We start from the raw sequence: 57,671 nt of genomic DNA on the forward strand, positions 1-57,671 counted from the left end.
TTGAAGATGTCCATGACCACGGAGGCCTTGCGCTTCGCGGTCCATCGCTTGATGGGGTTGTCGTCAGTCATTCTGTCCTCCTGATGGCTGCACTATAGCCTGTGCAGCTCGGGAGGGGGGCACTTGAGCTATTGTAGTGCCGCCGTCCTGAGCTGCATAGGTTACACCGCAGCCATTAGAAGGAAAGAATGTATCTGGGTGCAACGATTTAAGTCGCTGGGCTAGGCTTAAGTGGTAATCAGTTTCTAGGCTATGTGTCACCCCGTGCGCACGCGTCGTTAAGCGGCCTAGTGTGTGTGGAAACCAGGTAGGACGGCATTACAAGTGGGTTAGGCTCGCCAAAAGTGAAGAACTATACTCTGCCGGACACATTGGGCATTAGTCGTTTAGATGTTCGGATAGTAGAAGGGCTTGTGTTCTTCTGCTAAAAAGCTGGAAGATCTATCACCAGTCATAATGCTGTAATGCTCCTGCTAAGATTTTGTTAAACTGCGTACCGCCCAACAAGTATAGGAAAAGTATTTTCAGAGCTAATTTGTACGTATTTGATACGACTAATATGCCAATGCTCAATGTTATGATTTGTTGCGAATGTTTTAGGTCGCTTACTCGTTAGGTTGGCTGTAGCCAATTTAGCTCACAAGTGCAGTAAACCACAAGATCCAATCAGGCTGGATTATAAAGTGCCACATACTATACGCTTTCAAATTGATTTAACTTGTCTTGACAAGCTATATCCGATTGGGTTTTTCTCATTCTATATTATTTCTTTTGTCTTCCCCTACGCGCTGATTGCTAAATCTGCATTTTTAGTAATTATAACATTTTGTTATGCTTTCGCGTTGATGTTCACGGGCTTAAGAATAAAACAAGGGCTTCTCTTACCATTCTTGACAACTTGTTTGGTTTCTATATTTGCACTTATATATATATTTATTGAAAGTGGGATATATGGGATACTGAATGTTGAGTTTTGGTTTTTTATATCTTGGGTGTTGATGTTCTTCTCATCCTACCGGTTGATATCTAAAGGAAATATTGGATATTTAAATGTATTTTTCCTTTGTTTTCTATGTTTCCAAATATTTTTAGTACTTGGTCAGGTGTCGATGAAGGTAACTGGGTTTGGATTTTATACCCTATCCGAGTTTAGTGAGTCGGCTAACTATCAATACAGCAATATGCTGAGCGGTAGCTTCGTAAATTCCAATGATTTAGCTTCAGTATGTGTTATGATAGCGCTTTTCTTTATGCTTAATAGAGAGAGAAGTGAAAGATTTTATGGTATTTCAGTTTTCCTCTCCTTCCTGTTAATTTTAGCAACGATGTCCCGGGTATCATTTATAGCTTTCTTACTGGTGTATCTTTATTTCGAAGCACGTCGTTCTTTCTGCAAGCTAATCTTTGCCACGTTTGCTTTCATTCTCTTGGCTGTTGTCTTCTATTACTGCGCAAATGAAGTTTATGGGAAATACTTACCCCTTGATCGCATAGTTGACAGGATAAACAGTATAGCTTCTGTCGCTAGTGGTGGAGTTAGTAATGACAATTCAATTTCACTTAGGCTGCATTCTTATTTGAACTTTTTTAGCGTGTTTGAAGAGTTAGGCTTTGGAAGTGTCCGGTATCAAGACTATTCACAGTTTTTTGATAGCTCAGAACACTCGATAGGCCTTTTCGCCACTAATCCTCATTCATTCGTATTTGAGGTTGGATATTGGTTAGGCTGGCCGGGTCTAATAATATTGTTGGGTTTCTTTCTTTCATTTATTAATTTAGAAAGGTTTTTTGACTCGGTGTGCGTGATTGTATCTTTTATTCTGATTAGTTGTGTTAGTTCATCTATTGTCGGAGGTTTCGCTTTTATGTTTGCTTTTTTTTCGTGTGCACTATCAGTCGCTACAACTAGAAAAAAAGGTCAACATACTTACTGAGCTCTAATTCTAGTATTATTTTTTTTCAGGAAAACTTTGCCTACAAGTATTAGTAATTAAGTGATTGGCAAAGTTGAAGTGCAAACTCATAAGCGCGTAAATAACACACCCAGGAAGTTCAGTAATGGCTAAAGTAGTTCACCTGACAACAGTTCACAAGAGATACGATACACGTATCTTTCTAAAGGAGTGCCGCTCCCTCACGAAGCGTGGCCACAGTGTCGCTCTCATTGTGGCTGACGGTTTAGGAGATGAAATACGGGATGGAGTATCAATTTATGACATTGGTAGCAGCACCGGGAGGCTAGACAGAATACTTCGAGCCTCCAAAAAAATGTATCGAAAAGGATTATCTTTAGATGCGGAGATTTATCATTTACATGATCCTGAGCTGATTCCAGTCGGGCTGAAGCTTAAAAAAAATGGAAAAAAGGTTATTTTTGATTCTCATGAAGATGTACCAAAGCAACTAACAGGTAAACCCTATCTAAATTCAGTTTATCGGTGGTTGTTGCCTAAGCTTTTTGCGAAGTATGAGATGTGGGCTTCACGCAAATTAGACTGTGTCGTCGCAGCCACGCCATATATACGAGACAAGTTCTCTTCTTTGGATGTTATTTCTGTTGATGTAAATAATTTTCCTATAGTAGATGAACTTTTTTTGACAAGTGACAGTCATAACGTAAAGGAAAAACAAGTATGTTATGTAGGTGCTCTTTCGGAGATACGAGGAATTCATGAAATAGTTAAAGCTATAGATCTCGTAAGTAGCGATACAACTTTAGTAATTGGTGGTGAGTTTCCAGATTTTGTGTTCGAATCAACAGTTAAAAACCATGCTGGGTGGAAAAAAGTAGTCGAGAGAGGCTGGTTAGATCGAGATGCTGTACGACGTGTATTAAATGAATCTGTTGCTGGCCTGGTAACACTACACCCTACAATAAACTACTTGGATGCGCTTCCAGTTAAAATGTTTGAGTATATGGCGGCTGGGTTACCAGTTGTCTGTTCAAATTTTCCACTTTGGAAGAGTATTGTTGAGGAGAATAGATGTGGTGTATGTGTTGATCCTCTTGATCCGTCAGAGATTGCACGAGCCATCGAATATTTAATTAATCATCCTGAAGAAGCTAGTGTGATGGGAAACAACGGAAAACAGGCTGTTTTGAAAAAGTATAATTGGGCGGAAGAAGAGAAGAAGTTATTTGATATTTATGATCAAATTCGATCTTGATCTCATCCAGAACACCTACTTTCATACTTCGACGGTTCGACAAAGCGAGTTTATAGCACTGTCTACTATATGCACAAGCTTTAATGAGAAGTGACACTTTGTTTTCTCTCGGCTAGAGCTATTTGCAGCGATATGTTTTTGTATTTTTACAGAATTGGCGGTTAATGGTGAGACAGCTGGATGTACAAAACAATCGAGGGACTTGTGTGGCCGGCTTTTAGAAAGCTGCGATCCAGCGATCGATCACAACCCTGACTTGACCCAGCGATTTAAAGCGATGGAGTCAGATGCATCTTCCCTGTAAAGGCCAAAAAAAGTGCTCCTTTAGCCAATTCGTCTATAGTGTATAAGACGTTGTGATCACTTGAGCCAGCCCATATATTGTACCTGTTCCGCATAGTGGCGAATGCTGCAGATAGGTCTGATATTGTAGGAGGGGCTGCTGAGTGCTGAAGTGACCCCCTCCCGAGCTGCACAGGCTATAGTGCAGCCATCAGGAGGACAGAATGACTGACGACAACCCCATCAAGCGATGGACCGCGAAGCGCAAGGCCTCCGTGGTCATGGACATCTTCAAGGGCAAGACCACAGCAGCTGAGGTGGCCCGCCAATACGATCTCACCGTCTCCGAGATCGAGGGCTGGGTCGATGAGGCCCAGCGCAGTATGGAAAACGGGTTCAGGGCTCGCCCGAAGGACGTCAGAGAGCAGTACGAATCTGAACTGCGGGAGACCAAAGAGGCGCTGGGTGAGGCCCACCTGCAGATCTATGCGCTAAAAAAGTTTCGCCGCCTGCTCGACGAGGACGAGAACTCGTAAGGTCGCTGCAGGCGGAAATGGTCCAGCAGGGCCACGTGGTGTCGCTCGTCAAACTCTGTCAGTGGTTGGGGCTTCCCCGGCGGACGTTGTATTACCGTCCGAGGCCGCGGCGACGCACGATCAATACTGAGCTAACCAAGAGAGTGAAGCTTGCGCTGGAGCAGTTCCCCACCTACGGCTATCGCCGTCTGGCGTGCGTCCTGGGGGAGAATCGCAAGCCGATCCAGCGCATCTTGCAGCTCAAAGGCTGGCAGGTACGCAAGCGGCCACAAGGCTTCCTGCCGCGTGCCCAGAGCCTGCCGTCCGTCGCCTCTCGGCCTGATGAGCGTTGGGCCTCCGACCTCACCCATGTGTGGTGCGGTAAGGATCGGCGGGCCAGCCTGGCGGTGATCATCGACTGTTGCACCCGAGAGATTCTTGGTTGGCGATTGTCGGACAACGGCAGCAGCAAGACGGCTGAAGCAGCGCTGGAAGAGGCTCTGGTACACCGATTCGGCGCACTGGGTCGGATTCATCAACCGCTGGCCCTACGCTCTGACAACGGCCTCGTTTTCAGCAGTCGGCACTATACGGCGACAGTGAAGGCCTACGGGCTCACACAAGAGTTCACGACGCCCTACACCCCGGAGCAAAACGGCCTCGTTGAGCGCTTCTTCCGGTCCCTGAAGGAAGAATGCATCTGGCAGCACCGGTTCGAGTCGCTGGGCCAGGCCCGAGCGGTAATCAGCCGCTGGATCCGATAGTACAACGAAGAGCGGCCACATCAGTCTCTAGGCTATGTGGCACCCCGAGCACACCCGTCATTAGCGGCGTAGGGTGTGCAGAAACCAGGGGGTCATTACAGTGCGTCAGCGTACCCCGAGTGAGTAGATCACTGCTTCCTCCAGTGACGCCCCACAGTCTTGCCGCTGCCATTTTTTGATATCCTCCAGCCAAGTGTCGCAAGTGTCCTATTGCTAATGCTTGGCACAAGTTAACTCGCCGTTCATAACCGTCCTTGTTGGTGAGGTCAGTTGTCCAGTACTCTTTGGACTTCGAAGCGACGGCAGGCAGGCACTTCGCGCTAGGGCGTAAGTCTTGAAGTCTGTTACCCACTTGTAGACAGTTTATGTAGACTTGGAGTGCTTTCCTATAATTCACGCTTGGCGACGATAGCCATGGATAGTGAACCGCTGGGGAAGGCGCCGTGACGCCGGATCGGTATTGATGCCGCGTCGGCGTGGCCTGGGGCGGTTATACAATGTTCGCCGGGTAGGGCCAGCGACTGCCGGAGTTAGACGAGTGACAGTAGATGGCCCTGCTGAGCCGTTTTCGCCTTTAGCGCAGTTACGATTTCTCGTCTTCATCGAGCAGGCGACGAAAAATTTTTAGCGCATAAATTTTAGTTAGCCCAATCCATCCAACCCTCAATCGCAGAGATGTTGGGGTCGTGTTGGCGACCCACTTCAGCAAAGGAGGCCTTTGCTTTGAAGACGTCGATGACAACTACGGCTCTGTTCGTTGCCGTCCAGCGTATGGCAGTAGGTTTATTGCTCATGTCATTTTCTAGATGCCTGCACTATAGCTTGTGCAGCTCGAGAGCGGGGGGAGCACTTCAAGTTCGCAGTCATGCATTTGCCGGTGGGTTTATCGCTAATGTACTCCTCTTGAAGGCTGAACCATAATCTGTTTAATTGGAAAGAAGGCCACATCGTACCACTATGTTATGACACGTAAATTATACGACCTATCTTAGGTCTACTTATTCTCGTTTCGCGAATCAATGTGATTTTTCGGATAGATAGATTGCAGTGGTTGGAATTAATATCTTGTAAGATTTTCTGACTATTTGATACTAAGTCGCCCATAACATATTAAAGTATTCTGGTAAGAAAATGAAACTAGTCAGTATTATAACCCCGTTATATAATTGTGAACATCGCCTTAGAAAAACAGTACAGTCAGTGATCGACCAAAGTTACGATAATTGGGAATTGATCATAGTTGACGACTGTTCTACGGATAATTCTTTAAATGTTGCTTTAGAGTTAGGTCGTTCGGACTCAAGAATAGTTGTTTATGGACTAGATGAAAATTGTGGTCCTGCTGTAGCTAGAAATTACGCTCTCAGCAAAGCTTCTGGGAACTATATCGCTTTTTTAGATAGCGACGATGTGTGGTATGCTGATAAACTCAGTAGACAAGTTAATTTTATTGAAAGAACCGGATGTGCCTTTACGTATACATCATATTTAAGGGTAAGTGACAATAACAAAAACCTGGGCAAGGTAGTCGCACCAGAGAGTTTGACATATAACGATTTGCTTAAAGGTTGTTCTATCGGCTGCTTAACTGTCATGTATGATTACCAAAAAGTGGGACTAAGAAAGATGCCTAGTATATTGAAGCGCCAGGATTTGGGACTATGGTTAGATATTCTGAGGGATATACCTGAAGGTCTTGGCATCTCAGAAGTGCTAGCTGAGTACACTGTAAGACGTGATTCAGTTTCTGGCAATAAGTTACAAGCCGCCCGATATCAGTGGAAGCTATACAGAGAAGTTGAGAAACTGGGGTTTTTGGTTAGTTGCTATTACTTTTTTCATTACGCAACATCAGCTTTAGTTAAGAGAGCTCGGCCCAATAGGTAGAATTTCCGGACTCTTATTTATAGTTTTTATGAGCATTTGAGCATTTGAGCATTGCCTTTCTGGTATCGTACATAACAGAAATATTAAAAATCCGATTTGAGATTTCATTATATTCTGAGTTTTATATGTGCTTTATATTTTTTCTTTTTACAACATGAAGTGAACTAAGTTTTTGGTGTTCCTGTGTTTTGTTTTATGGCTTTTTAGGTTTTGATGAGATGTGACTAGTGACTAGTTTTTAAAATTTAACAACTTTTTCGTAGTATTCTAATGATATATAGAGGTGATAGGTGAAGCGAAGTTACGAGCGTCGACATTCGCGTTGGTATGAGATGATTTTACTAACACTTCCTTTTCAACTTATTGTGGGCATCGCTATGGTCGCGTTGCTTCCCGCCGTGGAGCGTTGGGGGTGGGGGTTTTGGTCGGCACTAGATGAGGTAAGAATTAATAGTTTTTTAGCTATTTCGCTGTCATTCATATTTGTTGTAGTTACGCAAAGAAGGTTGCTTCGATATCCTGGCGTGCAAATTGCTGCATACATAGTTCCTACTGTAACCAGTGCTTTTCTTCTGATGATAGCAGTGTTGTTTTTTAGTAGGGAGGCATATTCACGTCAGGTTCTCTTCACTGGTTATATACTTACATTGCTTTGGTGTTTTTCTGGATATTTTTTAGGTATTCGTTACCGTCGTCTTAAGTTAGCGGTGGTACCAGTTGGCACAGCGGTTGATTTATTATCAGCCGCGGGAAGCGAGCTTAGGTGCTTAGAGAAGCCTGACCTTGATAACGTACGTTATGATGGCGTAGTAGCTGACTTGAGGTCAGATGATCTTTCCCCAGAATGGGAGAAATTTCTTGCCCAATGCACACTTAATTATATTCCAGTCTACCACGTTAAGCAGATATCCGAATCAATGACTGGTCGAGTTCAAATTGAGCATCTTGCCGAAAACGAGATAGGGTCGCTGCTGCCTTCGCGGCTTTATAGTTTTTGTAAGCGTTGTTTTGATATTTTTGCTGTATTGCTTGCAGCGCCGCTGACGGTGCCTTTGATGGCCCTGACTGCGATTGCCGTTAAGCTGGACAGCCCTGGCCCTGCTCTTTTCATCCAAGAGCGGGTAGGGCAAGGAAACAAGACTTACAATATATATAAGTTTCGTAGTATGCGAGTTGATTCCGAGAAAGATGGAGCAAAGCTAGCTCAAACTTCGGATTCACGAATAACTCGAATCGGTAATTTTATAAGGAAGACACGTCTTGATGAACTGCCTCAGTTCTTTAATGTTATTAAAGGGGACATGAGCCTGATCGGTCCACGCCCTGAACAGCGTGCGTTTGTTGAGCAATTTGAGACTGAAATCCCTTTTTACACATATCGGCATGTTGTAAAACCTGGTATTACAGGTTGGGCTCAAGTTGTTCAAGGTTATGCCAGTGATGCAGATGATACGCGAATAAAAATTCAGCATGATTTTTACTACATCAAGCATTTTTCACTCTGGATTGATATACTGATTGTCTTTAAGACAATTAAGACGATACTGACCGGGTTTGGTGCTAAGTAAGATTTTGGAGGTGGTGAATGGCTGTGTTAGTTACAGGCGGAGCAGGTTATATTGGTTCCCACATGGTGTTGTCTCTTTTGAAAGAAGCATACGAAGTTGTAGTTGTAGATAACTTTTGTAATTCTTCTCCAGAGGCTTTGCGCCGGGTTTGCTCTATCGCGGGGCGAGAGTGCTCTGTTGTAGAAGGCGATATTCGTGATGAATATCTTCTTCAAAAAATATTTATGGAAAACGACATAAGTGAAGTACTACACTTCGCTGGTCTGAAAGCAGTAGGAGAGAGTGTAAACGCCCCTCTGAAATATTACGAGAATAACGTGGCTGGCACATTGTCCCTCTGTAAGGCAATGAAGCGAGCAGGCGTTCGAAACTTGGTGTTTAGCTCTTCAGCTACGGTCTATGGAGATGCTGTGAATATGCCGATCAGTGAGGACTGTCCTACGGGCACACCGACTAATCCCTATGGCAGATCCAAGCTTATCGTTGAAGACATTTTGTGCGATGTGGCGAAATCTGATCCGAAATGGTCCATCGCGCTTCTAAGATATTTTAACCCCGTGGGTGCTCATGAGAGCGGGCTCATTGGAGAGGATCCGATGGGTGAGCCGAATAATCTTGTTCCTTACGTGGCGCAGGTTGCTGTAGGAAGACGACCACAGTTATTGATTTTCGGTGGTGATTATCAGACTAAAGATGGTACTGGCGTCAGAGACTATATCCATGTAGAAGATCTCGTTGCTGGACATCTTGCGGCGATGAGGAAACTCACAAGTGCGAAAGGTGCCCATGTATGGAATTTGGGAACAGGGCACGGGTCATCCGTATTAGATGTAGTTGAAGCCTTCCAGCGTGCGTCTGGTCGGGATATTTCGTATACCATCGTAGATCGAAGAGAGGGGGATATAGCTGAGTGTTGGGCCGATCCTAGCATAGCAAAAAAAGAGTTAGGCTGGATGGCGACAAAGTCATTGAACGACATGATGGTAGATACTTGGCGTTGGCAGTCTAGGAATCCTAATGGCTATCGAAGTTAGTTTTCTCACTCGTTGTAGCGCATCGGGATTACTGTTATGAAGTTGTATGGTGTTAATGGGCCGCTGGGCGCATCACTTCCCACTTGGTCTATTTTCCTTGGTACTTCCTCAGCCTTAGGATATTCAAGTTTTAGGGTTTTCTTATCAGACGTTGGACAAGTCTCAGGTACGTTGTGTGCTCTATCCGCGTTATTTGTCATTCTTTGTCGTAGTCAATCCCTACGTGGGAGTACTGTTTTTTGGTGCCTTCTAGGTGTAGTTCTGGCCCAAGTTTTCAGCTGGGTGTCTGGTTATAATAGTCATCCTGAGTGGTTGCCAGATAATCCAGAAATTGATCGTCTTGGGAAGTGGTTTTTATTCGTGGGTGTGGCGTTCTGGCTCGGTGGCAGTGTTTTTAACGTTAGTCTTACGTTGTCTCTGGCTTTATTAGGATTTCTTGCTACATGTTTTTTCTTTGAGGGTTCGCTTGAACAGTGGGTAAAGGGGTTGCAAGGTCAGAGGATTGATCTAGATATTAGAAATGCCCAGCATGCCGCAATGTTTTTTGGTGTGGCGTTAATCGGATTACTCTGCTTTGTCAGACGGTGCTTTTCTAGTGGACGGCCAGCTTGGTTAACCGGAACGGCTTGGGTCTTTGCCTTTGCCATATGCTTGCTTGGTGTAGTAGTTACTCAAACGCGTGCTGTATGGTTGGCTATTGTAGTCGTCACTTGCTTGGCTGCTTGTTTTTTTTCTGTGGTTGTTTTAAAAGGTAGTTTCTCTCGTAGTGTCCGTCGCCAAGGTGTTGTTGTGGCATTCTGTATTGCCACCTTGTTCATTATCGCGGTAATAACGTTTAATGACATACTTCAAACGCGCCTTGCGACTGAAAACTCCGTAATCATGAGTGCTATGCTGGGCAACTGGGATGATGTGCCATATAGCAGTATTGGAACTCGCCTGCACACGTGGCGGGCCGGATTGGAGTGGTTTGCTGAGAGGCCCATACTGGGTTGGGGGGGAGAAGGCCGTGGCCTAGTGATTGACCATACCGACTGGCTTCCTACACATATCAAGGAAGAGTACGGCCATTTGCACAACACCTTGCTGGACTTTCTTGTTAGCTATGGTCTGCTAGGCCTATCTGTCATCAGTGTGCTTGTGGTGTGGACGGGACTTGGTAGCTACAAGTCCTGGAAAGCAGGAGTGATGCCAACAGAAGTTTTCGTTTTTGGTTGGGCATTTTTTGTTTACTACTTTATTGTGAGTCTGTTTGAGTCTTATAGTTTTTTCTGGACAGGCTCGTACATTCAGAATGTGGTGATGGGTGTGGTCGTCACCTTTATCTGGCGCTGGCAGCTTGAAACCGGCAGCTCGGTCTTTACGTTTGGCCGCAAGCAAGCTGCCGCGTAAGCTAGTTTCAGCCTAAGCCAGCCGTCGCGTGAGTTGGTATGGATACTGCGACGGTCACCACTTCAGTTGGATCGAACAGAAGACCTCATGGGCCTTAACGTGAGTTTGAAAGTAGTCGTGACCGCCGTATTCTTTCCACTGATGGGGGGGGACGCCGCTTAACCATCGCATTAGCTGCCGTTTCCAGCGCCTTTCAAGCCCTGGCTTGCCTCCAAGATCATGCATGGAGTGCAATGCCAGGGCTTTTTGTTTCTGGGTTTCCAGGTCTAGCCGTGTGCTCATTAGCCGCCATTCGCCAAGTCTGGATGTTGCCATCTGGGTGGGCCATACGCCGGCAGCGGCGTGAGCCGGGCCTCTTGGGAACCCTCGGGTGCTCTTTAGGTGGTTGGCATACAGCAACATCGTCTCTGGCGAGTGCTCGCTTTCTCGCATAGCGGCAAGAAGGTGTTCGGTAGCGGCTATGTGGTCTGTGTGAGGGTCCAGCTCAGGGTGCGGTGTGATAACGGTGGTGGGTTTTATCAGGTCAAGCAGGGCGATTAGGTCCTGCTGCAGGCAGCGCCCAGTGTTGGTTGCCTGGCCATCGTTCGGTAGTGCCAAGTGATTCCATTGGCGAAACGTGTCCGGTGTGACATCTCTCGCGCTGTGTGAAGGCTGTGGCACGTCGGGGTCTGAATAAAGTGCAGCCAACGTGTCATTGAAGTAGCCAAGCATCACTAGCTGTTGAGCCGGGACGCCTGCCAAAAGAGGCGTTGTAGCGCTGTTCCAGGCCCGGATGAAACCCTTGCGTCGCGATGCTTCCTCTTGGCTGTCATCCATGTTGGGCCAGTACTGCTTGTCGAGCTTCTTGAGCCGCTCCCCGGGGGTAAGGGTCACGATCCAGGTATTGTCGGGGTGCTGAGCGTAAAGGCCGAAGGCGGCAAGCTCCGCGTCATCGGGGTGGGGCGCGATGATAAGGATCGGACCACTATCAAGATCAGGCTGCTTGAACCCTAGCAGCCTTGCTTGGGTGTCCAAGCGCAGGTGCGAGAGATCAAGGCGTATGTCCTCCAGGCTGCTTATGCCGGTGAGGTTGATAAGGCGTCTGCCTGCCTCGTTCGACTCCAGATACTGTGTGAACAGGGGGGCACCGGCCTGCTGGGTTGTTACCAAGGGGAGTTTCCAGCGGGAACTCGCGCGATAGCTGACGTCCAACATCCACGTGGTGCTGCTGATGCTCGGTAATTCCTGTTGAGCCTGTCGTCCTGTGCTGTCTACAGTCAGGTGCCCGTCGCTTTCGATTGTGGCCGTATATTCCCAGTCAGGTGTCAGGGGGAGCTGGTGGTCACGTTGATGGGGCATAGAGCACATCCGTTGTCTCAGGGGCCAATGCTACAAGATCGCTGATGATCCTTGGGGCTTCAAACGCTTTTACCATCGAACCGTCGATTGACACCGGATCCGTTACCGCTTCGCGCATCTTGCTGGCCAGCGCCTCCACGGTTGGCGCGGCAAGCAAGCGTGCCTGAGGTCCGGTCAGTACCTCGCCAATACCGCCAGGCACATCGCAGGCGACGCATTGGGTGCCCAGTGCCAGGGCTTCTATCAGTACGATGCCTAGGCCTTCAAAGTTAGAACTCAGCACAAGGGCGGTCGCGTCCTTCATCCACGGGTAGGGGTTGTCCTTCTGGCCAAGGAAATGCACCTTGGCGGCGAGTCCCAGTGCCATCACCTGTGCTTCCAGTTGTCGGCGTTCGGAGCCGTCACCAATGATGACGAGGTCGTGCTCAAGGCCCTGGTTCACGGCCAGGTGAAAGGCTGCAATCAGGCGCTGTTGGTTCTTCACCGGCACCAGGCGTGCGACGTGCAGCAGATAGGGTTGATGCAGGTGCATATCCTTATCGTCGTTGGCCATTCGCCTGATCGCGGGTATGGGGACCGCGTTGTAAAGAATCTCGGCACGCAACGGTGTGACGCCCTGGCGCTCCAGGTATTGTCCTACTTCCTTCTCGACCCCGCGAGAGACAAACAGCAGCTTCTTATCCTGGTAGAGCGCTCGCGCCAGCCAGCGACCCTTAGCATTGGCGGGGAAGCGTCCGGTGACAGCTTCTACCACTCGCCAGGTGCGCTCATCATCATAGGCCCATAGGTTCTCGAAGGCGCCCTGACCCCGTATTAGTATCAGGTCAAAGTGTCCATATGTGTTCTCCAGTTCACTGATGTAGCGCTTGAATTCCAGCGAGCAGCGCTTGCCCCGCCAGATAAAGCCAGACTGCTTGATGAGCGGGGTCAGCAGCAGCTTGTCGGCCAGGTGACACAGTCGACCCAACCCCTTGCGGCTGGCTCTATCCACGTCATGGTGGTGTGTCTGAAAGGGGGCATCCGAGGGGAGGGCGCTGGCCCCTTTCAGCACCAGCAGGTGCGCCTCGTGTCCTGTGCTCTCCAGCGCGGTCGCCAGGGTCTTGGTGGCCTGTTCGATACCGCCGATGCCCATGCGTCGCAGCACCAGTAGAACGCGCTTTTTATCTGCCATCGTTCACCGCCTAGCCTGGTAGGGCTTTCCTTGTGTCAGAACCTATGCGGCTGGCCAGCACAGACGTCTTGCTTGGCCCTCGCCACAAAGTGTTCCTACGGCAAAGTCTAGCAAGCCTGCAGGGGGGCGCGTCTCGGTGGAATGAGGCCTTCGCGTGTTTCAGCAAATTCACATATAGCGAGTTGCCGTTGTGTCGAGGGCGGTGGTGTAGCGGATGCTGGCAGTACCGCGAGCCGTGAGTGATCGGCAGCAAGGCTCGATCACGCATAGTGATCTGTGTTCTCATTAGCCTCTTTTCGTTGGCAGGTGGACAAGGCGCCTTTCATGAGAACGCTGGTGGTAGTGAGATCGCTCAAGATGGGCGGTATGGAGCGGGTGGCCGTCAACCTGGCAGACGCCTTCCATGAGGCTGGCCATGAAAGCCATCTGGTCAGTTTTCGCAAAGTGAAACGGCCCCTGGCTCCGGAGCACGAAGGTGTCACCGTGCACCATTTGCCACTGCAGCAGCGGAACCGCCTGACGCTGATTGGCTATGGTCTTGAGGTGATCGCTCGCTTGATTCTCAATCCGTTGCTGGGCAGGGCGCTGTTCCTGGGCAATGGGATAATGGGTGGTGTTGTGTTTCGCCACTGGCTGAAGCGTTTCGAGAAGCAGTACGGCAAGGTGGATCGCATCGTGTTTCGGGGCATCGGGACTTTCGAACTGGTGTGGAGCTTCAGCGACAAGCGGGCTCGCTACGTGTTGGAGAACATCTTTCACCTGAAGGGGACGAGCCGGCGCAGAATGCTGTTTGCACGCTGTCTGTATCACCGCCGGGACCTCGTTGCGGTGTCTGAGGGGGTGGCCGACAGCCTGCGTGAAGCGCAAGCGCTGTGGAAGTTTCGACCTCGCTCCTTGACGGTGATCCCGAATCCTTGCCCCATTCGTGCCATTCGCCGGTCAATGCATGAGGACAACCCGCAGATACCTGAACAGCCCTACCTGCTGAATGTGGCCAGGCTGGTACCCGCCAAGGGCCATGACTTGCTGCTGCGCGCTTATGCCTTATCAGAAACCCAGATGCCGCTGGTGCTGGTGGGCGATGGGCAGGAGCGGGAAGCGCTGGAACGCTTGGCGGAAGAGCTGGGTATTGCTGAGCGGGTCTTCTTTGCCGGTAATCAGCAGAATCCCTACCCGTGGATGCATCAGGCCAGACTTTTCGTGTTGAGCTCTCGCTTTGAAGGTATGGGTATTGTGCTTTTTGAGGCACTGGCCTGTGGAACGCCTGTGCTGTCAGTGGATTGCCCTGGCGGTGTGCGGCAGATTCTCAAGGGGGAGCTTGAGACTTGCCTGGTAGAGAGAGATGCTTCGTCACTGGCGGAGGGGATCAACCAGGCATTGGCGAGCCCGAAGCCGGCCATCCGCGACGCTTGGCTCCAGGACTTTATGCCGGAGAGAGTGGCAGCTGCCTTTATCGATAGCTGAATGTTTCAATGATGGGTTGAGGCCCCTCAACGTGGTTCGCGCTAATTGGCGTCGTCATTTTCGCCGATCCTGTTCGTTGGATTCTATTTCTTGGTGATAGCAGCAATATGAATCAGAAAGTCCCATTGGTGAGCGTCGTGATCCCCACCTACAACCGCAGCAGCGCGGTGGTTAGGGCTGTACGTTCGGTGTTGGCGCAACCGTACCCCTCTCTGGAATGCATCGTTGTTGATGATGCATCGTCCGATGACACTCGGGATGTGGTGCGGGCACTTGCTTTGGGAGACTCTCGCCTTACGCTGTTGCCTTTGCATGAAAATGTCGGACAAGGAGCTGCGCGTAATGCTGGGGTCGAGGTAGCAGAGGGAGAATTTGTCTGTTTCCTCGATTCCGATGATGAGCTGTTGCCTGGCGCCGTACAAAACCGCGTGGATGTCTACATGAAGGCTCCCACCTTTGATGGCATCGTCTTCGGCGGCAATATCGTGGCAGGCAAGACGGAAGTGATATTACCGGCTGACCTCACCGAGGGACAGGGCATTACTCTCGAGGATTATATGCAGGATCGTGGATGGCTGCATACGAACGCCTTCATGATGAGGCGCGCGCTATTCCGTCAACTTGGTGGTTTCCGGGAGGACCTGCGTCAGAAGCAGGACATCGAGTTTTTTATCCGCGCACTTTGCAGAATGGATGCCAAATACTGTGGCGCGCCATGCTCTCGCATGCATGACGAAGGTGATGTCAGGGCGAGAAATCACCACGAGCGTATCGCGCGACAAGGCTATCTTTTCATTGACGCGGTGAGAACCAATCCAGAGGTCGTTGAGAGGGTGCCCCCGCCATTGCTAGAGGGGTTGGTTCAGCGGGGTGTTTCTACCTACATGAACGCACTGTATCGAACGGGACACTACTCGCGGTTTCGCCGGGTGTTTCGGAGTGCTTGGCGGCAGGGGGACGTTCATCCGTCAAGTCGCTGGCTCAAGCGCTACGCGCTGTCGTGGCTTTGGTCGCTCCCGAAGATCTTTAAGTGATCCGCCACGCGGCTGGTAACTTCAGCCCGGTTGTCTTCTCCACGTAGCTTGCCCGCGGTGAATGACGACGCGATGGCGCGCCATTTGCGCTGTGTTTGTCGTGGCAGTCGGCGGACATGGGCATCTACCCACACCAGCGCTCCGGAGGGGGCAATAAGCAGGTTGTTGAAGTGCAGGTCGCGGTGCACATAGCCGGCTTCTGCCAGTTGAGCCACCTCCCGGCTGAACCGATCCAGAAAGTCAGCTCGCTGTCCCGGTGTAAAGGCCTCGAATGCATCGCCGCCAGATACCGCTCCTTCCACTCGTTCCATCAATAGCAGCGAAGCGTTGCGATTGCCTGGGTTCAGGCTGACGCCCCATCCATGGCAGCGGGGTGTGCTCAGCCCGGCGTTGTCCAGAATACGCATGCTCAAGTATTCCTTTCGCGCGTCTGACTGGGCCAGCCAGCGTTTCTCGAGGTAGTCGCGGGTCAACCATTTGAAGGGCTCGAGCTTCTTCGAGAACTTGTCCGCTACCACCTTGGCCAGAATCCTGCCGTCCTCAGAGACGAAGAAGCGACTGGAGCCCACTGCCTCAAACGCTTCCGTCGTGGTTGTCTGGGACAGTGCCAGGCGCTCGGGCAGCCCCTGTGTATGAAACATCAGGTAGCGGCGGCGCCGATCGTTAAAGGGAATATCCAGCAGCTGCATGGTGTTACGCCTGCTTGCTGACGTGCAGGGATTCGAACTTCGGCAGCACGTTCTCCTTCAGGAACTGCTGGTAGTGACGGGGCTCGATAGTGACGGGAGTCGAGGCCATGCGAGCCATGGCACTGGCCAGCCCATCTTCATCATCGCGGTCGATCAGAAAATCGCTGAGCTCCTGGGTCAGAATCTCCTTCGGGCCGCTGGGGCAGTCAACGCTGATCACAGGTGTGTGCAACAGCAGCGCTTCAATCAACACCCTTGGCAGCCCTTCGGCGTCAGAGGTCAGCACCATCGCCAGGGCGTGGCGAATAAAGGGGTAGGGGTTGGCGGTATACCCGAGCAAGTGAACGTGTTCACCAAGGGATAACTCGTCAATCAGCGCCTTCACCGCCGCCTCATTCTCCGGCTTGCCCTTGCCTAGCAGCACCAACGGCATGGTGAGCCCGTGTTCATCACGTGCCTTGCGGTAGGCCCGCAGCAGTCTGTCCTGGCGTTTGCGGGGCTCAATGGCCGCCACGGACAGCAGGTATTCCCCTTGGCGGATGCCTGCCGGTAGGGTCAGCGTCTCCGCCGCCATCTCGACAAACGGCTCGCGCTCGTAGGGGTTGTAGATGGGGATAATGGTCTCGGCCTTCAGGCCGACGACGTTCTCCAGGTTTTCCTTAACCCCCTGGGACACCGCGATGACCTTGCGACTGCCGTAGAAGCGTCTCACTTTGTCGAAGGCCTTCTCCCGTGCCTCTGGCTGGCTGAACTTGGCGCTGACATCGGACTTGATCCAGAAGTACAGGTTGTCCAGGTCCAGGTGTCGCGTGATCTTGTCGCAGGAGCAGGAAATCACGACTTCCGGTTGCCAGGCGTCCAGGGCCTTGCCTATCTTGCGTGCCTGCCATTTCTCGGTCAGCGTGGTGGAGGTCGCCTTGGTAAAGCGCGTGACCACTGCCAGGTTTTCGATATCGAGGCCCGGCGGCAGGCGATGTTCCACCTTGTCGCGCAGTGTGAAGACCTTTACCGCGTGGCCGCGCTGGCGCAGCTGGTCCGCCGTGTACAGCAGGGACTTCTGGGCACCGCCCCCATAAAGGTCTTCAATGACAAAGGCGATGCGCTGTGATTTCACGGTTGGCTCCTGCAACGGGTGGGTCTCGCGTGATGATGTCGACGCGAATTTTATCATAGCCACTGTCGCGATGGTCGTTAGATGAGCATGTCATGATCGCCATATGCCTTTTGCGGAAAGTGCTCGACAGATGGCTGACCTCGTACCCCGTTACCGGGTTACAATGGCGCCGCACTTGGCAAGGACTCTGCGATGAAACTCTTGATTACCGGTATGGCGGGCTTCATAGGTCATGCCGTGGCGAAGCGGCTTAGTGGCGCTGGTCATAGTATTGTCGGTATCGACAACCTCAACGATTATTACGACGTTGCCCTGAAGCAGGCGAGGTTGGATGATCTGGCTTCATGCACTGACGTTGCCTTTCTCCCATTGGACTTGGCTGACCGCGCTGGCATCGCGACGCTGTTCGAACGCGAAGGTTTCGATCGCGTCATCCATTTGGCTGCCCAACCTGGGGTGCGGTATTCGATCGACAACCCCCACGCCTATGTCGATGCCAACCTGGTAGGGCACCTCAATATCCTAGAAGGATGCCGTCACAGCCGGGTAGAGCATCTGGTCTATGCCTCGTCCAGCTCGGTGTACGGCGCCAACGACAAGGTCCCCTTTGCGACTGACGATGATGTGGACCACCCCATCAGCCTGTATGCGGCCACCAAGAAGGCCAACGAGCTGATGTCCCACACCTATTCCCACCTGTATGACCTGCCGACCACTGGGCTGCGGTTCTTTACCGTTTACGGCCCCTGGGGGCGTCCCGACATGGCCCTGTTCAAGTTCACGCGGGCAGTGTTGAACGGCGAAGCCATGGAGGTCTACAACCACGGCCAGATGTCCCGTGACTTTACCTATATTGACGATATCGTCGAGGGAATTGTCCGCGTGCTGGAGGTGGTGCCGACGCCAAGAGGCAGCACCGAGGTCACCACGGACACCGCGTCTGCGCCCTACGCCCTGTACAACATCGGTCACGGCAGCCCGGTATCCCTGATGGACTTTGTGCGCGCCATCGAGAAGGCGACGGGCAAGCAGGCCATCTGTGAATACAAGGACATGCAGCCTGGCGACGTGCCTCGCACCTGGGCGGATACCGATGCCCTCTATCAGGCCACGGGCTATAAGCCCCAGGTGCAGGTAGAAGAGGGCGTACGTCACTTCGTTGAGTGGTATCGCGACTTCTATCGCGTGTAGGGAAAGACGGCAGAAATACCTGCGCTGTGGGGTGCGCGATGCGGTCCCTCTCTTATTGCGCACACGCTTCGGGAGTTTCTATCTTCAGAGGCTTCGCGGCGGGCGCCTGGTGTGGCGCTCAGCCCTGTTGCTGGTGCCGTGCCCGTTTCGGTGACGACGCGGCTAGAGATGTCTCCCCATTGATGTAGGCCTGGCTTTTGCTGTGCCAAATCTATGCCGAGGTTGATATCCTTGGCCGATCAACCAAGCAGTGAGTGAGTAGCAAGGAATGAAGATCACCATTTTTGGCACCGGTTACGTGGGACTGGTCACAGGGACCTGCCTGGCAGACGTTGGTCACGATGTCGTGTGCATGGACGTCGACGCAAACAAGATCGCTCGCTTGGAAGGTGGTGAGATTCCCATTTTCGAGCCGGGTCTCGAGCCGATGGTCAAGGCCAACGTGGCGGCGGGGCGACTGGTCTTTACGACAGATGCCAAGAAGGCAGTGGACCACGGCACCCTGCAGTTTATCGCAGTCGGCACGCCGCCGGATGAAGACGGCAGTGCGGATCTTCAGTATGTGCTGGCGGTGGCCAAGACCATCGGCGAGCATATGCAGGATGACAAGGTGGTGGTGGACAAGTCCACCGTACCGGTCGGTACCGCCGACAAGGTCAAGGCCATGGTGCAGTCCCAGCTCGACGCCCGCGGCATGGCGTTAAACGTGGACGTGTGTTCCAACCCCGAGTTTCTGAAGGAAGGCGCTGCCGTCGAGGATTTCTCCCACGGGGCGCGTATCGTGGTGGGTACGGATTCCGACAAGGTCAAGCAGCTGATGCGGGAATGCTACTCCCCGTATATCCGCCTGCAGGAAAAGCTGATGTTTATGGACGTGCGCGCGGCGGAGCTGACCAAGTACGCCGCCAATGCCATGTTGGCCACCAAGATCAGCTTTATGAACGAGATCGCCAACCTGGCAGAGCGCCTGGGAGCGGACGTGGAGCAGGTGCGCCGCGGTATCGGCAGCGATCCGCGCATTGGCTATCACTTTATCTACCCCGGCTGTGGTTACGGTGGTTCCTGCTTCCCCAAGGATGTACAGGCGCTGGAGCGTACCGCCCGTGAGGTCAGCTACCAGGCAGAGCTGCTTGGCGCTGTCGAGGCGGTTAATAACCGCCAGAAGCAGACGCTATTTTCCAAGCTGGCTAATGCCTTTGATGGTGATCTGAAGGGGCGCACCATCGCCGTGTGGGGGCTTTCCTTCAAGCCCAATACCGACGATATGCGTGATGCGCCTAGCCGCACCCTGATGGAGGCCCTTTGGCAAGCCGGTGCCAAGGTCCAGGCGTATGATCCTGAGGCCATGCGTGAAGCCCGCCGTATCTACGGCGAGCGTGAAGACCTGATGTTGGCGGGGGATCGTATCCAGGCGGTGAAAGGCGCCGACGCCCTGGTGATCTGCACCGAGTGGAAGGAGTTTCGCTCCGTCGACTTCAGCTGGTTGAAGGAACAGCTGGCAATGCCCGTATTGATCGATGGCCGCAACCTTTACGACCCAGAGATCGTGCGCCAGGCTGGCTTGATGTACTTTGCAGTAGGGCGGGGGGACTCGCTGGTTGAGGCGGGTTGATGCAGATTGGCCGAGGCTGGCGGAGACTGGTCGCGGCATAGCAGCCCCCTGACCTTGCTCCCCGAAGCAGGCCAAGCCAAATAGAAAACCGCCCCGCAGGTTTGGCCTGCGGGGCGGTTTTCGTTGATAGTGCTGATGGCCTCTTGACTTAATTGCCTCTCAGCCTCTCAGCCTCTCAGCCTCTCAGCCTCTCAGCCTCTCAGCCGCGCTGCTGGGAGGCCTTGCGCACAGTGCCTGCGAACTCTGCGATAAAGGCGGCCATCACGGCCAGCATGCCACCCAACACAATCGCCAAGGCCAAAATCAAGGCTTTGCTGGTACCCACCGGCTCACGGCCCTGGGCTGCGACGCGCTGAATGTGGCCTTCCGCCAAATAAGTCAGTTCCTGCTCCACGTTGAAGCGCTTGTCCGTGTAGCTCGCGACCAACTCAGCGGCGCTTTCCAACGTAGAGTTCTGGGCAGCTTCAAGACTGGCGTTGGTGGTTTCTAGCTGCTGCTCCAGGGTGGCGCGGCGCTTTTCAAGCAGGCGGTCCTGGTCGGCTTTCACCTCATCGAGTACCGCCTGGTGGTATTCCTTCACCAGGTCTGCATTGGCTTCGTCGGTCTCGGAAGAAATGGTAAGGAAGGCCACATTGTCCGGCGCTTCAGCCTCGGTCTCGAATCCGAGTCTTTCGATGCCGTTCTCTTCGATCAGGCGGTTCGACACCACATCGAAGTAGTAGTTGTCGATTCTTGCCACAACGCTTTGGGGGCTTTCCAGTGTACCCACGCCAGATCCGTTATGCGGCTGGCGCTCGGCTACGTTGTAGATGGACACATAGCGATAGGTGTCGGTCTTGCTCAGGGCGAACGCTAGCGCTGCCAGCACGACGACCAGAAAGATCACCGCCATCATCTTCCAACGACGAACCAGGATGAGCGCGATATCGACCAAGGATATCTCATCATCCGCAGGCGGCCTGGGGAAGTAGTGCTCTGGGGGCTGGGTGGAGGTGTTGGTCATTGCCGTGTGGTCCTTGCTGGTACATCGCTGTGAAAAGCGTGACGGATGGCGAAGTGTCATGCTTCCTGCCTGGCTCTCGGATGGCTCGACACATCAGGCGGAAGTCAGTAGCTGAGGATACAGAAGCCGCCGTCCGGCGCAAGCGCGTTGACGACCAAGTAAAGGTTTAACGCAGCGAGGAGCAGTGGGAGAGCCGTACGCCACGAGCCAGATGGGAGCCATCTCGTATAAAGCGTCGCATCGTCTCACTCGTTCTCTAGCTTGTTCCAGCGCTACGCGACTGTCGTGCGGCGTTCAGTTATATTTCGGGCCCGTGCGAGTCCCTGTGTTTCCCTCTCTGCTGCCATGGGCCCCACTGCTTGTTTTGCCGCTTAGCCCCAATGGGCCTGCGCGCAGCAGTCGTGTGATGCTGGCTGCGTCGGTAGGGCGGTGGTAGTAGTAGCCTTGCAGCAGGTCGCAGCGCATCTCCTGTAGTAGGGCTTCCTGCTCGGCGGTCTCGACGCCTTCGGCGATGACTTCAAGGCCCAGGCGGTGGCCAAGAAAGATGCTGGCTTCCATGATGGCGCGGTCCTTGGGGTCCTGGGTGCACTCGGCCACGAAGGTGCGGTCGATCTTCAGCGCAGTGACGGGCAGGAATTTCAGGTAGCTCATGGAAGAGAAGCCTGTCCCGAAGTCATCAATGGCAATCTTGTAGCCCTGGTCATACAGGCAGCGCAGGCTGTCCAGTACGCTCTGGCCGGCCTCGATCAACACGTTCTCGGTCAGCTCGATGCCGATATCCTGGGGGCCAAGCCCGTAGCTCTCCACGCAGCGGGAGCACTCCTCGAACATGCCCGGCATCATCGCGTGCCTGCCCGAGATGTTGATGTCGACCCTGACCCGCCTTAGCCCTTGCTGGCGCCAGCGCTGTTGCTGCTGGCAGGCGTGATGCAGCACCCAGTCTTCCAGCCGCGTGATCAGCTCGCTGCGTTCGGCCACCGGAATGAATTCCCCGGGGGAGATAAACTCGCCTTCCGCGGTGGTCCAGCGCAGTAGCGCTTCCATGGAGTCGATGTAGCCGCTGCTGGCGGACACCTGGGGCTGATAGGCCAGGCTTAGCTCGCCCTCCTTGTCAGCCTTGCCATCCTGGTCCAACAGGCGCTGCAGGCTCGCGGCGATCCTGTGCTGGCGCACCATGGCAGCGTGAGCCTCAGGGCTGAAGAAGCGGTAGGTATTGCGGCCTTCCTGCTTCGCCCTGGTCTTGGCCGCATCGGCGTTACCGACCAGTTCCTGTACCGCGCTGCCATTGTCGGGATAGAGGCTGAGCCCGACCGATGCATTGATGCGCAGCTCCCGGTTCTGGATGCGCATGGGCCTGGCGATGCTCTCAAGAAGCCGGTCGGCCACCTGGGTGGCGTCATTGGCCACATCGACCCTCGGCATGGCCAGCACGAATTCATCGGTACCAAAGCGTGCCAGCAGGTCGTGGCTGCGGCGAAAGGACTTTAGCCGCCGGGCCGCTTCCTTGATGACCTTGTCCCCGTATTCGTAGCCGTGGGTGTCGTTGATCTCGTTGAAGCGATCCAGGTCGATAAACAGGATCAACAGGCTGTCATCATGTAGCCGGCATTCTTCGAGCATACCCGCCAGGTCATGTTCGAAGGCGTGGCGGTTGGGCAACCCCGTCAAACGGTCAAAGCGGGTCATGTAGTCCAGGTCGCGGCGCGCCTGGCGTTCGCCAGCCAGGTCGATGTCGATACAGAACATCAGCGGGTTGTCGCTACCCTGGGCAAGCATTACGTGGTGGGAAAAGACCGGCACGGTGGCGCCGGAACGATGCTTCAGTTCCAGTTCTTCCGGGGGGATTTCGGTGCCGTGGTAGACCCACGCCTGATGAGCGTCGATGACCGCAGACACCATGGCATCGGGAATCAGCAGCTCTTCCAGCCGGCGGCCAAGGGCTTCCTGCTCGCTGTAGCCATATAGCGCCTGACTGGCGCTGTTCCAGTAAATGACCCGACGATCACGATCGTACCCCTGGACGGCCACCCGCGAGAGGCTCATCAGCAGCTCACGGAAACGCCATTCACTGAGCGTCAGTGATGGAAGCGCCGGCGCCTCGCCTTCGCTCTGGCTAAGCCGCTGATCGCTAGCCTGCCCGCGATCGTCCTGCTCGGCGATGCGCTGCTTGGCGCGAGGATAGGGTGGAAGTCTGTCACCGATGTGCAATGGCGTCATACCCCTGTGCGGTCAATCACGACGTAGTGGTGGAAGAGAGTGGCTGAAGAGAGTGGCGGAAGATATTGCGTCGAATTGCACACGTTGTAATGGACATGCATATGTAGCAAGTGTCGTACAGAACGTCCCGAAGCGCGACCTAGGACGGTATCAGGAACATGAAAAGTGAGTTTTACCATGTCGACGGCATGGGTGGCGATACCAGCAAGGCGGTAGGGGTTTAGTCTCCTGTTTTGCGTACAAACCGGCATTTGACCGGCCCCAAGGGCCTCCACATGATCCTCGTTGTTGCGTAAGCAACATCCATGAAATGCGCGTGAATGCGCATAAAAACGAGGAAAATGTCATGAAATCAATCAAAGAGATGAACGTCGGACGCCATCTGGCACTGGTGGAAGACGCCGGTGCGATACAGGAATGGTATGAGACGCCTGCTCCTGGCTATTGGGAGTCATCGGTCCACGAGGAAGTGGCTTCTCAGTCCTGGAGCAAGACGACGCTGGGGTGGATTGAGCTGGCTGCGTGGCAAGCCTTCGTGGCGGATCTACCCCGTGACCCCTACGTCAACCAGCGTTGGAAGCGGATGTCCTGGCTGCACCTGAACGATAGCGGTGAGGTCGAGACACTGGGTGAATGCCCGATGGCCCAGGGAGGTCGCTTCAATGATGCGGCCAGCATGGCTGATCGCCTGCGTTACTACGAGCCGCTGCTGCCGGCCTTTACCGAGCGTGAGGACGTGAAGGCCTTCGTCAAGGCGTGGGCAGAGCTGTGGGAGTTGCCGGCCAGGTCACCCATCCTGATGCAGATCACCGGGGTGAGAGGGGACGGCTGCGTCGACCCGCTGCAGGGGCAGGGAATCCACGCCGACGGCTGCAAGTACCTGAGTATCGTGGTGCTCAGCCGTGACAACGTCGAGGGCGCGGTCAACACCCTGTACCTGGACAAGGCCGGACAGCAGGAGGTGGGCCGCATCACCCTGGCCCCGGGTGAGATACTGCACTTGCGCGATGATCAGCTGTTCCACAGCGTGGACAGCATCCGCCAGTGTCGCGAGGACGCCCCGTTCGAGCGCTTCATCATTATCATCAACGCCTGCTTTGTGGACGAGTTCCAGAACCGCATGCTGCGCAGGCACTTTCCCGACGCCACCCTCAACGTGGCGGTACACGACAGCTAAGCGACCTGTTCGCCCAAGCCGGTGCTGTTGGCTGAACTCACGCCTTTGCCTGAGCGTTAGCCGTTTGGCACCGGCGGGCGGCAACCACTCAAGGAGGTAGCCCCTGACGTCATCGCCGACGGGCCTGTGCCCGTCGGCGATGATCCAGTGGGTGATAGCCCTCTCTTTAAGCCTTTCAGCAGAGGCTCAGCGAGCTTGAATCGCCTGCTCGAGCCTGGCCAGACGGCCCGGCTCCAGGGCGTCGGCCACTGCGGTGATGCGCAGTACGTGCCCCAGCGCCGGGTGCGCGGGTCGCGCGATCAGCTTCCCCTCATTCAACAGGTCGGCGTGAACCTGGCGCGCCGTGTCGGCGTCGGCCAGGCGTATTCCGATGAAGTTGGTGCCGCTTTCCAGCACGTCGGCCCCCAGTGCCTTGAAGTGTTCTGCAAGGTGGTGACGACGCTCCAGCACCGCCTGGATGTGCGCGTTGGTCTCGTCCTGGTGGTCGAGCACTACCTCGGCGGCGGCCAGACTCAAGGTGGACACCGCATAGTGGATGCGCACCTTCATCAGCATCGCCAGGGTGTCGGGTTCGGCGATGGCGTAGCCGACCCTCAGGCCCGCCAGGCCGTGGGCCTTGGACAGCGTCCGACACCGAATCACCCCCGGCAGGGCGCGGGTAAAGGCGGGTTCTGCCGCATCATCCCGAAAGTCATGGTAGGCCTCGTCGAGCAGCAGCCAGCAGTCCTTGGGCAGCTCTGCTCGCAGCCGTTCGACTTCCGCCACGGGGTGGACGTGGCCAGTGGGGTTGTCTGGGTTGGCCAGGTACACCAGGCGAGCCTGATGCTGGTGGGCGGCCTTTATCAGCGCACCAATGTCCGGCGCAAGGCTATCGCTGGTTTCGTGATAGTCGACTTCCACCAGCCGACACCCCTGGCCCTTGGCGAAGTAGCCAAAGGTGGGGTAGGTCCCGGCGGAGCTGACCACGGTGGTGCCGGCGGGCGCGGTGGCCCGCAGTACCAGCGCCAGCAGGCTGTCGCAGCCGGCATCTACCAGCAGGGTATCCAGCTCGAAGCCATGCAGGCGGCACAGGCGTTCACGCACGGCCAGGGCTTCTGCGTCGCCATAGCAGTAAACGTGTTCGGCCATGGCATCGCCGAAGGCGTCACGCAGGGCGCGATGTGGCATGTCGAGCCCCTCGTTGGAGCCGAGGCGATGAGGGATCTCCTTGCCGATCCGGCGCTTGAGCACCCAGATACCAGGGAAGGGGTTATCCGGTCCCGGGGTGTAGAGGTGATCAGCGAAGGCGGGGGTGTCGGAGGCCATAACGTATCCTGTAGAGGTTCCTGTGGTCGGTGGCAGTAAGCGTTTGAAGCAATGAGCCTTTGGGCAATAAACGTGGGTGCTTGAAAGCCGGAAATCCAAGAGCCGGGTATTTAAGAGCCCGGTAGCTAATGTATCAACCAGGTCGTCAATGATCCTGGGCGGCTGTCCATGGCACGACCTTGTGTCGGTTAAGCAGTCCCAACGGGTCGAGGCTGCGCTTTAGCGTCGCCATCAGCGCCAGTTCTTCAGGGCTGCGCGAGATCGACAGCCAATCGCGCTTCTCCAGCCCGATACCGTGTTCGGCCGAGATCGAGCCCTGCCGGTCGGCCAGCGGGCGGTACAGGCAGGCTTCCACCCCGTGGCGGGTTTCGGCGTCGTTGCTGCCGACGCCCACGGACAGGTGCAGGTTGCCGTCGCCCAGGTGGCCGAACACCGCCAGGCGCGCCTGGGGCCAGCGTGTGGTCAGCGCCGACTCGACCTCATCCACGTAGTCCTGCATGGCGGCGATGGGCAGGCTGATATCGAAGGCCATCAGCGGGGACAGCGCCTCCACCAGGCCTTCGATGTCGTCGCGAATCGCCCACAGCCGCTCCCGCTGGGTGTCGGACTGGGCGATCACCGCATCGCTGGCCCAGCCCTGTTCGAAGGCGCTTTCCAGCGCGCTCTCGAACTGTGCCTGGTGGTGCGGCCCATCGCCGGACAGGGATTCCACCAGCGCGTAGTAGGGTGCGTCCAGCTCCAGCGGGGCGCTATGGCGGCCATTGGCGGTAATCAGCGTCAGATGATTGCGCCACATCGCCTCGAAGGCTGCCAGGCCGCCGCCCAGTCGGTCACGCAGATGCGCCAGCAGGGCGGTCATGGAGGCGAAATCCGGACAGGCGATCAGTGCCGTGCGGGCATCCGACAGCGCCGGCTGCAGGCGAAGCACGGCGCGAGTGACGACGCCCAGGGTACCCTCGCTGCCGATAAACAGCTGCTTGAGATCGTAGCCCGCGTTGTTCTTGAGCATCGGGCTCATGGCGCTGATGACCTGACCATCGGCCAGCACGGCCTCGAGCCCCAGCACTTGTTGGCGCATCATGCCGTAGCGGATGACCCGGTTGCCTCCTGCATTGGTGGCGATGTTGCCGCCAATGGTGCAGCTGCCGCGGGCTCCCAGGTCGAGAGGGAACTGCATGCCGACCTCTCTGGCTGCCTCCTGCACCTGCTGCAGCGGGACGCCCGCCTGCACGGTGATGGTCCCGGCCAGTGGGTCCAGGTCCTCGATGCGGGTTAGCCGTTCCAGCGACAGCACCAGCTCGTCCGGTTCTGCCTCGGCGCCGTGAACCAGGCCGGTCAGCCCGCCGTGAGTGACGACGGGCTGGCGCACCTGGTGGCACAGGGCCAGTACCTCAGCCACCTCCCGCGGCGTGCCGGGCCGGACGATGGCAGCAGCCCGGCAGGCGGCGCCGCTCAACCAGTCCACCTGGCGGCGGGTCACGTCCCCGCCGGTCAGGACCTGGTTGTCGCCGAGCCGCTCTCTCAGGGTGGCGAGCAGTGCGTCTCTATCCTCGGCGGACGCGCCCACTGACGAAGACGCTGGGGACGAAGGCGACGCAGAGGCCGAAGAAGAGGCTGAAGAAGAGGCTAAGGAAGAGCCGGAGAGGGGAGATGTCGCTTCCGTCATGATGAATAGGCCTCCTGCTGGCTGCCGCTACTTCCCTCGTTATGGCTGTCGCTCTTTTGTTCGCTCTTTTGTTCAATATGACTGTCGTGACGGCTCCTGTGTTCGCTCTTGCGTCCAGGGATCGCTGCCAGCAGTTCCTTGGTGTACTCCTCCTTGGGGGTCTGGAAGACTTCCGAGGCGGTGCCCTGTTCGACGATGCGACCATGCTGCATGACGATGATCCGATCGCAGATTTGCGCCGCCACGCGCAGGTCGTGGGTGATGAACAGCAGCGACAGCGAGAACCGCTGCTTGAGGTCCTCCAGCAGCTCGAGCACCTGAGCCTGGATGGACACGTCGAGGGCAGACACGGCCTCGTCGGCCACGATCAGCTCGGGATCCAGCGCCAGGGCCCTTGCGATACCGATGCGCTGGCGCTGGCCGCCGGAGAACTCGTGGGGGTAGCGGTCTGCGCTGCCGCCGAGCCCTACCAGTTCCAGCAGTTCGTCGGCCTTGCTCAGGGCATCGGCCTTGGGCACACCGTTGGCGATGGGCCCCTGGGCGATTGCCATGCCCACCCGAGTGCGCGGGTTGAGGGAGGCATAAGGGTCCTGAAACACCATCTGTATCCGGTGGCGCTGTTGGCGCAGGGCATCGCCACTTAGTGCCGACAGGTCTTCGCCTCCGATCAGAATTTCGCCACTGTCAGGACGTTCCAGCCGGACGATGCAGCGTCCCAGGGTCGACTTGCCGGACCCGGATTCACCGACGATGCCGATGGTTTCGCCCCGGGACAGGGTAAAGCTGACGTCGTCCAGGGCGCGGACTTCCCGAGACGGCTTGAACAAGCCCCCGCGAGAGCGGAAGACCCGATTCAGCTGGCGCACCTCCAGCATGGGCGCCGGTGGCTGCGACTCGCGCCGGGGTGGGGCGGCGTCGGCGGGTATGGCCTCGATCAGCGCTCGGGTGTAGTCATGCTGCGGATGGTCGAGGACGTCATCACGGCGGCCCAGCTCGACGATGTGTCCCTGACGCATGACGCAGACGCGATTGGCGATCTCGGCCACGACGCCAAAGTCATGGGTGATGAACATGACCGCCATGCCGCGTCGCTGCTGCAGCTCCGCGATCAGTGAGAGAATCTGTGCCTGGGTGGTCACATCCAGGGCCGTGGTGGGCTCGTCGGCGATCAGCAGCCGCGGCTCCAGTGCCAGCGCCATGGCGATCATCACGCGCTGGCGCTGGCCACCGGACAGCTCGAAGGGATAGGCGCGAATGGCGCGCTCCGGCTGCGGCAGGCCGACTTCCTTCAGCAGCTCCAGGGCTCGGGCCTGGCGCTGCGCGGGTTTCAGCTCTCCGTGGGCCTCGAACACTTCGGCGATCTGGTCGCCGATCCGCATCAGCGGATTGAGCGCGGTCATCGGCTCCTGAAAGATCATGCCGATCTGCTTGCCGCGCAGGGCCCTGTGACGCTTGTCGTCCAGGCTCAACAGATCGATGCCTTCGAACAGGATGCGCCCTGCGGTGGCACGCACGCCCTTGGGCAGCAGCCCCATGATGGTATTGGCCGCCATGGACTTGCCCGAGCCGGATTCTCCCACCACGCAGAGGATTTCGCCGGGGCTGACGTCGTAGCTGAGGTTTTCGACCGCATAGTCGCGGTCGGCCCCTTGGGGCAGGGCAACGCTGAGGCCTTCGATGCGCAGAATAGGCGGCGTGCTGTGGTCGTTTTTGGTCGCCATGGTTCAGCGCTCCCTAGCCAGTTTGGGGTTGAGGGCGTCGTCCAGTCCCTCGCCCACCAGGTTGAGGGCGAGCACCGTGAGCAGGATCGCCAGGCCAGGGAAGAACGATAGCCACCAGGCCTGGCGAATCACCGTGCGTGCGGCGCCGATCATGTAACCCCAGGACATCACGTTGGGATCCCCGAGACCGAGGAACGACAGCGACGACTCCAGCAGGATCGCGGTGGCGACCATCAGCGACGCCAGCACGATGATGGGCGACAGGGTGTTGGGCAGGATCTGGCGCAGCATGATCTGCAGGTTGCTCTGGCCGACCAGGCGCGCGGCCTCCACGTATTCGCGCTGGCGCAGGGACATGAATTCCGCACGCACCAGGCGCGCCACCGGTGGCCAGCTGACGATGGCAATGGCCAGCACGATGGACGTCACGCTGGGCTGCATGATCGCCACCAGGACGATGGCCAGGGCGAAGTTGGGAATGGTCTGGAAGAACTCGGTGAAGCGCATCAGCGCATCGTCGACCCAGCCACCGTAGTAGCCGGCAATGGCGCCCAGGGGCACGCCGATGGCCAGGGCCACCGCGGTGGAGACCAGGCCGATCAACAGCGACACCCAGGCACCGTGCATCAGCCCGGCGGCAACATTGCGCCCCATGGTATCGGTGCCGAGCCAGAAGCCTTCCTGGGCCATGGGCGGCAGAAACGGACGCTGGACCATGCGCCAGGGTGATTCCGGAAACAGTAGCGGGGCGAGTACCGCCATCAGGATGATCGCCCACAGGATCAGCAGGCCCACCAGGGCGCCTCGGTTCTGGGCAAAACGGGCAAAGAACGTCATGCGGCAGCCCCCTTGATACGTGGATCCGCCAGGCGATAGACGAGATCAGTAAGGATGTTGAACAGGATCACCAGGGCGGCAGAAAAGAAGAAGATGCCCAACAGCAGGTTGTAGTCGCGTTGCATCAGTGCCTCGTACATCAGGCGGCCGATACCGGGCCAGGCGAACACGGTCTCGGTGAGGATCGCGCCGCCTACCATCTGTCCGGCCTGCAGCCCGGCCAGGGTGATGATCGGCAGCAGTGCGTTACGCAGGATGTGACGACGCTGGATAACCCGCGGCGCCAGGCCCTTGGCCCGGGCGGTCTTGACGAAATCCTGCTGGGCGGCGTCGAGCATCGAGGCCCGGGTCATGCGGGTGTAGATGGCCATGAAGAACAGGCCCAGCGTGGTGGCTGGCAGGACCAGGTGCCTGGCTACATCGAGGGCGTAGGCCAGCCCCTCCAGATTGGCACCCACGGTGAACATGCCGTAGGCGGGCAGCCAGTCCAGGTACACCGAGAACAGCACCACCGCCATCAGCGCTACCCAGAACAGCGGAGTGGCGTAGAACAGCAGCGCCAGGGCCATGATCAAGGAGCCCGAGGCCTTCTTGACCCGCATGGCGGCCATGGAACCGGCCAGGATACCGAGGCCCAGCGACAGCACAAAGGCGGTGCCGGTCAGCAGCAGGGTGGCTGGCAGGCGATCCATAATCAGGTCGAGTACCGGCATCTGCTGGCGATAGGAGTAACCGAAGTCCAGGGTCAGAATGCCGGACACGTAGTGCCATAGCTGGACGTACATGGGCTGGTCCAGGCCGAAGCGTTCGCGCAGCTGGGCGATGAAGGCCTCGTCCGCGGCGCCGGCTTCACCCGCGAGGATGGCGGCGGGGTCGCCGGGGGCGAGCTGGATCAGCACGAAGTTGAACACGACGATCATCAGCAGCACGACGGCTGCCTTGATCAGGCGCGACACAATAAGTCGGGCGTAAAGCATGATGGGTTCTCGCGCAGTCATTCGGGGCCGCGGGCGACCCCGTCATCTGGTCGGGAATCTGGCCAACCACCGGGCCGACAAGCAGGTCGTCGGCCCGGTGGGGGTATCGGTTGGCGATCCGTCGGCGATCAGTCGGCGATCCAGGCGTCCTTGAAGCCGTCATTGACGCCCACCGCCGATGTCACCAGGTCATTGACGTTGCAGCGGTAGATGGTGGGGAAGCCGAGCTCGAGCAGCCAGCCCAGGGGAGCGTCCTCCAGCAGGATGCGTTGCACTTCGTGGTAGAGGCGCTCGCGCTCGCTGTCCGGGTAGGCGGTGGCGGCGCTGTTGAACAGCTCATCGACCTCGGGGTTCTGGTAGCCTTCCACGTTGTTCCAGGGCGAGCCTTTTTCGGCGTTGGTCGACAGGTAGGTGCGCGAGATGCCGAGCGCCGGATCGCCGTACTGATACAGGTAGGTGAAGGCCAGGTCGTAGTCGCGCTCGCCCAGGCGCTGGTTCCAGCCACCGACGTCGGTCGCCTCGGTGCGCACATTGATGCCGACTTCCTTGAGGTTCTGCTGAACGGCTTCGGCCCAGCGATTCCACGTCTCGCCGTAGGGCAGCGGCAGCAGGGTGATCTCTTCGCCGTCGTAGCCCATCTCATCCAGCAGCTGTTCGGCCTTGTCGGGGTCGTAGGCGTAGCCGTCGAGATCCGGGTCATTGAACTTGGCGTTGGAGCCAAAGGGGCCTGCCGGCACTTCGCCCATACCGTTCCACAGCACGTCACGGGCGAACTCGCGGTCCATGGCGTACATCACTGCCTGGCGGAAGCGCTTGTCGGCGGTCGGTCCTTCGCGGTTGTTCATCCACAGCATGGCGAAGGGACTGAAGTACTCGTGGCCCTTGTCCGTCACGCAGGTGTTGTCCATGGCGGTCAGCCGGGGCACGTCGAAGTTCTCTACCGTTCCGTAGGGCAGCACGTCCACGGTGCCGTTCTCGTAGGCGACCGCACGGGAGGCGCCGTCGGGAATGATGTGCCAGTTGATCCCGTCCAGGTAGGGCAGGCCCTCTTCATAGTAGTCGTCGAAGCGGGTGAGCTTGATCACGGTGCCACGGTCCCAGCTGTCGAACTGGAAGGGGCCGGTGCCGATGGGGTGATTGTTGGCGTCGTTATTGCGGAAGTCGGTGCCCGCGTAGATGTGCTCCGGCACCATGGTGAAGGTGCCTGCCTCGAAGGAGATCAGGAAGGGGCCGAAGGGTTTCTTGAGGGTGAACACCACGGTGTGCTCGTCGGTCGCCTCGATGCTCTCCACGTGCTCCAGCACGGCGCGGGCACTGGGATTGAGCTCCCGGTGGAAGACGTCGGCAGAGAACACCACATCGTCTGCGGTGAAGGCCTCGCCGTCATGCCACTTGGCGTTTTCCTGCAGGTAGAAGGTGTAGGTCAGGCCGTCTTCGCTGACGTCCCAGCGTTTGGCCAGCTGCGGCATCGGTTCCATATCGGTGGAGTAGCGCAGCAACCCCTCGTAGATGTTCCCCGCCACGGTGCGCGTGGGCGCGTTCTGGATCATGCCCAGCACCAGGCCGGGGGGCTCCGGCTGAATGATGGTGTCGATGACACCACCGCGCTGGGGCTGTGCCGACGAGCTGTCGGTAGTGTCCTGAGCCAGGGCCGAGGAGGCGGGCAGGGTAGCGGCCAGTCCCAGGGACACCAGCGTCGATGTGATGAGGGGAACGGCGAAGCGGCGAGACGTCGCAGACATGGGGCACCTTTTTTTGGCAGTTGTTTTAGGGGTTACGTGTCGGAAGGACCACCGTTAGGCCCGCGGACCAGCCGCTGCGCTGCGGCCGCCTGGCGGACGAGGTTAACGCTTCCTGGGTGGTTGTTGTCCGTTGTTGTTGTCAGTCGCTGTTCTAGAACCTAGCAGTGCTGATCCAAACTGTCGACAGTCGTCAATCGACTGTTGTTGATGGGCGACTCCGTGCATACTGGATCGGTACGGTACCCGCTGTGCCAGCTTCCTGGGCCAAGGCCCACGCTTCAACGCAAAGGATGACCATGCCTTCAGATGCCTACCCCGCCCCCTTCGTGATTCAACGCAACCTGGTGGATCAGGTGGTGGATTACCTGACCGAGTCGATTCTGGCGGCGCGCTTTGCGCCGGGGGAGCGGCTGTCAGAAGCCGGACTGGCCAGTGAGCTGGGCATCAGTCGTGCGCCGGTGCGCGAGGCCGCCAGGTTGCTGGAAAGCCGCGGGTTGCTGGTGTCACGGCCACGACGTGGCTTCTTTGTGCGCAGTCTGGATGTGGCGGAGCTCAACGATGTCTTCGACCTGCGCATCGGTCTTGAGCGACACGCCTTCGAGCGGGTGATGCTGCGTTTTGATGAGGACATCGAGCAGAGCCTCAAGCAGCAGATCGAACGGTTGTGTGGTGTCGCCTCGGGTCACGATGAGAGTGCCAAGATCGAAGAGGATATTGCCTTCCACCGGCGGGTTTTCGAGCTTGCCGGCAATCCCCGCCTGCTGCGTGCCTTTGACGACCTTAGCTTCGAGCTGCGGCTGTGTATCACGCTGATCACTCGCACGCACGACACCCCGGAGAGCATCGCGGCCTCGCACTGGCGCCTGCTGGATGCCCTACGCAGTGGCGACCCTGAGCGTTGCCGCGAAGAGGTCGACTATCACATTGGTGTGGCGCGTGATTCCGTGATCGAGCGTCTCGCCGACGGCCATAACAGCGCCAACCACCCAAACAACCACCAGTGAGATTGATGTAGATCAATCCCTGCTAATTCCGCGGTTCCATAGGCTTGTGCCCATCCTGCTCGAAAGTGCATAACTGGTGTGCGAGATGGATCATCGGCACCGGCCTGGCCGCTTCGACACTCATCTCAACCTTGGATATTTCCGCCAATGACAACGTCCCTACTGTCTGCTGAGGCGCTGGACGCCAACGAGCAGCGGCTGCTCGATGTGTGTGACGAACTGATGCCCGACACCCTGGCCCTGACGTCGGATCTGGTGCGCGAATACAGCGTGCTGGGTGCTGAAACTGGTGTCTTGCAGGTGATGGAACAGCACTTGCTGGGCATGGGCCTGACAGTAGAGCGGGTGCCGCTACCGGATTCTCCGCCAGGCGCTGCTGACGATCGCTACAACCTGGTGTCGGTGATCAACGGTACATCGAATCGGCCGCACCTGATCTTCAACGGGCATCTGGACGTGGTCCCCGCGGAGCCTGTGTCGATGTGGACTAGGTCGCCGTGGGAGCCGTGGCAGCAGGATGGCTGGCTCTACGGACGCGGCGCCGGTGACATGAAGGCGGGCATTGCCGCCATGGTCACCGCGGTGACCGCCATGCAGCGGGCAGGATTCGATATCTGTTTTCCGCTCACGCTGCAGACGGTCATCGAGGAAGAGTGTACCGGTCACGGGGCGCTGGCCTGCCTGGCGCGGGATGGACGGGGGGATTTCGCCCTGATTCCGGAACCCTTTGGCGCCACGCTGACCACTGCCCAGGTGGGGACCCTGTGGTTCAAGGTGACGCTGGAAGGGGTGCCGGCCCACGTGCTGGACACCTCTGCGGGCAGTAATGCGATCGAGGCCATCCAGGCGGTGATCGCGCCGCTTAAGGCGCTGGAAGCCGAGCTGAATGCCGGGCGCGAGGCACCCTATGACGCGGTCGAGCACCCGTTCAATTTGAACATTGGCCGCATCGAAGGCGGCAACTGGGCCTCCAGCGTGCCCTGTCATGCCACCCTGGAAGGGCGTATCGGTTTTCCGCCGGGGATGTCAGCGGAGGAGATCATGGACAAGGTGCGCCAGTGCATCGATGCCGCACGAGAGGGCATGGGGCCTGGGATTTCGGCACCGGAGGTCAGTTTTCACGGCTTCCGCTCCGAGGGGCACCAGGTCAACCTGGATCATCCGGGCGTGGCGCTGCTGGCGGACTGTCATCGGGCCCTGACCGGTGAGGCCTTGCCGTCGGTGGCATTGACCTGCACCACCGACCTGAGAGCGTTGAACCGCCATGGTATCTCTGGCACGTGCTATGGCCCCGTGGCCGAGCGCATCCATGGCGTGGATGAGCGAGTGGAGATTGCGTCCATTCGTCATACCCTGCGGGCCTACGCCTTGTTCCTGTATCGCTGGGGGCAAGCGGCCGATGGCGTTGCCTAGCCGAGATCCGTCCACCTGAGATCTCGCTGCGCGCACGCCCCTGCCGAGGCCAGTGGGGTTGATCTGGGGCGGGCACCGGACATATCGGCGCCGTGCCGTCACATAACCTTGTCCTGAGTCGGGGTGACTGACGTCATTGACTGTCACCCTGCGGGACATGGCTTCACGGAACGAAGTGCGCAGGAGGATGCCATGGTCACCCAGGCAGGGAGTAGTGAAGGGCGCGGGCAGCAGGACGTCGCCTACACCGGTCGCCACGATGAGGCCGGTAGTGATGACAAGGATGGCAGCCGTAGTGGGCCGCTATCGCTATATGACGAGCTGGCGGCGTACATTCAGCCGCCCCCCAGCAGGCTGAGCCCGCGTGGCCGGCGATGGTTGATCGACGCGGAAGGCTGTCGCCTGTTGCCCTATCACGACCTCACCGGTGAGACGCTTGATGAGTGGCAGCCCGGCGCCACCATCGGCGTCGGCCACCTGATCGAGGAGGGGCAGTGGTCTCGGTTTGCTCGGGGGATTGATCTGAACTGGGCGGATTCGCTGCTGCGTCGAGATCTCCAGGACATCGAACAGGGCGTGCTGGCGCGGCTGGAAGCGTGTCGCCCCTGGGTCGGGGCGGCGGGGCTCGGGCAGCATCAGTTCGATGCCATGGTGCTGCTGGCGTTCAATATTGGCGTGGGCGCCTTCAGTCGGTCCTCCCTGGCCAGCATGCTGTGTGATCCCACTGCCGATAGGCCCTATGCCACGCTTGAAGACGCCTGGCTTGCGTGGAATCGAGCAGGTGGTCAGGTGCTGGCTGGCCTCAAGCGTCGACGTGCCGGCGAATGGAGGATCTTCAGCGCAGCAGATTATGGACCGGCCATCGGCAACGATTGACCCCGGGACCTACTGCCCACCGAGCCCGCCGAGGAACAGCTGGGTGCACAGGCGAGCGCGCTCGTCCCTGGCCTGGGCATCGAGCTGGGGCGGGCGACCCACCAGGGAGTCGAGCATCCACTCGCCCAGTACCATGCCGGTAAAGATGCCGGCGGCGGCGCGCGGGTCCTTGACCGTCAGTCGACCTCGCTGATGCTGGGCGTTGAGGTAGTCGGCCAGTTCGCGGCGGGTGCGGTCGGGGCCGTGGTCGAGAAACAGTGCGCCGAGATCCGGGGTGCGTTCGGCCTCGGCAGCGATGCCACGAATCAGGCGGATGTTGGCGGCGGGCAGGGCCAGGTCCATGAGGTCTCGGGCGAGTTCCGTCAGCACCTCTTCCGGCGGTCGCTCGCCGGCCTGACCCAGGCGACTCCACACGCTGGAGGCCTGGGCCTCCATCGACGCCACGAACAGCCCCTCCTTGTTGCCGAACAGCTTGTAGAGCGTGCTCAGCGACCCTCCCGCTCGGGCCACGATATCGTTGACGCTGGCACCGGCGTATCCCTTTTCGAGAAAGACCTCCCTGGCGGCTGCCAACAGACGCTGTCTGCGGGCTTCTCCGCGTGGCGTAAAGCCCTGATGGGCTGAGTCGTTGACCGACATCTGCTCGTCCTCTTGCTGATGGTATCCCGCCGTCCGATGGCTGGGTTCTGCTTACGTGACCTGCTTGCCTATACCTGCTGACTTACACCGGCGTACTTGTATCCGCTTCCTTTCCCCGCTTCCTTTCCCCGTTTCGTGCTGCGGTAAAAGCCCCGGTCTCGCGGACCTCGCCCTTGTTGCTGCTGTTGTTGATGTTACCGATGCGATGCTGGCGAATGGCCCAGCCACCGGAGACAGCAGTGGGGTGATCGACGCAAAAAGCACCGCGACGTAAAAGTGTAGCATGCGCTACACTAATGCGGTTCATGAATTTGCGCTGTCGAGGGCCGCGCCTTGCTGCCCCCTCCCGGTGCTTCGATGACGAAGCGCGTGGGTCGACACAGGCGGCAACCAGACAAGCGTAAGACAGGGTACGTGGGGGACGAGATGACGCGTGGCAAGAAGGCAATCGTGGCACTGGCCGGGCTGATGGCCTTGGTGGCGCTGATCTGGTGGGGCATGAGCTGGTGGTCGACGGGCCGTTACCTGGAAGAGACGGATAATGCCTATGTGCATGCGGATGCGGTCAGTCTGCGCGCTGAACTATCGGCGTTGATCCGGGAATTGCCGGTGATGGATAACCAGCAGGTGCGCGCTGGTGATGTTCTGGTGAAGCTGGATGACACCGACGTCAAGCAGCAGCTGGCTCAGGCCCTGGCGGACCAGCAGGTGGCTCGTTCCCAGCAGGTCCAGGCCAGCCGACAGATCGAACGACAGCGTGCGGCCATCGAAGAGGCGCAGGCCCAGGTGGTTTCTGCCGAGGCGCAGCATGCTCAGGCGCTCCGTCATCTGGAGCGATCGCGCTCGCTGGCGTCACGCCAGTACGCCTCGGAGCAGCAACAGCAGGACGACGAAGCCAGCGTCAACGTGGCCGCGGCCACCCTGGCGGCACGCCGGGCGGCACTGACCTCGGCCCAGCGACAGCTGGACGTTGCGCTGGCCGACGAACAGGCGGCGCAGGCGCGTGTCGTATCCGCACAGGCGGCGGTGGCGATTGCCCAACACCAGCTGTCAAAGGCGACGCTGCGGGCCCCGCGCGATGGCGTTGTCGGTGCCATCACCGCGGAGGTCGGGGATCTGGCGCAGCCCTCGCTGACGCTGATGCACCTGGTGCCGGTCGAGTCGGCCTACGTGGTGGCGAACTTCAAGGAGACCCAGACGGAGCGCATGCGCATTGGTCAGCCGGTGCGACTGGCGGTCGATGCCTATCCCCAGGTGCATTTCGAGGGGGTGGTCGACAGCCTGGCGCCGGCGACGGGGTCCCAGTTCAGTCTGCTGCCCCAGGACAATGCCACCGGCAACTTCAACAAGATCGTGCAGCGGGTGCCGGTCAAGATTCGACTGACCGGTCCTGAACAGGCACTGGGCGTACTGCGTGCGGGGTTGTCTGTGGTGCCTGAAGTCGACACCCGCTCCCTGGACGGTGATCCCTTGGGCGCGCGGCACCAGGCCGAGCGTGAGCAGACGCCGCCGGTAGCGGCGACGCTGGTAGGGCCAGGCGCGTGAGTCAGTCCCCAGCGCTTGCCTCCGCGGCGCCTTCGGGCGCCGATGAACTTCCCCCCTGGCCTCAGCGTATTGGCTTTATTGCAGCGGTATTCGGCATGTTCATGGCGATTCTGGATATCCAGATCGTGGCCAGCTCGCTGAACGAGATTCAAGCCGGCGTTGCCGCCAGCAGTGAGGAGATCTCCTGGGTCCAGACGTCCTACCTGATCGCCGAGATCATCATGATTCCGCTGTCCGGGATGCTGACCCGGATTCTCTCGACCCGGGTGGCCTTTGTGCTGTCCAGCGTCGGCTTCACCCTGGCAAGCCTGGGATGCGCCCTGGCGACCAGCATCGAACAGCTGGTCATCTTGCGGGCACTGCAGGGCTTTCTTGGCGGGGCGATGATCCCGATCACTCACGCCATCAGCTTCTCGATCTTTCCGCGTCGGATGATGGGCGCCGTTCAAGCCGTGATCGGCATGGTGGTGACCATGGCGCCGTCGGTGGGGCCCACGGTGGGGGGCTACATCACGGAGATCGCCAGTTGGCATTGGCTGTTTCTGGCTAACGTGATTCCAGGTGTGCTGGTCAGTTGGGCGGCGTGGCGCTTCTTGGATATCGACAAGGGCGACCGCAGCGCGGCCAGGCGTCTGGACGTGCTGGGGCTGGCGCTGATGGCGGTGTTTCTGGGGTGCCTTGAGTACGTGCTGGAAGAGGGCCCCGGGGATGACTGGTTCGATGATCACCTGATCCTGATGCTCTCGCTGACCTGTGGCCTGGCCGCCATCGGCTTCTTTGTGCGCACGCTGCGCCATCGGTATCCGATTGTGGGCCTGCACGCGTTTGCCAACCGCAACTTTGCGCTGGGCGCCGGCCAGGGATTTGTGATCGGCATCGCCCTGTACGGGCTGGTCTACCTGATGCCGCTGTTCTTTGGCTATGTGCGCGGATTTTCCAGCCTGCAGATCGGTCAGGTCATGTTCGTGACCGGGGTGGCGATGTTCTTCACCGCTCCCGTGGCCGGTCGGCTGTCCGGCAGTGTAGACCTGCGCGTGCTGATGTTTGTGGGCTTTGTGCTGGTGGGGACGGGCTCGATCATGAACGCCTGCCTGACGTCAGAGTCCGGGTTCGAGCAGTTCTTCTGGCCGCAGATCGTGCGCGGGGTGGGGCTGATCCTGTGCATCATTCCGGCCTCGCGCATTGCGCTGGGAACCTTGCCGCGTGAAGAGGTGGGCAATGCCAGCGGGCTGTTCAACGTTATGCGCAACCTTGGCGGGGCGGTCGGTCTGGCGCTGATGGACACCGTGCGCGACATCCGCGAGGACTATCATTGGAGCCAGTTGATCGGTGCAGTAAATGAGGGGCGTGGTGTCGTGCTTGAGCGGTTGCAGGGATACGAGAGCTTGCTTGCCGGTCATGTGGCGGATCCGCAGCAGAGCGCGCTGGCGCTGGTCGGGCAGACGGTGGCGCGTGAAGCCCAGGTACTGGCGTTCAATGACATCTTCCTGTGGCTGGGTGCACTCTACCTGCTTTGCGCGCCGGTGGTCCTGCTGGTTCGGCGACCAGAAGCCTGAGCCGCCACTTGCGGGCACTGCCTGGGGCTCGCCAGGGTTAGGTCTTGGTCGTATATAGCGCGAAGGCGCCTAGGCTTGCCATCAGCAGGAATCCCGCCAGGCCCAGGCGTCCCCAGGGCAGGCTGGCCGTGCCCAGATGGATGATGGTCGGGTCTCTAGGCGAATAGCGCACCGTTATTTGACTGCCGACTGGGTAGGCCGCCAGGTAGGCCTCAGCGTCCTCGAGGCGTTCGAAGGAGGGAACGCCATCAAAGCCACTGTTGTCGGAAGTTACAAGGCGACCCTCGATACGGCCTTCGACGGCCACGCGTGCCAGATATCGCTTGGCCTGTTCATCCCGCTCGCGCTGATGGCGCTGTGCTTCGGCCAGTCTGACGCCGGTGTCGGTGACGGTGACCTGGGCGCTGGGCCAGCGGTTGACGTCCCGCACCTTCCAGGCCCCGACGCCGGCAACAATGGCGCCAATCAGGGCAGCGAGTGACACGATCAGCAGCGGATGAGGCATGGCGGTATCCTGCTAAGACATTGAGATGGTGGTACAGGCAAGGAGATAACGATGACGATGATGGCCTCCCTGAGGAATTGGATCAACGATGTGGCGCAGCCGGAACACGCCCAGGCAGACGTCGACCTGTCTTTGGCTACGGCGGTTCTGCTGTGTGAGGTGGTGCGGGCAGACTATCGCATGGATGACAGCGAGATCGCGCTGATGCGCGAGCAGCTGCAGCAGCGCTTTGAGCTGGACCCGGCAGCGTTGGACGAGCTGATGTCGTTGGCTCGCCAGGAAGCGGAAACGGCCGTTGACCATCACCGTTTTGTGCGTGAGTTGAGAGACCGAACCGGGTATCAGGAGCGGGTCGCCCTGGTGCAGCAGATGTGGGCGCTGGCCTTTGCCGATGGCGAGAAGGACGCCCTGGAAGAACATCGCATCCGTGCCCTGGCCGAGTTGCTGCATGTCAGCCACGGAGATTTCGTGCGCACCCGTATCGCCGAGGAAAATCGAGCCGCGGCGCGATGATCAAGGTAAGGACGCCTGTATCAACCGAACCTGAGCAGCGACGGCGTGGATAAGCTCAAGCGCGCTTGGTTTTTTCGTTTTCGGGGTCTCTCGTTTACGGGGTCTTTTGCTTTCAGGTCTGTCGTTTACAGGGTCCTTCGCTTTCAGGGTCCTTCGCTTTCAGGTCTGTCGTTTACAGGTCTGTCGCTTGCAGAGTATGTCGATAGCGTTATCGTCGGTCGGAGAAATTGTAGTGGGTGAGACTGGCTTTTGAGATAGGTACACTGGATCATCCTGTTGAACGCGATCAGGGATAGTAAAGTTTTCTGATTCAGCCAGTGCGAGTCGAGACAAGGAGACGCAGATGTCGCGCAAGATGGTGGTAGTGGGTGCTGGGATGGTCGGCGTGTCCGTTGCTTGGCATCTGAGTCAGCGAGGTCATCAGGTGACCCTGGTGGACCGTCGCGAGCCGGGGCGTGAGACGTCCTATGGCAATGCCGGCATCATCCAGCGCGAGGCGGTTCGGCCCTATGCGTTTCCTCGCGACCTCGGCACGCTGCTGCGGGTGGCACCGAATCGGCAGATCGATATCCGCTACCGCCCTGGTGCGATGATGGCCAACGCGGGTACCTTGTTGAAGTACTGGCAGCACTCAGCGCCGGCGCGGTATGAGCGAATTGTGCCTGAGTATGCGTCCTTGATTTCAGGCTGTATCGACGCCCATGCCGCCATGATTGCGGCATCTGGCGCTGAGGAGTTGATTCGTCGCGACGGTTGGCTGGAGGTGTATCGCAGCGAGGCAGAACTGACGGCTCGGTATGCCCAGGCTCAGGCCGATGCGCAGAGCTTCGGGATTCGCTTCAAGCGACTCGACAGAGCGGAGCTCGCCCAGTTGGAACCCGGCCTGGCGAGCGGCGCTGGCAACGACAGCGGCAAGGGGCTGGCCGGGGCCATTCACTGGCTGGACCCCTGGACGGTGGCCAGTCCGGGGGATCTGGTCGCTGCTTATGCACGGTCCTTTGTCGAGTCCGGGGGCGAGATCGTGCAGGCCAATGTGGACGCCGTGGAGCGCACTGGCCAAGCCTGGCGGGTGTCACTGGGTGGCGGTGCAGTCAGCCGCCAGTTGGACGCTGACGGTCTGGTCATGGCGCTGGGGCCCTGGACGCAGGAGTGGATGACGGCCTTGGGCTTGAGGATTCCGCTGTTCGTCAAGCGCGGGTACCACATGCACTATGCCCAGCCCGACGAGCGGGCGCTCGGTCACTGGGTCATGGACGCCGAGGTCGGCTATCTGCTGGCGCCGATGCGCCAGGGCGTGCGCTTGACCACCGGGGCCGAGCTGGAGCGGCTGGAGGCGCCGGCGCACCTTGACCAGCTGGAGGCGGCGGAGCGCAAGGCGAGGGAACTCTTCCCCCTGGGGCAGCGGCTGGAGTCCACGCCCTGGAAGGGTGCCAGGCCCTGCACGCCAGACATGAAGCCAGTAATTGGCCCGGTGCCGGGACAGGATGGCCTGTGGCTGGCCTGTGGTCATGGGCATCAGGGCTTCACGCTGGGACCTGTCACCGGCAAGCTGCTGACCCAGCTGATCGAGGGGGAGCCGGCGGATATCGATATGACGCCCTTCAGGGTCGATCGTTTCTAAAACGCTGCTCCGTTCAATACAAAAGGGCCACGATGTTCGTGGCCCTTTTCCTTTTCACCGCTTTTTTCTCACCCCGTTTCTTTCTCACCGCTTTCCGGTCTTTCGTCTGACGCTCTCGCTTTCCAGGCAAAGTCCACAAGGGCTGCGTGAGGCGGCGTTGTCATGGTGAGGGGCGGGTTCAGGTGTTGTCTTTCTGCGGTTCGGTGGCTGTTGATTCGCCGGAAGTGGGGGGCAATGCGCTGGCGCTTGCAGCGCTCACGTCAGGGGGGCTGTCAGCGTCGTCATCGCTGCGCTCGCCACGGCGTTCAGCGATGGACCTGGCCAGCAGTTTCATCAGGAGGGTGACGAGAAAGACCAACCAGCTGGCGGTGGCCAGGACGTTGAACAGCAGCATCTTCTGCGCGCCGCTCAATGGCGTGATCAGGTGATCGATGACGATGGCAAACAGAAACGCCAGGTTCAGCGGTAGCGCCAGAATATGCATCCACATCTCGGTGCGCCGCTTGCGCACGTGATAGCGGCTCAGCATGACGCGCACCGGGCGATGCACAAAGCTCAGCAGGATCATGGTGCCTAGTATCAGCAGGGCAGCCAGTGCCGGCTCGGCGCTATCGATATGCAGTGATACGCTGATCGACCAATACAGCATCAACCACATCAGTCCCGCCAGGGTGGCGACCAGGTCGGCGTAGTGACGTACCTTGGGCATTGAGCTCTCGCTAGGGCTAGTCGGTAAAAACGGGGCGCAGGGGGTTCCTGGGTGACAGGCGAGGCCTATTTATTGGCCCTGAATGCCTCGTTCACTCTTCATGGCCACCTGGATGGCCACTGCCTTGTTCCGCGTCTTGTGTCGGCCTGTCCTGCCGGCGCCTTTCGCCTGTCAGGATAGTGCTCGCAGGAGACACTTGCGCATGATACGCGAAATATCGTGCTTTTGTGGCGATGAGCGGAGGTCGATCGCTTTGCGGTATACTGCGCCCGACCTTGAACCACTCGATGACAGGACAACAAGTGACTTCCATTACCTTGACCCGCCCGGATGACTGGCACCTTCACCTGCGCGATGGCGTCGCGCTTGAGTCAGTGGTAGGGGACACCGCGCGCCAGATGGGGCGTGCCATCATCATGCCCAACCTCAAGCCACCGGTGACAGTGCTGGAGCAGGCGCTGGCCTACCGCGAGCGTATTCTGGCGGCGTTGCCGCAAGGTAGCCAGTTCGAGCCGCTGATGACGCTGTATCTGACCGACCGTACCACGGCGGACGATATCGAGCAGGCCTGGGCTAGCGGCAAGGTACAGGCGGTCAAGCTGTATCCGGCAGGGGCCACCACCAATTCTGATTCCGGCGTGACCGATCTGAAGCATTGCGACGAAGCGGTGGCCACCATGGCTCGTCTGGGCATGCCGCTGCTGGTGCATGGCGAGGTGACGGACCACGAGATCGATATCTTTGACCGGGAGAAGGTCTTTATCGACCGGGTGATGAAGCCGCTGCTGTCACGCCACCCTGAGCTCAAGGTGGTGTTTGAGCACATTACTACCGCCGATGCGGCGAGCTTTGTGGCCCAGGCCCCGGCCAATGTGGGGGCAACCATCACCGCCCATCACTTGCTGTATAACCGCAACCACATGCTGGTGGGCGGGATTCGTCCTCACTATTACTGCCTGCCGATCCTCAAGCGTGAGCGTCACCGTGAGGCATTGATCGAGGCAGCGACTTCTGGCGACACCAGCTTCTTCCTGGGCACCGATAGCGCTCCTCACGCTCGCCACGACAAGGAGAGCGACTGCGGTTGCGCCGGCGCTTACACAGCGTTGACCGCGATCGAGCTGTACGCGACGGCATTCGAGCAGGCCGGAGCACTTGATCGCCTTGAGGGTTTTGCCAGTCACCACGGCCCGGATTTCTATGGGCTGCCACGCAACGTAGATCGCATTACCCTGGACAAGACCGAGTGGCAGGTGCCTGCCGAGCTGCCCTTCGGCGAAGGGAAGACCCTGGTGCCGCTGCGTGCCGGCGAAACCCTTGGATGGAAGATGCGGGAGCAGTGATCCTCCCGCTATCGTTGGCTTGGTGCTCGCGATGACGTGATCAGAAAACGACGGAACGCGCGGTACATCGCGTGTTCTGGCCAAAATGGCGCGCCCTCAGGGGCGCGCTTTTTTTATGCGCATAGTTTTCCCGCTAAGGCCTGGCATTCGAGCCGAAACAGGATCACGAGACATAAATTGTTGTACGTGGTGCGCTGCGTTGTACATGAAAAATGCAGCAGGCGACATCGCTGACGGTGGGGCAAGCCAACCAGCTAGTACCAGAGGTCGGGGGAGTTTTTGTGCAGTCTGGCTTTTCTCATGACGCAGATATTTTTGTAAGCACGCTAATAGGCGTGAAAAAGCAATAGCATAGGAGAAGAAAAAGGGGAAGACGGGGTGGTGGAGAAAAAGAGGTAGCTCATTGTCCTCTGGTACAGTATTGAGATATCTCGTGCGCATGTAATGTCGTATCTGCACAACTGTGTGCGTGTGCCAAAAATTATACAGCCCCCAAACGCTATAGAGAGACGCCCCTATGATCATTGCCACCGTCGTTCAGCTTGTTGGTCAAGCTTGGGCCCGTGACGCAGAAGGTAACCTGAGAGCCCTGGCAGAGGGTGACCAGCTTCGCGAGGGCGAGGTGGTGATTACCGGCAATGGGGCGCGCGTCAGGCTCGAACAGGTGGACGGTGCGCCCTTGGTCGAGATGGAGAGCAATGCTCAGATTCTGCTGACTCAAGATATCGCTGAAGGCAGTAGCGAAGGCGAGCAAGCGCCGGTACTCGAGGACCCTGACGTCGCCAGGGTGCTGGCGCTGCTGGAAGAAAGCGATGGGGATCTGCTGGATATCCTGGAAGCACCGGCTGCGGGGGCTGCTGGTGGCGCTGGGGTTGAAGGCGGGCATGATTTCGTGCGTCTGCTGCGTATTGTTGAGGAAGTGACGCCGCTGTCGTTCGAGTATGGCTACCAGCGAGTAGACGACGAGCTTCCTCAGCAGGAGGGCGGCGGTTCAGACGACGTTGATGAGCCGGTCACGTTGACTGGCTTGGACGGCCCGCAGGGGGGTACTGGCGGTGCAGTGGGCACTGGCGGCGCAGCCGTGGGCTTTGCATCCGCTGAGCAGACCGTCAGCGAGTCCGGGCTTGCCACAGGTAGCTCGCCCGCTACCGGCAGTATCGTCAGTGGCAGCTTTGGGGTCAGTGCGCCCGACGGTTTAACCTCCATCACGGTGGGCTCCAGTGGTCCGATCAGCCTGGACCGGCTGAATGGACTTGCCGGTAATCCGCTGGTCATCAATACCCCTCATGGCACCCTGACGCTGACCGGTTATACCGGAGGTGCCACGGGTGGCACCGTCAGCTATACCTTCGAGCTCACCACGCCGGTCGATAATGGCAGCGCGGATGGTGCCACCGGTGACGGCCTTGTAGAGAGCATCGTGATCACTGCCACGGATACCGATGGCAGCACCACCAGCGGTTTTCTCGATATCGCGATTCTCGATGATGCTCCTCAGGCCTTCGACGATACCGCCGAGACCCAGGAAGACACCCCGATCACCTACAACGTGCTGGCTAACGACGTTGAAGGCGCGGACGGTGCAACACTGACCACTGCGACGTTGCGTGACCCGAGTCAGGGCAGCGTATCGATCAATGCCGCGGGTGACGTCACCTTTACCCCGGCGCCGGGCTTCGAAGGCGAAGCGCTGATCGACTACACCATCACCGACGCCGATGGTGACACCAGCGACGCGGTGTTCAGCGTCACGGTGGCGGAAGACTCCACCCCGACCATCAGCGTGCCGGATGACTCCCCGAGCACCGAAGGGGGCCAGTTCACCGTCAGTGAAGCGGGCCTGGCGGGCGGCAGCGCCGCGGGCGACGGCAGCCAGACCACCAGCGGCACGCTGCCTATCACTACCGGTGGTGACAGCCTGGCCTCGTTGGTCATCAACGGCGTTAACGTCACCGCTGGTGGCACCGTAGTGGGCGACTTCGGCACGCTGACCGTCAGCGTCTCCGACGCCGGCGACTACAGCTGGAGCTACACCCTCGACGGCAGCACCCAGGATCACACCAGCCAGGGCACCGGAAGCGATGACCTGGCGGATCAGTTCGCGATCACGGCCACGGACAGCGACGGCGACGAAGCTTCCACCGACCTGACCATCCAGGTGCAGGACGACGTGCCGGTGGCGGTGAATGACAGCGCCAATACCGCGGAAGACACCCCGATCACCTATAACGTGCTGGCGAATGACACCCAGGGCGTAGATGGGGCAACGCTGACCGCAGCAACGTTGCGTGACCCGAGTCAGGGCAGCGTATCGATCAATGCCGCGGGGGATGTGACCTTTACCCCGGCACCGGGCTTCGAAGGCGAAGCGCTGATCGACTACACCATCACCGATGCCGATGGTGACACCAGCGACGCGGTGTTCAGCGTCACGGTGGCGGAAGACTCTACGCCGACCATCAGCGTGCCGGATGACTCCCCGAGCACCGAAGGCGGTCAGTTCACGGTCAGCGAGGCGGGCCTGGCGGGCGGCAGCGCTGCGGGCGACGGTAGCCAGACCACCAGCGGCACGCTGCCCATCACCACCGGTGGCGACAGCCTGGCCTCGCTGGTGATCAACGGCGTTAACGTCACCGCTGGCGGCACTGTAGTGGGCGACTTCGGCACGTTGACCGTCAGCGTCTCCGACGCCGGCGACTACAGCTGGAGCTACACCCTCGACGGCAGCACCCAGGATCACACCAGTCAGGGCACCGGCAGCGATGACCTGGCGGATCAGTTCGCCATCACGGCGACTGACAGCGACGGCGACGAAGCCTCTACCGACCTGACCATCCAGGTGCAGGATGACGTACCGGTGGCGGTGAATGACACCGCCAATACCGCGGAAGACACCCCGATCACCTATAACGTGCTGGACAACGACACCCAGGGCGTAGATGGGGCAACGCTGACCTCAGCAACGTTGCGTGACCCGAGTCAGGGCAGCGTATCGATCAATGCCGCGGGGGATGTGACCTTTACCCCGGCACCGGGCTTCGAAGGCGAGGCGCTGATCGACTACACCATCACCGATGCCGATGGTGACACCAGCGACGCGGTGTTCAGCGTCACCGTGGCGGAAGACTCCACCCCGACCATCAGCGTGCCGGATGACTCCCCGAACACCGAAGGTGGCCAGTTCACCGTCAGTGAAGCGGGCCTGCCTGGCGGCAGCGCTGCGGGCGACGGTAGCCAGACCACCAGCGGCACGCTGCCCATCACCACCGGTGGTGACAGCTTGGCCTCGCTGGTGATCAACGGCGTTAACGTCACCGCTGGCGGCACCGTGGTAGGCGACTTCGGCACGCTGACCGTCAGCGTCTCCGACGCTGGCGACTACAGCTGGAGCTACACCCTCGACGGCAGCACCCAGGATCACACCAGCCAGGGCACCGGCAGCGATGACCTGGCGGATCAGTTCGCGATTACGGCGACAGACAGCGACGGCGATGATGCCTCCACCGACCTGACCATCCAGGTGCAGGACGACGTACCGGTGGCGGTGAATGACAGCGCCAATACCGCGGAAGACACCCCGATCACCTATAACGTGCTGGACAATGACACCCAGGGCGTGGATGGGGCGAATGTCTCTGCGGCGACCCTACGTAATCCCAGCCAGGGTAGTGTGTCCTTCAACAGCGACACCGGTGAGGTGACCTTTACCCCGGCGCCGGGCTTCGAAGGCGAGGCGCTGATCGACTACACCATCACCGATGCCGATGGTGACACCAGCGACGCGGTATTCAGCGTCACCGTGGCGGAAGACTCCACCCCGACCATCAGCGTGCCGGATGACTCCCCGAGCACCGAAGGCGGCCAGTTCACGGTCAGCGAAGCGGGCCTGGCGGGCGGCAGCGCCGCGGGCGACGGCAGCCAGACCACCAGCGGCACGCTGCCCATCACCACCGGGGGTGACAGCCTGGCCTCGCTGGTGATCAACGGCGTTAACGTCACTGCTGGCGGCACCGTAGTGGGCGACTTCGGCACGCTGACCGTTAGCGTCTCCGACGCCGGCGACTACAGCTGGAGCTACACCCTCGACGGCAGCACCCAGGATCACACCAGCCAGGGCACCGGCAGCGATGACCTGGCGGATCAATTTGCCATCACGGCGACGGACAGCGACGGCGACGAGGCCTCCACCGACCTGACCATCCAGGTGCAGGACGACGTACCGGTGGCGGTGAATGACAGCGCCAATACCGCGGAAGACACCCCGATCACCTATAACGTGCTGGACAATGACACCCAGGGCGTAGATGGGGCAACGCTGACCGCAGCAACGTTGCGTGACCCGAGTCAGGGCAACGTATCGATCAATGCCGCGGGGGATGTGACCTTTACCCCGGCGCCGGGCTTCGAGGGCGAAGCGCTGATCGATTACACCATCACCGATGCCGATGGTGACACCAGCGATGCGGTGTTCAGCGTCACGGTGGCGGAAGACTCCACCCCGACCATCAGCGTGCCGGATGACTCCCCGAACACCGAAGGTGGCCAGTTCACCGTCAGTGAAGCGGGCCTGACTGGTGGCAGCGCTGCGGGCGACGGCAGCCAGACCACCAGCGGCACGCTGCCCATCACCACCGGTGGTGACAGCCTGGGCTCACTGGTCATCAACGGCGTCAACGTCACTGCTGGCGGCACCGTGGTGGGCGACTTCGGCACGCTGACCGTCAGCGTCTCCGACGCCGGCGACTACAGCTGGAGCTACACCCTCGACGGCAGCACCCAGGATCACACCAGCCAGGGCACCGGCAGCGATGACCTGGCGGATCAGTTCGCCATCACGGCCACTGACAGCGACGGCGACGAAGCCTCTACCGACCTGACCATCCAGGTACAGGACGATGTGCCGGTGGCGGTGAATGACAGTGCCAATACCGCGGAAGACACCCCGATCACCTATAACGTGCTGGGCAATGACACCCAGGGCGTGGATGGAGCAACGCTGACCGCAGCAACGTTGCGTGACCCGAGCCAGGGCAGCGTATCGATCAATGCCGCGGGGGATGTGACCTTTACCCCGGCACCGGGCTTCGAAGGCGAGGCGCTGATCGACTACACCATCACCGATGCCGATGGTGACAGCAGCGACGCGGTATTCAGCGTCACCGTGGCGGAAGACTCCACGCCCACCATCAGCGTGCCGGATGACTCCCCGAGCACCGAAGGCGGCCAGTTCACGGTCAGCGAAGCGGGCCTGGCCGGCGGCAGCGCCGCGGGCGACGGCAGCCAGACCACCAGCGGCACGCTGCCCATCACCACCGGTGGTGACAGCCTGGCCTCACTGGTCATCAACGGCGTCAACGTCACCGCTGGCGGCACCGTGATTGGCGACTTCGGCACGCTGACTGTCAGCGTCTCCGACGCTGGCGACTACAGCTGGAGCTACACCCTCGACGGCAGCACCCAGGATCACACCAGCCAGGGCACCGGCAGCGATGACCTGGCAGATCAGTTCGCCATCACGGCCACTGACAGCGACGGCGACGAGGCCTCCACCGACCTGACCATCCAGGTACAGGACGACGTCCCGGTGGCGGTGAATGACAGCGCCAATACCGCGGAAGACACCCCGATCACCTATAACGTGCTGGGCAATGACACCCAGGGCGTGGATGAAGCGAGCGTCTCTGCGGCGACCCTACGTAATCCCAGCCAGGGTAGTGTGTCCTTCAACAGCGACACCGGTGAGGTGACCTTTACCCCGGCACCGGGCTTCGAAGGCGAGGCGCTGATCGACTACACCATCACCGATGCCGATGGTGACAGCAGCGACGCGGTATTCAGCGTCACCGTGGCGGAAGACTCCACGCCCACCATCAGCGTGCCGGATGACTCCCCGAGCACCGAAGGCGGCCAGTTCACGGTCAGCGAAGCGGGCCTGCCTGGCGGCAGCGCCGCGGGCGACGGCAGCCAGACCACCAGCGGCACGCTGCCTATCACCACCGGTGGTGACAGCCTGGCCTCGCTGGTGATCAACGGCGTCAACGTCACCGCTGGCGGCACCGTGGTGGGTGACTTCGGCACGCTGACCGTCAGCGTGGGAGCAGATGGCGCCTACAGCTGGAGCTACACCCTCGACGGCAGCACCCAGGATCACACCAGCCAGGGCACCGGCAGCGATGACCTGGCGGATCAGTTCGCCATTACGGCGACGGACAGCGACGGCGACGAAGCCTCTACCGACCTGACCATCCAGGTACAGGACGACGTACCGGTGGCGGTGAATGACAGCGCCAATACCGCGGAAGACACCCCGATCACCTATAACGTGCTGGACAATGATACCCAGGGCGTGGATGGGGTAACGCTGACCGCAGCAACGTTGCGTGACCCGAGCCAGGGCAGCGTATCGATCAATGCCGCGGGGGATGTGACCTTTACCCCGGCACCGGGCTTCGAAGGCGAAGCGCTGATCGACTACACCATCACCGACGCCGATGGTGACACCAGCGACGCGGTGTTCAGCGTCACCGTGGCGGAAGACTCCACGCCGACCATCAGCGTGCCGGATGACTCCCCGAGCACCGAAGGCGGCCAGTTCACGGTCAGCGAAGCTGGCCTGCCTAGCGGTAGTGCCGCGGGCGACGGCAGCCAGACCACCAGCGGCACGCTGCCCATCACTACCGGTGGCGACAACCTGGCCTCGCTGGTCATCAACGGCGTTAACGTCACCGCTGGCGGCACCGTAGTGGGCGACTTCGGTACGCTGACCGTCAGCGTCTCCGACGCTGGCGACTACAGCTGGAGCTATACCCTCGAAGACAGTACCCAGGATCACACCAGTCAGGGCACCGGCAGCGATGACCTGGCGGATCAGTTCGCCATTACGGCGACGGACAGCGACGGCGACGAGGCTTCTACCGACCTGACCATCCAGGTGCAGGACGATGTGCCGGTGGCGGTGAATGACAGTGCCAACACCGCGGAAGACACCCCGATCACCTATAACGTGCTGGACAATGATACCCAGGGCGTAGATGGGGTAACGCTGACCGCAGCAACGTTGCGTGACCCGAGCCAGGGCAGCGTATCGATCAATGCCGCGGGGGATGTGACCTTTACCCCGGCGCCGGGCTTCGAAGGCGAAGCGCTGATCGACTACACCATCACCGATGCCGATGGTGACACCAGCGATGCGGTGTTCAGCGTCACCGTGGCGGAAGACTCCACGCCGACCATCAGCGTGCCGGATGACTCCCCGAGCACCGAAGGTGGCCAGTTCACCGTCAGTGAAGCGGGCCTGCCTGGCGGTAGTGCCGCGAGCGACGGCAGCCAGACCACCAGCGGCACGCTGCCCATCACTACCGGTGGCGACAACCTGGCCTCGCTGGTCATCAACGGCGTTAACGTCACAGCTGGTGGCACTGTAGTGGGCGACTTCGGCACGCTGACCGTCAGCGTCTCCGACGCCGGCGACTACAGCTGGAGCTACACCCTCGACGGCAGCACCCAGGATCACACCAGCCAGGGCACCGGCAGCGATGACCTGGCAGATCAGTTCGCGATTACGGCGACGGACAGCGACGGCGATGATGCCTCCACCGACCTGACCATCCAGGTGCAGGACGACGTGCCGGTGGCGGTGAATGACAGCGCAAGCGTGGCCGAGGACACTGCACAGGCCATCTCTGGGAACGTGCTGGCCAATGACACGACCGGTGCCGACAGTTCCGCAGCGCAGCCCGCGACGGTCGCTCTGGATAGTCCCAACGCCACAGGCGAGTTTGGCACCCTGACCCTGAACAGCGATGGCAGCTGGAGCTATGCGCTCAACAACAGCGATGCCCGTGTGCAGGCGCTTAGCGGCGACGAAACGCTGACCGAGACCTTTGCCTACACCCTGACCGATGCCGACGGCGACACCTCTCCGGCGACGCTGACCATCACGGTCACCGCTACCGATGATGGAGTGAGCCTGGGCGGCTTGGCCACCGAAGGTGGCGACGTCCAGGTCAGTGAAGCCAACCTGGCGGATGGCAGCGCGGCAGACAGCAGTGCGCTGACCCGCGGCGGCAGTTTCACTTTCACCAGCGTGGATGGTGTGGCCAGCGTTCAGGTAGGGGATCAGTCACTGACGCTGAACCAGCTGCAAGGTCTGTCCACGACCAACCCGGTGGTGGTCGACACGGCCTATGGCAGCCTGTCCCTGACCGGCTTCGACGGAGATGCTGCCGGCGGCACGGTGAGCTACAGCTACACCCTGGATACCCGCGTCGACAACGGCAGCCAGGACGGCGCCACCGATAGCGGCTTCACCGAAACGGTGGGGCTGGTAGTGACGGATGATAACGGTAGCGCGTCCAGCGGCAGTCTTCGTATTGCCATTACGGATGATGCGCCGTCGGCGAGCGATGACCGTGCCAGCGTGGCCGAGGACACTGCACAGGCCATCTCTGGCAATGTGCTGGCCAATGACACGACCGGTGCCGACAGTTCCACAGCGCAGCCTGCGACGGTCGCTCTGGATAGTCCCAACGCCACAGGCGAGTTTGGCACGCTGACCCTGAACAGCGATGGCAGTTGGAGCTATACGCTCAATAACAGCGATGCCCGTGTGCAGGCGCTTAGCGGCGACGAAACGCTGACCGAGACCTTTGCCTACACCCTGACCGATGCCGACGGCGACACCTCTCCGGCGACGCTGACCATTACGGTCACCGCCACCGATGATGGTGTGAGCCTGGGCGGCTTGGCCACCGAAGGTGGCGACGTCCAGGTCAGTGAAGCCAACCTGGCGGATGGCAGTGCGGCAGATAGCACTGCGCTGACCCGCGGCGGCAGCTTCACCTTCACCAGCGTGGATGGTGTGGCCAGCGTCCAGGTAGGAGATCAGTCACTGACGCTGAACCAGCTGCAAGGTCTGTCCGCTACCAACCCGGTGGTGGTCGATACGGCCTATGGCAGCCTGTCCCTGACCGGCTTCGACGGAGATGCCGCCGGCGGTACGGTGATCTACAGCTACACCCTGGATACCCGCGTCGACAACGATAGCCAGGACGGCGCCACCGATAGCGGCTTCACCGAAACGGTGGGGCTGGTAGTGACGGACGATAACGGTACCCGTGGTCAGGCCAGTATCAGTATTGCTATCACCGATGATGGCCCGTCGCTGCAGATCGGTGACTCCACTGAGCCTGGTACCGCGACAGTCGTGGAAGGCCAGAGCGTCAATGGCAGCTGGACCACCGATGCCGGTGCCGATGGCGCCACCGTGACCGTCAGCGTGGGCAGCGAGACGCTGACGTTGGGCGACGCCGACAACGACGTCGTGACCTTCAATACCGCCGAAGGCGTGTTGACCGTTGGCCGCGATGGCAGCTGGACCTTCGAGGCCAGTGCCAACCAGGTACAGAACAGCGCCGGTACTCCGTCGATCGACTTCACCATCTCCACGGTTGATACCGATGGTGATACCGCCTCCGATAGCCACACCGTCACCATCACCGACGGTACTGGCCCGACGGTCACCGTTACCGACAGCGATCCGGCGACCACCAACGCCGCGGTGTCCCTGGATGATGCTGACACTGAAGGCGACGCTTCCTCTACAGACGTGGCCAGCCTGACCTTTACCGCGGGCAGTGATGCGATTGCCAGCATCGGCTTTGGCAGCACAGATAATATTGATGTGGATGGCCTTAATGGCACTCTGACCTGGACCCTGAACTCCGCCGGTCAGCTGGAAGGGCGCACCGAAGCCGGTGGCGAGCCGGCCATCACCCTGACGCTGAACAACAACGGCTCGGTCACGGCTGGCCAGTCCGCGGTAGTGACCGTGACGGCCACGCTGGCCGACAGCCTGGCCCACGCCGATGGCGTCGATGCACTGACCATCAGCGGCATCACCGTGGTTGGTACTGACACCGACGGCACCAGTACGTCCGCTAGTGTGGTCGTGACGGTGGCCGACGATCAGCCGACGCTGCAGATCGGCGACTCCACTGAGCCTGGCACCGCGACAGTGGTGGAAGGCCAGAGCGTCAATGGCAGCTGGACCACTGATGCCGGTGCCGATGGCGCCACCGTTACGGTGACCGTGGGAGATGATTCCCTGGTTCTGGGTAGCGCAGCGGATGCTACGGTGTCCTTCGACCTGACCGAAGGTACCCTGACCGTTGGTCGCGATGGCAGCTGGACCTTCGAGGCCAGTGCCAACCAGGTACAGAACAGCGCCGGTACTCCGTCGATCGACTTCACCATCGAGACCGTCGATAGCGATGGTGACACCGCCTCCGACAGCCACACCGTCACCATTACCGATGGTACCGGCCCGACGGTCACCGTCACCGACAGCGATCCGGCGACCACCAACGCCGCCGTGTCCCTGGATGATGCCGACACCGAAGGCGACGCTTCCTCTACAGACGTGGCCAGCCTGACCTTTACGGCGGGCAGTGATGCGATTGCCAGCATCGGCTTTGGCAGCACAGATAATATTGATGTGGATGGCCTTAATGGCACCCTGACCTGGACGCTGAACTCCGCCGGTCAGCTGGAAGGGCGCACGGAGGCCGGCGGCGAACCGGCCATCACCCTGACGCTGAACAACAACGGCTCGGTTACGGCTGGCCAGTCCGCGGTAGTGACCGTGACCGCCACTCTGGCCGACAGCCTGGTCCACGCTGATGGCGTCGATGCACTGACCATCAGCGGGATCACCGTGGTCGGTACTGATACCGACGGCACCAGCACGTCTGCCAATGTGGGCGTGACGGTGGCCGACGATCAGCCGACGCTGCAGATCGGCGACTCCACTGAGCCGGGTAGCGCGACAGTCGTGGAAGGCCAGAGCGTCAATGGCAGCTGGACCACCGATGCCGGTGCCGACGGCGCCACCGTTACCGTGTCCGTGGGTAGCGAGACGCTGACGTTGGGCGACGCCGACAACGACGTCGTGACCTTCAATACCGCCGAAGGCGTGTTGACCGTTGGCCGCGATGGCAGCTGGACCTTCGAGGCCAGTGCCAACCAGGTACAGAACAGCGCCGGCACTCCGTCGATCGACTTCACCATCGAGACCGTCGATAGCGATGGTGACACCGCCTCCGATAGCCACACCGTTACCATCACCGATGGTACCGGCCCGACGGTCACCGTCACCGACAGCGATCCGGCGACCACCAATGCCGCCGTGTCCCTGGGTGATGCTGACACTGAAGGCGCCGCTTCCTCTACAGACGTGGCCAGCCTGACCTTTACCGCGGGCAGTGATGCGATTGCCAGTATCGGCTTTGGCGATACCGGCGCGATCAGCGTTGATGGCCTTAACGGCACCCTGACCTGGACCCTGAACTCCGCCGGTCAGCTGGAAGGGCGCACCGAAGCCGGTGGCGAGCCGGCCATCACCCTGACGCTGAATAACAACGGCTCGGTCACGGCTGGCCAGTCTGCGGTAGTGACCGTGACGGCCACGCTGGCCGACAGCTTGGCCCACGCCGATGGCGTCGATGCACTGACCATCAGCGGAATCACCGTGGTTGGTACTGACACCGACGGCAGCAGCACGTCCGCCAATGTGGGCGTGACGGTGGCCGACGATCAGCCGACGCTGCAGATTGGCGACTCCACTGAGCCTGGCACCGCGACAGTGGTGGAAGGCCAGAGCGTCAATGGCAGCTGGACCACCGATGCCGGCGCCGACGGCGCCACCGTTACCGTGTCTGTGGGTAGCGAGACGCTGACGCTGGGCGACGGCGATGCTGACGTCGTGACCTTTAATACTGCCGAAGGCACCCTGACCGTTGGTCGCGATGGCAGCTGGACCTTCGAGGCCAACAACAACCTCGACCAGGCCGAGAGCCCGTCGGTCAACTTCACCATCTCCACGGTTGATAGCGATGGTGACACCGCCTCCGATAGCCACACCGTCACCATTACCGACGGTACTGGCCCGACGGTCACCGTTACCGACAGCGATCCGGCGAGCACCAACGCCGCGGTGTCCCTGGATGATGCTGACACTGAAGGCGACGCTTCCTCTACGGACGTGGCCAGCCTGACCTTTACCGCGGGCAGTGATGCCATTGCCAGTATCGGCTTTGGCGATACCGGCGCGATCAGCGTTGATGGCCTTAACGGCACCCTGACCTGGACCCTGAACTCCGCCGGTCAGCTGGAAGGGCGCACCGAAGCCGGTGGCGAACCGGCCATCACCCTGACGCTGAACAACAACGGCTCGGTTACGGCTGGCCAGTCCGCGGTAGTGACCGTGACGGCCACGCTGGCCGACAGCCTGGTCCACGCTGATGGCGTTGATGCACTGACCATCAGCGGAATCACCGTGGTCGGTACCGACACCGATGGCAGCAGCACGTCTGCCAATGTGGGCGTGACGGTGGCGGACGATCAGCCGACGCTGCAGATTGGCGACTCCACTGAGCCGGGTACCGCGACAGTGGTGGAAGGCCAGAGCGTCAATGGCAGCTGGACCACCGATGCCGGCGCCGACGGCGCCACCGTTACCGTAAGCGTGGGCAGCGAGACGCTGACGTTGGGCGACGCCGACACCGACGTCGTGACCTTCAATACCGCCGAAGGCGTGTTGACCGTTGGCCGTGATGGCAGCTGGACCTTCGAGGCCAGTGCCAACCAGGTACAGAACAGCGCCGGTACTCCGTCGATCAACTTCACTATCGAGACCGTCGATAGCGATGGTGATACCGCCTCCGACAGCCACACCGTCACCATCACCGATGGTACCGGCCCGACGGTTACCGTCACCGACAGCGATCCGGCGAGCACCAATGCCGCCGTGTCCCTGGATGATGCCGAGACCGAAGGCGACGCTTCCTCTACGGACGTGGCGAGCCTGACCTTTACGGCGGGCAGTGATGCGATTGCCAGCATCGGCTTTGGCGATACCGGCGCGATCAGCGTTGATGGCCTTAACGGCACCCTGACCTGGACCCTGAACTCCGCCGGTCAGCTGGAAGGGCGCACCGAAGCCGGTGGCGAGCCGGCCATCACCCTGACGCTGAACAACAACGGCTCGGTCACGGCTGGCCAGTCCGCGGTAGTGACCGTGA

General features: G+C 59.3%; 37 protein-coding genes (1 of these 37 running past the window's edge). 22 read left to right on the top strand and 15 right to left on the bottom strand.

All coding sequences use genetic code 11. The features are described 5' to 3' along the window. Positions 1-683 precede the first annotated feature (683 nt). The 8 genes from KUV41_RS19650 to KUV41_RS13165 all read left to right on the top strand — a co-directional run bounded on the left by KUV41_RS19650 (position 684) and on the right by KUV41_RS13165 (position 10,610). On the top strand, positions 684-1,934 hold the full coding sequence (locus tag KUV41_RS19650) for an O-antigen ligase family protein (protein WP_222486477.1): 1,251 nt from the start codon (positions 684-686) through the stop codon (positions 1,932-1,934). A 124-nt stretch (positions 1,935-2,058) separates the two neighbouring features. Then, positions 2,059-3,168 (top strand): glycosyltransferase family 4 protein, encoded by a 1,110-nt coding sequence (locus KUV41_RS13135; RefSeq protein WP_222486478.1) that lies wholly within the window; start codon positions 2,059-2,061, stop codon positions 3,166-3,168. A gap of 506 nt (positions 3,169-3,674) precedes the next feature. Next, a complete protein-coding gene (locus KUV41_RS13140) occupies positions 3,675-3,986 on the top strand; it encodes a DUF1153 domain-containing protein (protein WP_206944879.1) in 312 nt (103 codons plus the stop codon). Positions 3,987-3,991: 5 nt separating this feature from the next. Then, the gene (locus KUV41_RS13145; RefSeq protein WP_261396052.1) at positions 3,992-4,729 is read left to right on the top strand and encodes an IS3 family transposase; all 738 of its coding nucleotides are present in this window, start codon (positions 3,992-3,994) and stop codon (positions 4,727-4,729) included. Between the two features lie 1,131 nt (positions 4,730-5,860). Further along, complete coding sequence (locus tag KUV41_RS13150) at positions 5,861-6,616, top strand: glycosyltransferase family 2 protein (RefSeq protein ID WP_222486480.1); 756 nt, start codon at positions 5,861-5,863, stop codon at positions 6,614-6,616. A 290-nt stretch (positions 6,617-6,906) separates the two neighbouring features. Then, positions 6,907-8,184: a sugar transferase gene (locus KUV41_RS13155; RefSeq protein WP_315900586.1), complete on the top strand. Its 1,278-nt coding sequence runs from the start codon at positions 6,907-6,909 to the stop codon at positions 8,182-8,184. A gap of 17 nt (positions 8,185-8,201) precedes the next feature. Next, positions 8,202-9,218, top strand: coding sequence for a UDP-glucose 4-epimerase GalE (gene galE / locus KUV41_RS13160; RefSeq protein ID WP_222486481.1), 1,017 nt, complete (start codon positions 8,202-8,204; stop codon positions 9,216-9,218). Between the two features lie 36 nt (positions 9,219-9,254). After that, on the top strand, positions 9,255-10,610 hold the full coding sequence (locus tag KUV41_RS13165; protein ID WP_222486482.1) for an O-antigen ligase family protein: 1,356 nt from the start codon (positions 9,255-9,257) through the stop codon (positions 10,608-10,610). A 54-nt stretch (positions 10,611-10,664) separates the two neighbouring features. Here KUV41_RS13165 and KUV41_RS13170 read toward each other — a convergent pair whose 3' ends face one another. Continuing rightward, positions 10,665-11,759, bottom strand: coding sequence for a PIG-L deacetylase family protein (locus tag KUV41_RS13170; RefSeq protein WP_222486483.1), 1,095 nt, complete (start codon positions 11,757-11,759; stop codon positions 10,665-10,667). A gap of 172 nt (positions 11,760-11,931) precedes the next feature. Then, positions 11,932-13,119, bottom strand: coding sequence for a glycosyltransferase (locus KUV41_RS13175; protein ID WP_222486484.1), 1,188 nt, complete (start codon positions 13,117-13,119; stop codon positions 11,932-11,934). A 324-nt stretch (positions 13,120-13,443) separates the two neighbouring features. Between KUV41_RS13175 and KUV41_RS13180 the strand changes: the two genes are divergently transcribed. Further along, positions 13,444-14,583 carry a glycosyltransferase gene (locus KUV41_RS13180; RefSeq protein WP_222486485.1) on the top strand — a complete coding sequence of 380 codons (1,140 nt, stop codon included), beginning with the start codon at positions 13,444-13,446 and terminating at the stop codon, positions 14,581-14,583. A gap of 128 nt (positions 14,584-14,711) precedes the next feature. Beyond that, a complete protein-coding gene (locus KUV41_RS13185) occupies positions 14,712-15,617 on the top strand; it encodes a glycosyltransferase family 2 protein (RefSeq protein WP_222486486.1) in 906 nt (301 codons plus the stop codon). Here the strand turns inward: KUV41_RS13185 and KUV41_RS13190 are convergent. Further along, positions 15,572-16,306 carry a lipopolysaccharide kinase InaA family protein gene (locus KUV41_RS13190; protein ID WP_222486487.1) on the bottom strand — a complete coding sequence of 245 codons (735 nt, stop codon included), beginning with the start codon at positions 16,304-16,306 and terminating at the stop codon, positions 15,572-15,574. The genes KUV41_RS13185 and KUV41_RS13190 overlap by 46 nt on opposite strands. 4 nt (positions 16,307-16,310) lie before the next feature. Next, positions 16,311-17,420 carry a glycosyltransferase gene (locus KUV41_RS19655; RefSeq protein WP_222486488.1) on the bottom strand — a complete coding sequence of 370 codons (1,110 nt, stop codon included), beginning with the start codon at positions 17,418-17,420 and terminating at the stop codon, positions 16,311-16,313. A 192-nt stretch (positions 17,421-17,612) separates the two neighbouring features. On the opposite strand from KUV41_RS19655, the gene KUV41_RS13200 reads away from it, so the two are divergent. Next, complete coding sequence (locus KUV41_RS13200; RefSeq protein WP_222486489.1) at positions 17,613-18,611, top strand: NAD-dependent epimerase; 999 nt, start codon at positions 17,613-17,615, stop codon at positions 18,609-18,611. Positions 18,612-18,879: 268 nt separating this feature from the next. Continuing rightward, a complete protein-coding gene (locus tag KUV41_RS13205) occupies positions 18,880-20,223 on the top strand; it encodes a UDP-glucose dehydrogenase family protein (RefSeq protein WP_222486490.1) in 1,344 nt (447 codons plus the stop codon). 199 nt (positions 20,224-20,422) lie between these two features. Here KUV41_RS13205 and KUV41_RS13210 read toward each other — a convergent pair whose 3' ends face one another. Both KUV41_RS13210 and KUV41_RS13215 read right to left on the bottom strand, forming a co-directional pair. Beyond that, positions 20,423-21,226, bottom strand: coding sequence for a lipopolysaccharide biosynthesis protein (locus tag KUV41_RS13210; RefSeq protein WP_222486491.1), 804 nt, complete (start codon positions 21,224-21,226; stop codon positions 20,423-20,425). 294 nt (positions 21,227-21,520) lie between these two features. Beyond that, a complete protein-coding gene (locus tag KUV41_RS13215) occupies positions 21,521-23,443 on the bottom strand; it encodes a putative bifunctional diguanylate cyclase/phosphodiesterase (protein WP_222486492.1) in 1,923 nt (640 codons plus the stop codon). A gap of 346 nt (positions 23,444-23,789) precedes the next feature. Here KUV41_RS13215 and KUV41_RS13220 point away from each other — a divergent pair, with 346 nt between their 5' ends. Beyond that, on the top strand, positions 23,790-24,620 hold the full coding sequence (locus tag KUV41_RS13220) for a 2OG-Fe dioxygenase family protein (RefSeq protein ID WP_261396046.1): 831 nt from the start codon (positions 23,790-23,792) through the stop codon (positions 24,618-24,620). Positions 24,621-24,806: 186 nt separating this feature from the next. On the opposite strand, the gene KUV41_RS13225 is transcribed toward KUV41_RS13220, so the two are convergent. The 6 genes from KUV41_RS13225 to KUV41_RS13250 all read right to left on the bottom strand — a co-directional run bounded on the left by KUV41_RS13225 (position 24,807) and on the right by KUV41_RS13250 (position 32,868). Beyond that, positions 24,807-25,925 carry a pyridoxal phosphate-dependent aminotransferase gene (locus KUV41_RS13225; RefSeq protein WP_222486493.1) on the bottom strand — a complete coding sequence of 373 codons (1,119 nt, stop codon included), beginning with the start codon at positions 25,923-25,925 and terminating at the stop codon, positions 24,807-24,809. A 145-nt stretch (positions 25,926-26,070) separates the two neighbouring features. After that, entirely contained in the window at positions 26,071-27,591 is a 1,521-nt protein-coding gene (locus KUV41_RS13230; RefSeq protein WP_222486494.1) for an FAD-binding oxidoreductase, read from the bottom strand. After that, positions 27,588-29,312 carry an ABC transporter ATP-binding protein gene (locus KUV41_RS13235; protein ID WP_222486495.1) on the bottom strand — a complete coding sequence of 575 codons (1,725 nt, stop codon included), beginning with the start codon at positions 29,310-29,312 and terminating at the stop codon, positions 27,588-27,590. Before KUV41_RS13235 ends, KUV41_RS13230 begins: the two co-directional genes overlap by 4 nt. Positions 29,313-29,315: 3 nt before the next feature. Continuing rightward, positions 29,316-30,149: an ABC transporter permease gene (locus tag KUV41_RS13240; RefSeq protein ID WP_206938050.1), complete on the bottom strand. Its 834-nt coding sequence runs from the start codon at positions 30,147-30,149 to the stop codon at positions 29,316-29,318. Continuing rightward, on the bottom strand, positions 30,146-31,126 hold the full coding sequence (locus KUV41_RS13245; protein ID WP_222486496.1) for an ABC transporter permease: 981 nt from the start codon (positions 31,124-31,126) through the stop codon (positions 30,146-30,148). The genes KUV41_RS13240 and KUV41_RS13245 overlap by 4 nt, the downstream gene beginning before the upstream one ends. A 128-nt stretch (positions 31,127-31,254) precedes the next feature. Further along, a complete protein-coding gene (locus tag KUV41_RS13250; protein ID WP_206938055.1) occupies positions 31,255-32,868 on the bottom strand; it encodes an ABC transporter substrate-binding protein in 1,614 nt (537 codons plus the stop codon). 296 nt (positions 32,869-33,164) lie between these two features. On the opposite strand from KUV41_RS13250, the gene KUV41_RS13255 reads away from it, so the two are divergent. The 3 genes from KUV41_RS13255 (at position 33,165) to KUV41_RS13265 (ending at position 36,161) form a co-directional block, all read left to right on the top strand. Then, positions 33,165-33,872, top strand: a complete 708-nt coding sequence (locus tag KUV41_RS13255; protein ID WP_315900587.1) for a GntR family transcriptional regulator — start codon at positions 33,165-33,167, stop codon at positions 33,870-33,872. 147 nt (positions 33,873-34,019) lie between these two features. Further along, a complete protein-coding gene (locus tag KUV41_RS13260; RefSeq protein WP_222486498.1) occupies positions 34,020-35,285 on the top strand; it encodes an ArgE/DapE family deacylase in 1,266 nt (421 codons plus the stop codon). Between the two features lie 192 nt (positions 35,286-35,477). Continuing rightward, on the top strand, positions 35,478-36,161 hold the full coding sequence (locus tag KUV41_RS13265; RefSeq protein WP_222486499.1) for a lysozyme: 684 nt from the start codon (positions 35,478-35,480) through the stop codon (positions 36,159-36,161). 9 nt (positions 36,162-36,170) lie between these two features. Here the strand turns inward: KUV41_RS13265 and KUV41_RS13270 are convergent, their stop codons facing one another. Then, positions 36,171-36,800: a TetR/AcrR family transcriptional regulator gene (locus tag KUV41_RS13270; RefSeq protein ID WP_222163148.1), complete on the bottom strand. Its 630-nt coding sequence runs from the start codon at positions 36,798-36,800 to the stop codon at positions 36,171-36,173. Positions 36,801-37,226: 426 nt separating this feature from the next. Here KUV41_RS13270 and KUV41_RS13275 point away from each other — a divergent pair, with 426 nt between their 5' ends. Further along, a complete protein-coding gene (locus tag KUV41_RS13275; protein WP_222486500.1) occupies positions 37,227-38,345 on the top strand; it encodes an HlyD family secretion protein in 1,119 nt (372 codons plus the stop codon). Further along, positions 38,342-39,901, top strand: a complete 1,560-nt coding sequence (locus KUV41_RS13280) for a DHA2 family efflux MFS transporter permease subunit (RefSeq protein ID WP_315900588.1) — start codon at positions 38,342-38,344, stop codon at positions 39,899-39,901. Before KUV41_RS13275 ends, KUV41_RS13280 begins: the two co-directional genes overlap by 4 nt. 37 nt (positions 39,902-39,938) lie before the next feature. Here KUV41_RS13280 and KUV41_RS13285 read toward each other — a convergent pair whose 3' ends face one another. Further along, positions 39,939-40,406 carry a DUF3592 domain-containing protein gene (locus KUV41_RS13285; protein WP_222486501.1) on the bottom strand — a complete coding sequence of 156 codons (468 nt, stop codon included), beginning with the start codon at positions 40,404-40,406 and terminating at the stop codon, positions 39,939-39,941. A 51-nt stretch (positions 40,407-40,457) separates the two neighbouring features. Here KUV41_RS13285 and KUV41_RS13290 point away from each other — a divergent pair, with 51 nt between their 5' ends. After that, positions 40,458-40,919, top strand: coding sequence for a TerB family tellurite resistance protein (locus KUV41_RS13290; RefSeq protein WP_242520562.1), 462 nt, complete (start codon positions 40,458-40,460; stop codon positions 40,917-40,919). Positions 40,920-41,211: 292 nt separating this feature from the next. Then, on the top strand, positions 41,212-42,540 hold the full coding sequence (locus KUV41_RS13295; RefSeq protein WP_222486557.1) for an NAD(P)/FAD-dependent oxidoreductase: 1,329 nt from the start codon (positions 41,212-41,214) through the stop codon (positions 42,538-42,540). Positions 42,541-42,718: 178 nt separating this feature from the next. Here the strand turns inward: KUV41_RS13295 and KUV41_RS13300 are convergent, their stop codons facing one another. Continuing rightward, the gene (locus KUV41_RS13300) at positions 42,719-43,249 is read right to left on the bottom strand and encodes a hypothetical protein (protein ID WP_315900589.1); all 531 of its coding nucleotides are present in this window, start codon (positions 43,247-43,249) and stop codon (positions 42,719-42,721) included. 302 nt (positions 43,250-43,551) lie between these two features. On the opposite strand from KUV41_RS13300, the gene pyrC reads away from it, so the two are divergent. Together pyrC and KUV41_RS13310 are read left to right on the top strand one after the other, a co-directional pair. Continuing rightward, on the top strand, positions 43,552-44,592 hold the full coding sequence (gene pyrC / locus KUV41_RS13305) for a dihydroorotase (protein WP_222486502.1): 1,041 nt from the start codon (positions 43,552-43,554) through the stop codon (positions 44,590-44,592). 517 nt (positions 44,593-45,109) lie between these two features. Then, positions 45,110-57,671: the 5' portion of an Ig-like domain-containing protein gene (locus KUV41_RS13310; protein ID WP_222486503.1), read on the top strand. 12,233 nt of this gene lie beyond the right edge of the window; only the first 12,562 of its 24,795 coding nucleotides appear in the window; it begins with the start codon at positions 45,110-45,112; its stop codon lies beyond the right edge, outside the window.

The organism is Halomonas sp. DP8Y7-1, assembly GCF_019801685.1.
In the GTDB taxonomy this organism is placed as follows: domain Bacteria; phylum Pseudomonadota; class Gammaproteobacteria; order Pseudomonadales; family Halomonadaceae; genus Halomonas; species Halomonas litopenaei_A.

Excerpts from the sequence above, each read along its gene's own strand:
- KUV41_RS13135 (WP_222486478.1), top strand. The coding sequence starts at position 2,059 with ATGGCTAAAGTAGTTCACCTGACAACAGTTCACAAGAGATACGATACA.
- KUV41_RS13140 (WP_206944879.1), top strand. The coding sequence starts at position 3,675 with ATGACTGACGACAACCCCATCAAGCGATGGACCGCGAAGCGCAAGGCC.
- KUV41_RS13150 (WP_222486480.1), top strand. The coding sequence starts at position 5,861 with ATGAAACTAGTCAGTATTATAACCCCGTTATATAATTGTGAACATCGC.
- galE (WP_222486481.1), top strand. The coding sequence starts at position 8,202 with ATGGCTGTGTTAGTTACAGGCGGAGCAGGTTATATTGGTTCCCACATG.
- KUV41_RS13165 (WP_222486482.1), top strand. The coding sequence starts at position 9,255 with ATGAAGTTGTATGGTGTTAATGGGCCGCTGGGCGCATCACTTCCCACT.
- KUV41_RS13175 (WP_222486484.1), bottom strand. The coding sequence starts at position 13,119 with ATGGCAGATAAAAAGCGCGTTCTACTGGTGCTGCGACGCATGGGCATC.
- KUV41_RS13180 (WP_222486485.1), top strand. The coding sequence starts at position 13,444 with ATGAGAACGCTGGTGGTAGTGAGATCGCTCAAGATGGGCGGTATGGAG.
- KUV41_RS13190 (WP_222486487.1), bottom strand. The coding sequence starts at position 16,306 with ATGCAGCTGCTGGATATTCCCTTTAACGATCGGCGCCGCCGCTACCTG.
- KUV41_RS13200 (WP_222486489.1), top strand. The coding sequence starts at position 17,613 with ATGAAACTCTTGATTACCGGTATGGCGGGCTTCATAGGTCATGCCGTG.
- KUV41_RS13205 (WP_222486490.1), top strand. The coding sequence starts at position 18,880 with ATGAAGATCACCATTTTTGGCACCGGTTACGTGGGACTGGTCACAGGG.
- KUV41_RS13210 (WP_222486491.1), bottom strand. The coding sequence starts at position 21,226 with ATGACCAACACCTCCACCCAGCCCCCAGAGCACTACTTCCCCAGGCCG.
- KUV41_RS13215 (WP_222486492.1), bottom strand. The coding sequence starts at position 23,443 with ATGACGCCATTGCACATCGGTGACAGACTTCCACCCTATCCTCGCGCC.
- KUV41_RS13220 (WP_261396046.1), top strand. The coding sequence starts at position 23,790 with ATGAAATCAATCAAAGAGATGAACGTCGGACGCCATCTGGCACTGGTG.
- KUV41_RS13225 (WP_222486493.1), bottom strand. The coding sequence starts at position 25,925 with ATGGCCTCCGACACCCCCGCCTTCGCTGATCACCTCTACACCCCGGGA.
- KUV41_RS13230 (WP_222486494.1), bottom strand. The coding sequence starts at position 27,591 with ATGACGGAAGCGACATCTCCCCTCTCCGGCTCTTCCTTAGCCTCTTCT.
- KUV41_RS13235 (WP_222486495.1), bottom strand. The coding sequence starts at position 29,312 with ATGGCGACCAAAAACGACCACAGCACGCCGCCTATTCTGCGCATCGAA.
- KUV41_RS13240 (WP_206938050.1), bottom strand. The coding sequence starts at position 30,149 with ATGACGTTCTTTGCCCGTTTTGCCCAGAACCGAGGCGCCCTGGTGGGC.
- KUV41_RS13245 (WP_222486496.1), bottom strand. The coding sequence starts at position 31,126 with ATGCTTTACGCCCGACTTATTGTGTCGCGCCTGATCAAGGCAGCCGTC.
- KUV41_RS13250 (WP_206938055.1), bottom strand. The coding sequence starts at position 32,868 with ATGTCTGCGACGTCTCGCCGCTTCGCCGTTCCCCTCATCACATCGACG.
- KUV41_RS13255 (WP_315900587.1), top strand. The coding sequence starts at position 33,165 with ATGCCTTCAGATGCCTACCCCGCCCCCTTCGTGATTCAACGCAACCTG.
- KUV41_RS13260 (WP_222486498.1), top strand. The coding sequence starts at position 34,020 with ATGACAACGTCCCTACTGTCTGCTGAGGCGCTGGACGCCAACGAGCAG.
- KUV41_RS13265 (WP_222486499.1), top strand. The coding sequence starts at position 35,478 with ATGGTCACCCAGGCAGGGAGTAGTGAAGGGCGCGGGCAGCAGGACGTC.
- KUV41_RS13270 (WP_222163148.1), bottom strand. The coding sequence starts at position 36,800 with ATGTCGGTCAACGACTCAGCCCATCAGGGCTTTACGCCACGCGGAGAA.
- KUV41_RS13275 (WP_222486500.1), top strand. The coding sequence starts at position 37,227 with ATGACGCGTGGCAAGAAGGCAATCGTGGCACTGGCCGGGCTGATGGCC.
- KUV41_RS13285 (WP_222486501.1), bottom strand. The coding sequence starts at position 40,406 with ATGCCTCATCCGCTGCTGATCGTGTCACTCGCTGCCCTGATTGGCGCC.
- KUV41_RS13290 (WP_242520562.1), top strand. The coding sequence starts at position 40,458 with ATGACGATGATGGCCTCCCTGAGGAATTGGATCAACGATGTGGCGCAG.
- KUV41_RS13300 (WP_315900589.1), bottom strand. The coding sequence starts at position 43,249 with ATGCCCAAGGTACGTCACTACGCCGACCTGGTCGCCACCCTGGCGGGA.